This window comes from Streptomyces sp. NPDC048278 (assembly GCF_040652195.1).
Classification (GTDB): domain Bacteria; phylum Actinomycetota; class Actinomycetes; order Streptomycetales; family Streptomycetaceae; genus Streptomyces.
On record NZ_JBEZLP010000002.1, the window covers coordinates 111,675 to 169,345 of the forward strand.

General features: G+C 73.2%; 46 protein-coding genes (2 of these 46 cut by a window edge). 22 read left to right on the forward strand and 24 right to left on the reverse strand.

Annotated elements, in window-relative coordinates; genetic code table 11:
- From AB0D74_RS04130 to AB0D74_RS04140, 3 genes are all read right to left on the reverse strand, one after another.
- Positions 1-237, reverse strand: the 5' portion of a protein-coding gene (locus AB0D74_RS04130; RefSeq protein ID WP_362580358.1) for a hypothetical protein. It extends 234 nt beyond the left edge of the window; only the first 237 of its 471 coding nucleotides appear in the window; it begins with the start codon at positions 235-237; the stop codon falls past the left edge of the window.
- Entirely contained in the window at positions 237-680 is a 444-nt protein-coding gene (locus AB0D74_RS04135; protein ID WP_351494137.1) for a phage tail protein, read from the reverse strand. Before AB0D74_RS04135 ends, AB0D74_RS04130 begins: the two co-directional genes overlap by 1 nt.
- Before the next feature lie 62 nt (positions 681-742).
- A complete protein-coding gene (locus AB0D74_RS04140; RefSeq protein WP_362580361.1) occupies positions 743-2,326 on the reverse strand; it encodes a phage tail sheath subtilisin-like domain-containing protein in 1,584 nt (527 codons plus the stop codon).
- A 202-nt stretch (positions 2,327-2,528) separates the two neighbouring features.
- On the opposite strand from AB0D74_RS04140, the gene AB0D74_RS04145 reads away from it, so the two are divergent.
- Entirely contained in the window at positions 2,529-4,553 is a 2,025-nt protein-coding gene (locus AB0D74_RS04145; RefSeq protein WP_362580363.1) for a DUF4157 domain-containing protein, read from the forward strand.
- Between the two features lie 15 nt (positions 4,554-4,568).
- Here the strand turns inward: AB0D74_RS04145 and AB0D74_RS04150 are convergent, their stop codons facing one another.
- Positions 4,569-6,230, reverse strand: a complete 1,662-nt coding sequence (locus AB0D74_RS04150; RefSeq protein WP_362580365.1) for a DUF4157 domain-containing protein — start codon at positions 6,228-6,230, stop codon at positions 4,569-4,571.
- A 207-nt stretch (positions 6,231-6,437) separates the two neighbouring features.
- On the opposite strand from AB0D74_RS04150, the gene AB0D74_RS04155 reads away from it, so the two are divergent.
- Together AB0D74_RS04155 and AB0D74_RS04160 are read left to right on the forward strand one after the other, a co-directional pair.
- Positions 6,438-7,892, forward strand: a complete 1,455-nt coding sequence (locus tag AB0D74_RS04155) for a hydrolase (protein WP_362580367.1) — start codon at positions 6,438-6,440, stop codon at positions 7,890-7,892.
- Entirely contained in the window at positions 7,889-9,331 is a 1,443-nt protein-coding gene (locus AB0D74_RS04160) for an RICIN domain-containing protein (protein ID WP_362580369.1), read from the forward strand. Before AB0D74_RS04155 ends, AB0D74_RS04160 begins: the two co-directional genes overlap by 4 nt.
- A gap of 144 nt (positions 9,332-9,475) precedes the next feature.
- Here the strand turns inward: AB0D74_RS04160 and AB0D74_RS04165 are convergent, their stop codons facing one another.
- From AB0D74_RS04165 to AB0D74_RS04175, 3 genes are all read right to left on the reverse strand, one after another.
- Positions 9,476-11,443, reverse strand: a complete 1,968-nt coding sequence (locus tag AB0D74_RS04165; RefSeq protein ID WP_362580371.1) for an ATP-binding protein — start codon at positions 11,441-11,443, stop codon at positions 9,476-9,478.
- Positions 11,440-12,099 (reverse strand): DUF4255 domain-containing protein, encoded by a 660-nt coding sequence (locus AB0D74_RS04170; protein ID WP_362580373.1) that lies wholly within the window; start codon positions 12,097-12,099, stop codon positions 11,440-11,442. The genes AB0D74_RS04165 and AB0D74_RS04170 overlap by 4 nt, the downstream gene beginning before the upstream one ends.
- 136 nt (positions 12,100-12,235) lie before the next feature.
- The gene (locus AB0D74_RS04175) at positions 12,236-12,886 is read right to left on the reverse strand and encodes a response regulator transcription factor (RefSeq protein WP_362580375.1); all 651 of its coding nucleotides are present in this window, start codon (positions 12,884-12,886) and stop codon (positions 12,236-12,238) included.
- A gap of 457 nt (positions 12,887-13,343) precedes the next feature.
- Between AB0D74_RS04175 and AB0D74_RS04180 the strand changes: the two genes are divergently transcribed.
- Positions 13,344-16,076, forward strand: a complete 2,733-nt coding sequence (locus tag AB0D74_RS04180) for a LuxR C-terminal-related transcriptional regulator (protein WP_362580376.1) — start codon at positions 13,344-13,346, stop codon at positions 16,074-16,076.
- Positions 16,077-16,093: 17 nt separating this feature from the next.
- Here AB0D74_RS04180 and AB0D74_RS04185 read toward each other — a convergent pair whose 3' ends face one another.
- Positions 16,094-17,329 carry an amidohydrolase gene (locus AB0D74_RS04185; protein WP_362580378.1) on the reverse strand — a complete coding sequence of 412 codons (1,236 nt, stop codon included), beginning with the start codon at positions 17,327-17,329 and terminating at the stop codon, positions 16,094-16,096.
- A 144-nt stretch (positions 17,330-17,473) separates the two neighbouring features.
- Here AB0D74_RS04185 and AB0D74_RS04190 point away from each other — a divergent pair, with 144 nt between their 5' ends.
- Entirely contained in the window at positions 17,474-17,695 is a 222-nt protein-coding gene (locus AB0D74_RS04190; RefSeq protein WP_362580380.1) for an antitoxin, read from the forward strand.
- A 75-nt stretch (positions 17,696-17,770) separates the two neighbouring features.
- Here AB0D74_RS04190 and AB0D74_RS04195 read toward each other — a convergent pair whose 3' ends face one another.
- Positions 17,771-18,706 (reverse strand): MIP/aquaporin family protein, encoded by a 936-nt coding sequence (locus tag AB0D74_RS04195; RefSeq protein ID WP_362580382.1) that lies wholly within the window; start codon positions 18,704-18,706, stop codon positions 17,771-17,773.
- Positions 18,707-18,839: 133 nt separating this feature from the next.
- The gene (locus tag AB0D74_RS04200) at positions 18,840-19,505 is read right to left on the reverse strand and encodes an SDR family NAD(P)-dependent oxidoreductase (RefSeq protein WP_362580384.1); all 666 of its coding nucleotides are present in this window, start codon (positions 19,503-19,505) and stop codon (positions 18,840-18,842) included.
- Positions 19,506-19,614: 109 nt separating this feature from the next.
- Between AB0D74_RS04200 and AB0D74_RS04205 the strand changes: the two genes are divergently transcribed.
- Together AB0D74_RS04205 and AB0D74_RS04210 are read left to right on the forward strand one after the other, a co-directional pair.
- Positions 19,615-19,968: a VOC family protein gene (locus AB0D74_RS04205; RefSeq protein ID WP_362580386.1), complete on the forward strand. Its 354-nt coding sequence runs from the start codon at positions 19,615-19,617 to the stop codon at positions 19,966-19,968.
- A gap of 14 nt (positions 19,969-19,982) precedes the next feature.
- Positions 19,983-20,252: a hypothetical protein gene (locus AB0D74_RS04210; protein ID WP_362580388.1), complete on the forward strand. Its 270-nt coding sequence runs from the start codon at positions 19,983-19,985 to the stop codon at positions 20,250-20,252.
- 13 nt (positions 20,253-20,265) lie between these two features.
- Here the strand turns inward: AB0D74_RS04210 and AB0D74_RS04215 are convergent, their stop codons facing one another.
- Entirely contained in the window at positions 20,266-20,934 is a 669-nt protein-coding gene (locus AB0D74_RS04215) for a hypothetical protein (protein WP_362580390.1), read from the reverse strand.
- A 283-nt stretch (positions 20,935-21,217) separates the two neighbouring features.
- On the opposite strand from AB0D74_RS04215, the gene AB0D74_RS04220 reads away from it, so the two are divergent.
- Positions 21,218-22,060, forward strand: a complete 843-nt coding sequence (locus AB0D74_RS04220; RefSeq protein WP_362580392.1) for a formylglycine-generating enzyme family protein — start codon at positions 21,218-21,220, stop codon at positions 22,058-22,060.
- Positions 22,061-22,100: 40 nt separating this feature from the next.
- Here AB0D74_RS04220 and AB0D74_RS04225 read toward each other — a convergent pair whose 3' ends face one another.
- Positions 22,101-22,844, reverse strand: coding sequence for a DUF4232 domain-containing protein (locus AB0D74_RS04225; protein WP_362580394.1), 744 nt, complete (start codon positions 22,842-22,844; stop codon positions 22,101-22,103).
- 138 nt (positions 22,845-22,982) lie between these two features.
- Positions 22,983-23,702, reverse strand: a complete 720-nt coding sequence (locus AB0D74_RS04230) for a DUF6445 family protein (protein WP_362580396.1) — start codon at positions 23,700-23,702, stop codon at positions 22,983-22,985.
- Positions 23,703-23,952: 250 nt separating this feature from the next.
- Between AB0D74_RS04230 and AB0D74_RS04235 the strand changes: the two genes are divergently transcribed.
- A complete protein-coding gene (locus tag AB0D74_RS04235; protein ID WP_362580398.1) occupies positions 23,953-24,738 on the forward strand; it encodes a DUF4142 domain-containing protein in 786 nt (261 codons plus the stop codon).
- 6 nt (positions 24,739-24,744) lie between these two features.
- Here AB0D74_RS04235 and AB0D74_RS04240 read toward each other — a convergent pair whose 3' ends face one another.
- Positions 24,745-26,391, reverse strand: coding sequence for an alpha-amylase family glycosyl hydrolase (locus AB0D74_RS04240; RefSeq protein WP_362580400.1), 1,647 nt, complete (start codon positions 26,389-26,391; stop codon positions 24,745-24,747).
- 255 nt (positions 26,392-26,646) lie between these two features.
- Between AB0D74_RS04240 and AB0D74_RS04245 the strand changes: the two genes are divergently transcribed.
- Positions 26,647-27,603, forward strand: a complete 957-nt coding sequence (locus AB0D74_RS04245; RefSeq protein WP_362580402.1) for an LAETG motif-containing sortase-dependent surface protein — start codon at positions 26,647-26,649, stop codon at positions 27,601-27,603.
- Positions 27,604-27,698: 95 nt separating this feature from the next.
- Here the strand turns inward: AB0D74_RS04245 and AB0D74_RS04250 are convergent, their stop codons facing one another.
- The 4 genes from AB0D74_RS04250 to AB0D74_RS04265 all read right to left on the reverse strand — a co-directional run bounded on the left by AB0D74_RS04250 (position 27,699) and on the right by AB0D74_RS04265 (position 35,830).
- Positions 27,699-30,950 (reverse strand): S8 family serine peptidase, encoded by a 3,252-nt coding sequence (locus tag AB0D74_RS04250; protein ID WP_362580404.1) that lies wholly within the window; start codon positions 30,948-30,950, stop codon positions 27,699-27,701.
- A gap of 201 nt (positions 30,951-31,151) precedes the next feature.
- Positions 31,152-32,147: a nucleoside hydrolase gene (locus AB0D74_RS04255; RefSeq protein ID WP_362580406.1), complete on the reverse strand. Its 996-nt coding sequence runs from the start codon at positions 32,145-32,147 to the stop codon at positions 31,152-31,154.
- Positions 32,148-32,235: 88 nt separating this feature from the next.
- Complete coding sequence (locus tag AB0D74_RS04260) at positions 32,236-34,734, reverse strand: FG-GAP-like repeat-containing protein (protein WP_362580408.1); 2,499 nt, start codon at positions 34,732-34,734, stop codon at positions 32,236-32,238.
- Positions 34,735-34,939: 205 nt separating this feature from the next.
- Positions 34,940-35,830 (reverse strand): SDR family oxidoreductase, encoded by an 891-nt coding sequence (locus tag AB0D74_RS04265; RefSeq protein WP_362580987.1) that lies wholly within the window; start codon positions 35,828-35,830, stop codon positions 34,940-34,942.
- Between the two features lie 110 nt (positions 35,831-35,940).
- Between AB0D74_RS04265 and AB0D74_RS04270 the strand changes: the two genes are divergently transcribed.
- Both AB0D74_RS04270 and AB0D74_RS04275 read left to right on the forward strand, forming a co-directional pair.
- Positions 35,941-36,513 carry a helix-turn-helix domain-containing protein gene (locus tag AB0D74_RS04270; protein WP_362580410.1) on the forward strand — a complete coding sequence of 191 codons (573 nt, stop codon included), beginning with the start codon at positions 35,941-35,943 and terminating at the stop codon, positions 36,511-36,513.
- 150 nt (positions 36,514-36,663) lie between these two features.
- Positions 36,664-37,449, forward strand: a complete 786-nt coding sequence (locus tag AB0D74_RS04275; protein ID WP_362580412.1) for a hypothetical protein — start codon at positions 36,664-36,666, stop codon at positions 37,447-37,449.
- 4 nt (positions 37,450-37,453) lie between these two features.
- On the opposite strand, the gene AB0D74_RS04280 is transcribed toward AB0D74_RS04275, so the two are convergent.
- From AB0D74_RS04280 to AB0D74_RS04290, 3 genes are all read right to left on the reverse strand, one after another.
- Positions 37,454-38,209 carry a TIGR03943 family protein gene (locus AB0D74_RS04280; protein WP_362580989.1) on the reverse strand — a complete coding sequence of 252 codons (756 nt, stop codon included), beginning with the start codon at positions 38,207-38,209 and terminating at the stop codon, positions 37,454-37,456.
- Positions 38,206-39,210: a permease gene (locus tag AB0D74_RS04285; RefSeq protein WP_362580414.1), complete on the reverse strand. Its 1,005-nt coding sequence runs from the start codon at positions 39,208-39,210 to the stop codon at positions 38,206-38,208. The genes AB0D74_RS04280 and AB0D74_RS04285 overlap by 4 nt, the downstream gene beginning before the upstream one ends.
- Before the next feature lie 78 nt (positions 39,211-39,288).
- The gene (locus AB0D74_RS04290; RefSeq protein ID WP_362580416.1) at positions 39,289-40,632 is read right to left on the reverse strand and encodes a helix-turn-helix transcriptional regulator; all 1,344 of its coding nucleotides are present in this window, start codon (positions 40,630-40,632) and stop codon (positions 39,289-39,291) included.
- Between the two features lie 112 nt (positions 40,633-40,744).
- On the opposite strand from AB0D74_RS04290, the gene AB0D74_RS04295 reads away from it, so the two are divergent.
- Complete coding sequence (locus AB0D74_RS04295) at positions 40,745-40,951, forward strand: hypothetical protein (protein ID WP_362580418.1); 207 nt, start codon at positions 40,745-40,747, stop codon at positions 40,949-40,951.
- A 101-nt stretch (positions 40,952-41,052) separates the two neighbouring features.
- On the opposite strand, the gene AB0D74_RS04300 is transcribed toward AB0D74_RS04295, so the two are convergent.
- A complete protein-coding gene (locus AB0D74_RS04300) occupies positions 41,053-44,784 on the reverse strand; it encodes a hypothetical protein (protein WP_362580420.1) in 3,732 nt (1,243 codons plus the stop codon).
- Positions 44,785-45,140: 356 nt separating this feature from the next.
- Here AB0D74_RS04300 and AB0D74_RS04305 point away from each other — a divergent pair, with 356 nt between their 5' ends.
- The 3 genes from AB0D74_RS04305 to AB0D74_RS04315 all read left to right on the forward strand — a co-directional run bounded on the left by AB0D74_RS04305 (position 45,141) and on the right by AB0D74_RS04315 (position 48,998).
- Positions 45,141-45,905 carry an NPP1 family protein gene (locus tag AB0D74_RS04305; RefSeq protein ID WP_362580422.1) on the forward strand — a complete coding sequence of 255 codons (765 nt, stop codon included), beginning with the start codon at positions 45,141-45,143 and terminating at the stop codon, positions 45,903-45,905.
- A gap of 132 nt (positions 45,906-46,037) precedes the next feature.
- The gene (locus tag AB0D74_RS04310; RefSeq protein ID WP_362580424.1) at positions 46,038-46,814 is read left to right on the forward strand and encodes an NPP1 family protein; all 777 of its coding nucleotides are present in this window, start codon (positions 46,038-46,040) and stop codon (positions 46,812-46,814) included.
- A gap of 210 nt (positions 46,815-47,024) precedes the next feature.
- Positions 47,025-48,998 carry an Ig-like domain repeat protein gene (locus AB0D74_RS04315; protein WP_362580426.1) on the forward strand — a complete coding sequence of 658 codons (1,974 nt, stop codon included), beginning with the start codon at positions 47,025-47,027 and terminating at the stop codon, positions 48,996-48,998.
- Positions 48,999-49,002: 4 nt separating this feature from the next.
- Here AB0D74_RS04315 and AB0D74_RS04320 read toward each other — a convergent pair whose 3' ends face one another.
- Positions 49,003-50,058: a hypothetical protein gene (locus tag AB0D74_RS04320; protein ID WP_362580428.1), complete on the reverse strand. Its 1,056-nt coding sequence runs from the start codon at positions 50,056-50,058 to the stop codon at positions 49,003-49,005.
- Positions 50,059-50,646: 588 nt separating this feature from the next.
- On the opposite strand from AB0D74_RS04320, the gene AB0D74_RS04325 reads away from it, so the two are divergent.
- The 3 genes from AB0D74_RS04325 (at position 50,647) to AB0D74_RS04335 (ending at position 53,038) form a co-directional block, all read left to right on the forward strand.
- On the forward strand, positions 50,647-51,087 hold the full coding sequence (locus AB0D74_RS04325) for a hypothetical protein (protein ID WP_362580430.1): 441 nt from the start codon (positions 50,647-50,649) through the stop codon (positions 51,085-51,087).
- Between the two features lie 260 nt (positions 51,088-51,347).
- A complete protein-coding gene (locus AB0D74_RS04330) occupies positions 51,348-52,331 on the forward strand; it encodes a hypothetical protein (protein ID WP_362580432.1) in 984 nt (327 codons plus the stop codon).
- A gap of 113 nt (positions 52,332-52,444) precedes the next feature.
- A complete protein-coding gene (locus AB0D74_RS04335) occupies positions 52,445-53,038 on the forward strand; it encodes an HAD family acid phosphatase (protein ID WP_362580434.1) in 594 nt (197 codons plus the stop codon).
- A gap of 260 nt (positions 53,039-53,298) precedes the next feature.
- On the opposite strand, the gene AB0D74_RS04340 is transcribed toward AB0D74_RS04335, so the two are convergent.
- Complete coding sequence (locus AB0D74_RS04340; RefSeq protein ID WP_362580437.1) at positions 53,299-54,624, reverse strand: PLP-dependent aminotransferase family protein; 1,326 nt, start codon at positions 54,622-54,624, stop codon at positions 53,299-53,301.
- A gap of 182 nt (positions 54,625-54,806) precedes the next feature.
- Here AB0D74_RS04340 and AB0D74_RS04345 point away from each other — a divergent pair, with 182 nt between their 5' ends.
- From AB0D74_RS04345 to AB0D74_RS04355, 3 genes are all read left to right on the forward strand, one after another.
- Complete coding sequence (locus AB0D74_RS04345) at positions 54,807-55,532, forward strand: alpha/beta hydrolase (protein ID WP_362580439.1); 726 nt, start codon at positions 54,807-54,809, stop codon at positions 55,530-55,532.
- A 109-nt stretch (positions 55,533-55,641) separates the two neighbouring features.
- Positions 55,642-55,767: a hypothetical protein gene (locus tag AB0D74_RS04350; protein ID WP_362580441.1), complete on the forward strand. Its 126-nt coding sequence runs from the start codon at positions 55,642-55,644 to the stop codon at positions 55,765-55,767.
- A gap of 10 nt (positions 55,768-55,777) precedes the next feature.
- Positions 55,778-57,671: the 5' portion of an FUSC family protein gene (locus AB0D74_RS04355; RefSeq protein WP_362580443.1), read on the forward strand. The gene runs 62 nt beyond the window's last position; 1,894 of the gene's 1,956 nt are visible here — the first part of the coding sequence; it begins with the start codon at positions 55,778-55,780; its stop codon lies off the right edge, out of view.

Genomic DNA, 57,671 nt, shown 5'->3' on the forward strand with positions numbered 1-57,671 from the left:
CTCCTGGACGCGGACGTCGCGCAGCGGGATCAGCTCGTCGCGCGCCGTCGACAGGCGCATCACGCCGTCGCGGTGGACGGTGCCCTGCTCGTCGACGTACCCGCGCGGGAGCTGGAACGGGAACTCCGTGCGCAGCACCTCGACGGGCGCCTCCGGTTGCTGAGAGGCCTGGGGCGCCGCCGCCTCCGCTGCGAGCGGCGCCCCCACACCCCCGGCCCTGACAGCCGAACGCCTCATTACTCGATGACCAGTTCTTCGAACGTGATGGTCACCGACTCGGTCAGCGCGGACGCCTCGCCCGCCTTCACCGTGCTGGTGTCGATCTTGCTGCACCAGGCGTTGCGCAGGTTGTAGCGCTTCACCGGGTTGTTCTCGAAGTCCATCATGATGATGGACGCGTTCTTGCGGGCCGTGGCCATCTGGCCGTTGATCGACTCGTTGATCCACTGGGTGAACGACGAGGACTGGGTCATACCGCGGACGACCGTGCAGGTGCCGTTCTTCTTCACGCCCGGCAGGTTGCGGACGTGGTTCTTCCCGTCCGGCGTGTTCTGCTGGTAGGTGATGACGTCCTGCTCCATCGTCATGCCGCTGACCTCGGCGAGGTACTCGACCATCACGCCGTCGATCTGCAGGCCGAAATTGTGCGATGTGAGGGCGTCACCCGGCTGGAGACTCATGTGTTACTGCCCGTTCTTCTCAAGATGCCTGTAAGACAAGGGGGTGGGGACCCGAGGGTCCGCTACTCCTGGAGCTCGCCGCTGCCGCTGGAGAACTGGGCAAGGCGGAAGATCACGAACTCGGCGGGCTTGACCGGCGCGATGCCGATCTCGCAGATCACGCGGCCGACGTCGACCGACTCCGGCGGGTTGGTCTCCTCGTCGCACTTGACGTAGTACGCCTCCTCGGGCCGCTGCCCGAACAGGGCGCCGCTGCGCCACTCGTTGACCAGGAACGCGGAGATGTTGCGCCGGATCCGGGCCCACAGGTTGTGGTCGTTGGGCTCGAAGACCACCCACTGGGTGCCGATCAGGATCGACTCCTCCAGGTAGTTGAAGTACCGGCGGATGTTCAGGTAGCGCCAGGCCGGGTCGGAGGAGAGCGTGCGCGCGCCCCAGATGCGGATGCCGCGGCCGGGGAAGGCGCGGATGCAGTTCACGCCGATCGGGTTGAGCAGGTCCTGCTCGCCGCGGGTGATCTGGAGCTCCAGGTCGACCGCGCCGCGGATGACCTCGTTGGCCGGGGCCTTGTGGACGCCGCGCTCGGCGTCGTTGCGGGCCCAGACGCCGGACACGTGCCCGGACGGCGGGATCAGCCGGGACTGGCCGGAAGACGGGTCGAAGGTCTTGATCCAGGGGTAGTACAGAGCCGCGTACTTGGAGTCGTAGCCGGCCGTCTCCTGGCGCCAGACCCGGATCTGGCGGGCGTTGAGGCCCGGCGGCGGGTCGATGACGGCGACGCGGTCGCCCATCAGCTCGCAGTGCGCGATCAGGCCGAGCTGGACGGCCTTGACGGCCTCCAGGTCGATCGCGCCGCGCTGGTAGGCGGCCATCAGGTCGGGGACGGCGACCATGGACACCTCGTCGACGGCCTCCAGGCCGCCGAAGCCGGTGCGGTCGGCCGAGTCGCCGAGGTAGTCGGCGGGGCCGGGGTGCGAGCCGGCGCCCGCGACGGGGGACGCGGACGCCGGCGTCTGGGTCGGGGCCACGAGGGCCACCGTCTGGTTCTCCGGACGGGCCAGCTGCGCGGCGGGCGCGGCCTCGGTCACGGTGATGAGCTTGGAACGCTCCTTGACCTGGGTGACCACGTAGTTGCGGCCACCCTTCTTCGCGGTCACGTCGAAGGTCTCGGCGGCCTTGCCACCGTCCTTGACGACCAGCTTGAAGCGTTCGGCGGGGCCCTCGCCCTCCGGGTCGGCGACCTCGACGCTCAGGTCGCCGGAGGCGATGGCGCTGACGGTGAAGGTGCCGAGCTGCTTGGCCTCGCCGGACGGCAGGGCGGCCGGGGCGGCCGAACTCCCGACGGCGGCGGGCGCGCCCGCGGTGCCCTCGGCGTCTTCCCTGCTGCCGCCGACACGGACCACGTAGGCCGCCGTGCCGCCGTTGTTGAAGAAGCCGTAGACGGAGTGCGCGAGGTAGTACCCGTCGGTGAACTCTCCGAAGGACGCGACGTACTGCGTCCAGTTGGTCACCAGCGTCGGCTCGTTCAGCGGACCGGTCGGGGCCAGGCCCACGAAGGCCGCCACCGACGTGCCCACACCCTCGATGGGGCGCGAGCCGCTGGCAACCTCCTCGACGTAGACGCCGGGCGACAGGTAGGACGGCATGCTCTGCTCTCCTCGGGGTACGAGACAGGAACGCTTCCCACCCTCACGCGCGAGCGCGTCCGCCGAAACGTCCTGCGGTGCCGGGCAGAGGGCAAGCTCATTGCCCCCAGGGGCAGCTCGCGCCGCACCGGCGGGCCGGTCTGCCCTCGGGGCTGCCCTGAGGGACCTTCCGTCCGCCGGAGCGCGGCGGTAGGAAGCACTCATGCGCGCAGACGAACACCGGCATTCGTCCTCCACCGCCGGGCCGGCGAAGGCCGGGCCGGTCCCCGCTCCGGCTCCCGCCGCCCAGCCTCCCCTGCTGGCCCTTCAGCGCACGGCCGGGAACGCGGCCGTCACCCGGGCGATCCAGCTCGCACGGCACGAGCACGGCCCGGACTGCGGCCACGAGACCGTCCAGCGGCGTGCGGAAGCGGAACCCTCGGTGCAGCGCCGTTCGTCGCTGTTCGACGCGCTCAGTTCACCCGGGGTGCCGCTGGCCCCCCGTCTCCAGCAGAAGGCCGAGCAGGCGTACGGGACGAGCTTCGCGCACGTCCGGGTGCACGACGGGCCGGTGGCCCAGCGGTCCGCCGAGGAGTTCGGCGCCCGCGCCTACACCGCCGGAGCGGACATCGTGGTGGGCGCGCAGGGCGCGGACGACGAGACGATGTTCCACGAGATCGACCATGTCCGCCAGCAGTCGCTGGGGCAGGTCGCCGGCACCGACAACGGCACCGGGACGAGGGTCTCGTCCCCGGGCGACCCGTTCGAACGCGCCGCCTCCGACAACGGCCGCCGGATGGCGCAGGGCATGGCTCCGGACCTGGCGGTCCCGGGGTCCACCGCCGGTTCCGGGGCGACGGCACAGCGGACCGCCGTCCAGCGGGTGCAGACCCCGCCCCGGCGCTCCAGCAGCGACTACGAGGCCGACCACGAGTCCCCCGGTTCGTCGAACTACGGACGCAACAGCTCGCCGTCCAGCCAGGGCTCCGGGCGGGGCCGTCCCTCGGCGGCGGACTACGCGGCGGAGGTCACGACGGCAACCGGCGGGTCGCAGCGGCCGAACCGGTACGAGTTCCACGACTCCTCGTCCGACAGCGAGCCCAGCCGCCGCCGGCCGGCGGCGGCGCCCGCGCCCGCGCGCTCGCCCTCGCCGCCCAGCTCCCAGCTGCCGGGCCGGGTCTACCACGTCGTGCACGAGCGGGTCACCCGGTTCCTGACGCGTGCCTTCGACACCGAGGAGGAGGTGGCGCAGATCCCCGACCTGGCCGACCGGGCGGCGAACATCGCCGCCCAGGTGGTGGAGCCGGTCGCCGCCACCTATCCGGACAGCAGCACCGAAGCGGACGCCTTCGTCGAGAGGTACACCGCGGCCTACCGCGGCGCCTTCCAGTACGAGGCCGAGGATCTGACCGACAACGAACTCGGAATCATCGCCGCGACGGCGCTGGAACAGGTCGAGGGGGCCGCGACCGCGGAGCGCAACGCGGAGAGCGGCGGGTTGATCCAACTGCCGCAGCACCCCAAGCTGCACCCGTTGTACATGCTGATCATGCGCGAGCAGCACCGCGCCCCCGACAAGGAGCTGACGCTGTCCGTCATGGTCGACAAGGGTGCGCCCTGGCTCGACATCCCGCAGTTCCTCGGCGAGTTCGACGTCGGCCATGTCTGGCTGGAGGTGACCACGTCGGACGGGCACCGGACGTCCTTCGGCTTCTGGCCGAAGTCGGGCATGAGTCTGACCGATCTGGCCGGGTCGACGGAGGGTCAGGTCAAGTGCCCGGACGGGCACGCGGGCGACCCCGGCCACGCCCACGAGACGAAGAAGGTCGGCCTGGGCGCCGTGATCGCGGCCTACCACGTGGCACGGCGGCACGCCGACGACAAGTACAGCTTCCTCAAGTACAACTGCACCAGCTTCGGCGCCGAGGTGTGGAAGGCCGCGACCGGAAGGGACCTCGATCGAGGCCTCATGGTGTCCAACCCGGGCAGTGCGGCCATGGGCATCACGCAGAAGCAGGGAGAGCGGCGGGACGCCCGCCGCGACCGGTTCCGGACCGCGTTGCAGGGCGGACCGGCGGGACCGCGCGGGATGACGCAGGTGGGACTGGGCTCCCAGCTCCAGGCGCCGAGCGCGCTGCGCGGCACCGTCCCCGGCGCCGGCGACATCGAGGAGGTCGCCGACCGGATGGCCGGCGCGCACATCTCCCAGAGCAGCGGGACCAGTTCCTCCGAGAACGAGGTGGAGTGACCCGGCGCTTCACACCTAGCGCAGGGTGATGGTGAGGGTGGCGCCCAGCAGCTGCGTCCGGCCGGGCGACGCCCACATCTCGTGCCAGCTGTGCGGCGACTTCTTCTCGTACATGCGGAAGTACCAGAGCGGATCGCCCCGGTCGAGGGTGGACGTGCCGCCCTGGGGCTGCTCGCGGGCGTAGTCCTCCATGGTGATGTAGTCGTGGCCCGCCACCGCGACCACACCGCCGAAGTGGTACGGGATGAACTCGCCCGGGGCCGCCTTCTTGCGCTGTTCGTCCTGTTCGTGGTCGCCGAACGCCATCGAGACCATGGCCTCTCCGACCCTCGGGATCGGGGCGTGCTGGTTGATCTCCAGCCGCGCGAGCACGGCCTCGACCTCGTCGGCCCGCTGGGCGACCAGGTCCTGGAAGCTCCGGCTCATGGTGGACGAGAGCGAGCGGTAGCCCTCCACGTCCTCCTCGTCCAGGTAACTCGTCATGGTCTTCTCGAACGCCTTACCGGGGACCAGCAGGTCGAGCGCCTGGCCCAGGGTGCGCCAGTACGCCTGGTCGGCGGTCGACGCCAGGGAACCCGCGCCGGTGACGAACTCGGCCATGCGGTTGCAGCGCTGCGGGGTCCGGACGTCCAGCCCCTTCTGCTTGTCGCCCTTCTTCTCGTGCCGGGCCTTGGGCTGCACCTCCCACAGGACCTCCTTGCGGCCCATGCCCTCGAACTGGAGGTACCGGCTGGTCTTGGACAGAGCGATCCCCCGCCCCTGGGACCTGCCGGGCAGCCGCTTGTTGGCCGCGTTGATCTGCCGTTCGGTCGCGAAGAACGTCTTGGGCTCCACACTGCCGTCCGTGTGCTGCACGGCGAGCGAGAAGTCGTCGGAGACGGCCAGCCGGACGGCCCCGGAGTAGACCAGATGGGGCTCGGGCGGGCTGTGCTTGTCGTACCAGCTTCCCGCCTCGTTCTCCTCCTGGTGCACGAAGAAGTTCTCGTCCTTCGGATTCGGGTGGGTGGTGGGGTAGCCCTCCCCGCCGGGTTCGATGATCTGGTAGCGCTGCACGGCCGGGGCCGCCGCGGCCCGCTGCACACCGTCCCCGTGACCGCCCGCGCCGTGCACGGTGAGGTCGGGGGCGACGCCCTGGGCCATCTTCCGGCCGCTTTCGGCGGCGTGCTTCTCGAAGGGGTCGCCGGGATCGGAGACCCGGACCCCCGCTCCGTTGTCGGTGCCCGCGACCGTGCCCGTCGCCTGGTGCCGGACGTGCGTGAGTTCGTGGTACATCGTCTCGTCGTCCGCGCCCTGGGGGCCGACGACGATGTCGGCGCCCGTGGTGTAGGCGCGGGCGCCGAACTTCACGGCGGAGCGCTGGGCGACCGGATCGGTGTGCACCCGCACGGCGCCGAGGTCCATGCCCAGCCAGGGTTCCGCCTTCGCGCGGATGCGCGGGTCCAGCGGGCTGCCGGCCGACCGCACCGCCTCGGTCACGGCGGACCGCTGCACGGCCTCTTCGTCCTGGTGCCCGCAGCCGGGCCCGTGCGCGTGCCGGTCACGCTGGATCGCACGCGTCACGGCGGCGTTCCCCGCCGCCCGCTGAAGCGCGAGCAGTGCGGGCAGCGCCCCGGAGGGCCGGGACGGGGCGGTCGCGCCCCGGTCGGCGGACGGGCGGTGCGATGCGTGCAGGTGCATGGGCGTTCCTCTCGCCCCGTGCACGACGGCTCGTCTCATGCCACGAGCCGGACAGGAGGCCGACCGGCGGAGCAGACAGTCCTTCAGTTGTACGAAGCCCGGCTCGGCTCCCGAAAGAGCCGTGGGGGCAGCAGCCCCGCGCCTTCGGGCAATCGGGCCTGCCCGCATTCCTTCGACGGGGACCGGCCGCCTCCGTAGCGTGGCTGTGTGAGCCTGTGGACCTCCCTCGAACCCGCCTCCGCGACCGTGGACCCGGGGGCTTCGACCCGTGTACGCCTGCGGCTGCGCAACACCGGTGACGTCGTCGACGAGTACCGCTTCGAACCGGTGGGCCCCGTGGCGCCCTGGACGACCGTCGAGCCTCAGACGCTCCGGCTCTACCCGGGGACCACGGGCACGGTGGAGCTGACGTTCGCCCCGCCCCGCACCCCGGACGCGACGGCGGGGCCGAACCCGTACGCCATCCGGATCACGCCCACCGAGCACCCCGAGGCCGTCACCGTCCCCGAGGGCAACCTCACCATCACGCCCTTCACCGAGCTGCGCGCGGAGCTGGTCCCGCCGACGGTCAAGGGCCGGTTCCGGGGCCGTCCGAAGCTGGCGATCGACAACCTCGGCAACACGAAGCTGACCGCCTCGGTCAGCGGCAGCGACAACGGCGACCAGCTCGTCTACGACCTGCACCCCAGCAACGTCCAGATCGAACCCGGCCGCGCCGCCTTCGTGAACGCCACGCTGAAGCCCCGGCGGATCATCTGGTTCGGGCCCAAGGAGCAGCGGCCCTACCGGCTCAACGTGCAGCGGTCGGGGGTGCAGCCGGAGCCTGTCGACGGCACGTACATCCAGCGCGGCTTCCTGCCCCGCTGGCTGGCCACCCTGTTCGGCACCCTGCTGGCCCTCGCCGTCACGTTCGCCCTGATCTGGTTCAACTACAAACCGCACGTCCAGAGCCTCGCCCAGGAACAGCCGGTGGAGGCCGCGGTGGCCAGCATCGCGCCCAGCCCCTCGGTGACCCCGACCCCGCCGCCGGCGCCGACCGAGACACCCTCGTCCGCGCCCCCGGCGGACACCGGGAACGGCAACGGCAACGGTGGTGGCGGAGGAGGAGGAGGAGGCGGGGGCGGCGGCGCGACGGCCACCGTGACCGCCAAGCCCAAGCAGGACACCGCGGCGACCGCCGTCAACCGCCTCGCCGCCGACGACCCGGCCGGACGCCACATCTGCTACCGCTCCTACGTCCAGGGCACCGGCTGGCAGAAGCCCGTCTGCGACGGCACGATGTCCGGCACCGTCGGCAAGAACCTGCCGATCAAGGCCATCAACCTCGCGGTGTACGGCGTCCAGGGCTCCGCCGCCAACTGGTTCCACTACGACCCGAACTCGACCAACGGCCAGGGCACGTGGAGCCCGAACTGGACGGCGATCATCGCCGACGGCAAGGACAACTACATCGGCAGCACGAAGCCGGCCGACCCCTACATCGAGGGCTTCGCCTTCAACGTCGGCAGCGGCCAGGGCTGCAACTACGCGAAGGTCCGCGACCACGACTGGGGCGACCAGTGGTGCAAGGGCGCCCGCACCCCCAACAACGACCTCGACTTCGTCGGCACCCTCGACAACACGCTCTGGCTCGAAGCCTTCAAGCTGACGGTGATCCCGTGACCCTGTGGACCTCCCTCGAACCCGCCTCCGCGACCGTGGACCCGGGCGCCTCGACCCGGGTACGGCTGCGGCTGCGCAACACCGGTGACGTCGTCGACGAGTACCGCTTCGAACCGGTGGGCCCCGTAGCGCCCTGGACGACCGTCGAGCCTCAGACGCTCCGCCTCTACCCGGGGACCACGGGCACGGTCGAGCTCACCTTCGCCCCGCCCCGCACCCCGGACGCGACGGCGGGACCCAACCCGTACGCCATCCGGATCACGCCCACCGAGCACCCCGAGGCCGTCACCGTCCCCGAGGGCAACCTCACCATCACGCCCTTCACCGAGGTCCGGGCCGAACTCGTGCCGCCGACGGTCAAGGGCCGCTTCCGGGGCCGCCCGCAGCTGGCCATCGACAACCTCGGCAACACGAAGCTGACCGCCTCGGTCAGCGGCAGCGACAACGGCGACCAGCTCGTCTACGACCTGCACCCCAGCAACGTCCAGATCGAACCCGGCCGCGCCGCCTTCGTCAAGGCGACCCTGAAGCCCCGGCGCATCATCTGGTTCGGGCCCAAGGAGCAGCGGCCGTACGCCCTCACCGTCCAGCGGTCGGGTGTCAATCCACAGCCCGTGGACGGCACCTACGTCCAGCGCGGCTTCCTGCCCCGCTGGCTGGCCACCCTCTTCGGCACCCTGCTGGCCCTAGCCCTCACCTTCGCCCTGATCTGGTTCAACTACAAACCGAAGGTCGGCACCCTCGCCCAGGAGAAGGTCCAGGAGGCCGGGGTGAGCAGCATCGCCCCCAGCCCCACGGCCAGCGCACCCCTGGTGGCGGCGCCGGCGCCCTCGCCGACCCCGGTGGAGCAGCAGCCGTCGAACGACGGCAACGACTCGTCCGACACCCAGGCGGGCGGCGGCGGCCAGGCCCAGCCGACCCCGCAGGCGACGAAGAAGAAGACCCCGAAGCCGGTCGTCCCGGCGACGAACATCCTGCTCCGCAACACGACCACCAAGAAGTGCGCGGACATCCCCGGCTACGGCAACGGCACCAGCAACGGCCCGGTCCGCGAGTACACCTGCGACGAGACCACCAACGACAACCAGTTGTGGAACCTGGAGGTGCGGTACCCGAAGGGCGGCCCCGGCTCGGCCGCCCTCTTCCAGATCCGCAACGCCAAGGACCAGCTGTGCATGGACCTGCCCGACTACGGCTCGGCCAAGCTGTCCTCACCGATCACCGAGTACAAGTGCGACGGCACCAAGGCCGACAACCAGCTGTGGTGGATCGACAAGCAGCCCAGCGGCGCCTACTGGATCCGCAACTTCGCCAGCAACAACCTCTGCCTCGACGTAGCGGGCTACAGCACCGGCGCCAACGACACCAATCTCACCCTGTACTACTGCTCCAACACCGACGACCAGGAATGGCTGATCGTCCACCCGTCGGGCGACTGATCACCCCGTCGGCGGTAGCGCCCCGTCAGGGGCGCGGGGCTGTATCGACATGCGGCTCCGCCGCGTGGGCGCGACCAGCCACGACGGCGCGGCAGACAGACAACGCCGCACCCCCCTTCCGGCACTCCCGCGGAGCGGCAACGCTCACCCCCAGGTGCCCGGCACCAGCCGCCCCGCCTTCCGGTACTCGCGCCGCGCCCCTTCCAGCAGGTCCGCCGCGCTCACGGCCCCGTCCCGGCCCGCCGCAAGGTACGCCGCGGTCACCACCGCACTCCGGATGGACCCACCGGCGAGCTCGAACTCCGCGGCCAGCGGGCGCAGTTCAATTCCCTCGGCGCTCGGCACGTGCACCAGGCCGTGCCGCCACAGCGCCAGCCGCTGCTCCTCGTCCGGGAACGGGAAGTCGATCACCAGGTCCAGGCGCCGGGTGAAGGCCTCGTCGATGTTGGCGCGCAGGTTGGTGGTGAGCAGCGCGATGCCGTCGAAGGCCTCCAGCCGCTGCAGGAGATAGGCCGACTCCAGGTTGGCGTACCGGTCGTGGGCGTCCTTGACCTCGGAGCGCTTGCCGAAGACCGCGTCGGCCTCGTCGAAGAGCAGCACGGCGTCGGTGCGGTCGGCCTCGGTGAAGATCCGTTCGAGGTTCTTCTCGGTCTCGCCGACGTACTTGTCGACGACGGACGACAACTGGACCACGTACAGGTCCAGTCCCAGCTCGGCGGCGACGACCTCCGCCGACAGGGTCTTGCCCGTACCGGACTCGCCGGCGAAGAGGCCGAGCACCCCCCGGCCCCGTCCGCCGCCCGCGCTCAGCCGCCAGTCGCCGAGCACCCGGTCGCGGTGGCGGGCGCGCAGCGCCAGTTCCCGCAGTTCGGTGAGGGGCCGGTCGGGCAGCACCAGGTCCCGCCAGTCGACCGCGGGCCGGATCCGGCGGGCGTGCTGTTCGAGGCCGGACGCGGACTGCTGGCGGGCGCCCAGCCGCACGTGGGCGGCGGTCAGCGGGGTGCCGTCGAAGGCGGCGAGGTCCTGCGCGGCCCGGGCCGCCCGGGTGAGGCGCTCGCCGCCGAGGTGGTACGGGGCGACGGTGGCGGCGAGGTCGAAGCCGGGGTCGGCGGGCAGCACGGCCGCCCAGGCGTCCAGGGCGGCGGCGCGCCGGGAGGGCACCTCCAGGACGAGCGGGTCGCGGTGGTCGCACCACTGGGGGTCGTAGGGGCGGGAGGTCGTGACCAGCACGGTGACGTCCGCGGCGGCGCCTGCGCTGAGCGCGCCCAGGAAAGGGGCCGGCCGGTCGCTGTCGACCAGGATCGCCCGCCCGCTCAGGCGGGCCTCCCGCAGCAGTTCCGGGATCCGCTCCTCGGGCCCGGTGTACTGCAGCACCGCCTGCCCGGCGAGTCGCAGCGCGGCCGTCGCGCAGCCGAGGCCCTCACCCTCCTGCCGCTCCCGCAGGAAGGCGAAGAGCGGCCCGGCGGCGATCCGCGCGGCCACCCGGCGGACGAACTCCGGGTCGGCGGGCTCGCTGCCGTACGACGGCTCCCGCAGGTGTCCGGTCAGCGCCGCGTCCGGGGTGTCGTCGCCGAGGAGGTGCGCCAGGACCCGGTCGGGAACGTGCAACGAGCGGCCGAGGAACGGCCGTTCGGGTTCCTCGACGGTGAGCAGGCCGAGCGCGGCGAGCGGGGCGGTGGGGTGGAAGCGGGCACGGGCCGCCGCGAGGTGCGCGGGGGCGCCGAACAGGTCGAGGGCGAGGCCGACGGTGGCGCGGCGGCGGCCGACGTCGTCGTTGAGGTAGCCGTACAGCTGCTCGAAGCTGCGGTCGAGGTCGGGGGCGAGGGCGATGAGGAGGAGGGCGGTGTCGAGGGGGGTGAGGCGCAGGCGGGCCGCGAGGGCGGCGAGCGGGTCGGTGAAACCGTCGGCCAGGCCGGGGAGTTCGGCCGGTTCCGGCTCGGGGCCCAGCAGGTGCCGTACCGCTTCCTCGGAGAGGTAGAGGCCGCGCAGCGGGTCCCCGGCCGTCGGGTCGTCGGCCGAGCGGTGGGCGACGAGGGCGGCGGCCCGGTCGCGCAGCGCGGACAGCCGGGTCAGGAGCGCGGCGGCCGGCTCCAGGGAGACGTCCAGGGTCACGCCCGGCCCCTCCGGACGGCCACGGCCTCGGCGACCTGGCCGGGCCGGTGAGCCCGCTCCTCCAGGACCGGCGCGGTCTCGTCGACCCCGGCGCGCACCCGCACGGCGGCACCCTCGGTGACCGGCGGTCCGGCGTCGTACTCGGGGTAGGCCGGGAACGGCGCGGTGATCACGACGTCCAGGGACGGCTTGAGCTCGCCGCCGAGCGCCGACCAGATCTCGGCGAGGGAGCGGGCCTCGGTCTGGATGCCGGCGCACGACAGCGGGATCGTCAGACCCAGCGCGGCCAGCGAGCCCGGCAGTTCGGAGGGGTGGATCAGCTCCCGCGGGATCAGCGTCGCGAGTACCGCGCTGATCAGCCGGTGCTCGTCCTCGGGCCGCTTCGTCCACGCCGTCACCAGGTACGACAGCCGGAACCACCGGGGCGGCTGGCGGCGCTTGACCACGACGTCCCGCTCGTCCCGGATGTCGACGTGCCCGCGCTGGCGCCGCTTCACGTCCTCCCGGATGTCGTACAGGTAGGTGTTGATCACAGGCCCGTTGCGGCGGGCCGACCAGTCGCGGGTCGGCGCGTCGAAGGAGACCTCGATGCCGGAACCCTCCAGCGCTCCGCCGGTCAGCAGGTTCCGCAGCACCTGGTCCACCTCGTGGATCACGCCGTACTCACCACCCCATGGACCCGCGCGGTCCCCTCGGCATACACGCCCCATCCTGCCCTTCGCCCCGGCCGCGCCCGCAGGAACCGCCGGGCAGACCGGCGTGCACCTGAGCCGGTGTCAGCTGCCCGATCGGTCAGATGTAGCCTTCCCGGAGGGCATGGGCGACGGCGTGGGCCCGGTTGCGCAGATGCAGTCGGGTGGTCAGCCCGTGCATCACGTTCTTGACGGTGCGCTCGGAGTAGGACAGCTTGCTGGCGATCTCACCGGTGTCGAGGCCCTCGGCGACCAGCCGCAGGACGTCCACCTCCCGGGCGGACAGCCCGGCTGCCGGGGCACCCGGACGGCCGGCGGCGCTGCGGTGCAGCGTGCCGACCTGGTTGATGAGCCGGCCGAGCAGGTCGGCGGGCAGGTCCCCGTCCCCCCGGGCGGCGGCCAACACGGCCTGCACGAGCCGGAGTTCGGTGGCCTCGTGGCGCCATACGATGGCTCCGACCCCGCACTCGATGACATCGAGCAGTTCGGTCTCGCGCAGCGCCCCGACCACGAGTACGGCGCGCGCGCCCTCGCTGCGCACCACCCGGCGCAGCCGGGTCAGTTCGGGTTCGTCGAGGCTGTCGCTGATGAGCAGCGCCACCGTGCCGGGTCCGGTCTCGGACTCCTCACGTATCTCGACCTCCGGGTGGCGCCGCAGCTGGCTGAGCGCGCCCTCGCGGGAGATCGGGTCCGGCGCGTACACCGCCACGGGCGTGCGGCCGACCGACGCGAATGAGCTGTTGCTGACCAACCGCTTCCCCTATGTCCACGTGCCCGTCGTCTTCGAGGGAACAGTGACGGGCGGTAGTACTCCAGCCTGCTGTGTCCAAAGGGGCAACGACAATCGTGGAAGACCACGAGAGGGACCACGAGATGTTCGGGGTGCCTGGGGTTGTGGACGGCTGCCGGCCGGTGGGGGTTGTCCGCGCAGTTCCCCGCGCCCCTTTGAGGTGGGACCAGTTGACCCACCATCTTGGGGGCGCGGGGCTGCATTGCATATGCGGCTACCGCCGCGCGGGCGCGAACAACCACAACGCACCCGCACCCGCACCCGAGAACGGACCGGCGCCCCACCCAGATCCACAGCCCCGTACCAAATGTGCAGCCCCTGCAACAAACCCCCCGGCCACCCCCCGTCCCCCACAACCTCTCCCGCTCACGCCCCCTCTAACCCCCCGAACCCACCAGCGCACCGCGAGGAGCCAGGCATGACCCAGCCGTCCCCTGAACTCGCCGCCGCCATGCACCTGCTGGCCGAGGAAGCCGAGCGCACGCTCGCCGGCAGCGGCCGGCTCGTGCTTCTCCGGGGCGCCACCGGAACCGGACGCACCACCGTCCTGGAAGCCGCCGCCGAACAGGCGAGCTCCCTCGGCCTGAAGGTGCTCCGCGCCCGCTGCTCGCCCGGCGACACCCCCATCTCCTTCGCGACCGTCCTCCAACTCCTCGGCCCGGTGCCGGAGTTCGCCGACCTCGCGGTGGACGGCGACGAGCGGTCCACCGCCGCCGGGCTCTGGCGGGTGCTGCGCGCCTACGCCGACGCCGCACCCCTCCTCGTCGTCGTGGACGACGTCCACCTCGCCGACGCCCCCTCCCACCGCTGGCTCGTGGAGTCCGCCCGGCACATAGACCGCTTACCGATCCTCCTCGTCGTCAGCGAGCGCAGCCAGTACGACCTCGACCCGCCCACCACCGGCTTCACCCACACCCTCCCGCCGGCGCTGGTCCGCACCCACACCCTCGCACCGCTCGCCCCGACGGCCGCCGCCGCCCGGGTGCGCGCCGCGTTCCCCGACGCGTCCCGCTCCTGGGTCGACGCCTGCGTGCGGGCGGCGGCCGGCAGCCCGCTGCTGCTGGGCGCCCTCCTCGACGACCTCGGCGAGAGCCGGCACCCCGAGGTGCCCGAGACGACGGCCGCCCTCTACCCGGGCGCCTACCCGGCCGCCGTCCAGTGGTGGCTGGACAGCGCCGGTCCCGCCACCACCGAGGTGGCCCGCGCCCTCGCCGTCCTGGAGGAGGACCCCGGTACCTCCCTGCCGGAGAACGAGGTCACCCCGCTCCTCGCCGAACTGGCCGACGCCGACCCGGTACGGGTGGCCGGCTGGCTCACCGCCATGACCAACCTCGGCCTGCTCACCCTGGGCGCCGACGGCCGCCCGCACTTCCCGCACCCCCTGCTGCGCGACGCGGTCCTCGCCGGCGTGCCCGCCGCCCGCCGCCGCACCGCCCGCCGGGCGATCGCCGAGGCGATGCTGCGCCAGGACGCGCCCGCCGAGGCCGTGGCCCGCCAACTGCTCGCGACCGGACCGGTGAACACCCCCTGGGCACCGGCCCTGCTCCGGGACGCCGCCGCCGTCGCCCTCTACGAGGACCGCGCCGAGGACGCCGTCGCCTATCTGCGCCGCGCCCTGGAGGAACCCCTCCCCGACGACCACCGGCAGCGGCTGCTGACCGAGCTGGGCTCACTGGAGTACGCGGCGCCCCGCTCCTCCGCCGCGATACCCCGGCTGGCCGAGGCGGTCCGGCTTCCCGCGGCCCCGCAGGACCGGGTGCGCGCGGCCGTAGCCCTCGGCACCGCACTGACCGGCCGGGGCCGCACCCGCAAGGCCGTCGAGCTGCTCCGCTCCGTGAACGGCGAACTGGACGGCCATCCCGACCTGGTGCGCACCCTGTACACCGCCTCCGTGCTCCTGTCCGACCAGGACCAGGAGGTACGGCAGGAGGTCTACGGGCGGCTCTCCGAGACCGCAGACCGCTCCCCGGAGCTGGTCGGCACGGCCGGCCAGGCCCTGCTGGTGCGGCACGCGGCCTCCGCGGGCCTCACCTCGGCCCGGGACGCGATGCGGCAGCTGCGCACCCTGCTCGCCGAACCCGCCGACCCGCTCACCGAGCCGTTCCTGGTCGGCACCGCGGCCACCGTCGCCCAATGGGCCGACGAACTCGACGAGGCCGAACGGCTGGTGGACCGCGGCCTGGCCGGGCAGCGCCCCGACCTGCTGCACCCCATGCACCAGGCGATGCTCAACAGCCGGACCGACATCGCGGCGGCCCGCGCCGACTACACCCGCCCGGCCGCCGTCCCGGACGCGGTCACGCCGTCCAACGCCCACGCGCAGGAGCTGATCGCGCTCGTGGAGACCGGACGCGGTGCACAGGCCGCCGGCCTGGTCGCCGGGATCGACCTCAGGGAGGCGCCGGACTCCTGGGAGCTGAACCGGTTCCTGTACGCGCGGGGCGTGGTGCGGGCCGCCGCCGGTGACCCGGCCGCCGCGCTGCACGACTTCCTGGAGTGCGGGCGCCGCCAGACGGCCCGGGACGTGATCAGCCCGGTGGTCACGCCCTGGCGCACCGCCGCCGCCGAGTGCCGGCTGGCCCTGGACCGCCCGCTGGAGGCCATCGCCCTGGCCGAGGAGGAGCTGCGGCTGGCCCAGGTCTGGGACACCCCGCGCACGGTCGGCCGGGCGCTGCGGGTCCTCGGTACGGCGACCGGGGGCCGCCGGGGCCTGGAGCTCACCGAGGAGGCGGTACGGCTGCTGCGGGACGGCGGCCCGGCCGGTACCGAGCCGGCGCTCGCCCTGATCGCGCTGGGCCGCCAGCTGACCGCCGCCGGTGACGGGGCCCGCGCCCGCGACTGCCTGCGGGAGGCCGCCGAGCACGCCGAACGGCAGGGCGCGGTACGGCTGTCGGAGCTGACCGAGCAGATCCTGCGCAAGGGCGGTGCCCGCTCCCCCAGGCGCCGTACCGGCGCCGCCTCGCTCACCGGCAGCGAGCGGCGGATCGCCGAACTCGCCGCCGAGGGCCGCACGAACGGGGAGATCGCGGCCCTCCTCCATCTGGCCCGCCGCACCGTGGAGACCCATCTCACGCACACCTACCGCAAGTTGGGCATCCGCCGCCGCGCGGACCTGCGTCCGGCCCTGGACCAGGCGGCCCCCCGCCCGTAGGGACCGGGTCCGGGACGTCAGGGGGCGAGCCAGTGGGCCGCCGCCGCGAGGAGTGCCCGGACGCCCGTCTCGATGGTCGGGTCGGGGACGGGCGCGAAGTGCGGGGAGTGGTTGGAGGGGATCTGCGGCGGGATGCCGTCGCGGACCAGGGCCTCCAGGTCGACGCCCTCGTAGAGCTTGTGGTCGGCGCCGCCGACGAACCAGAAGACCGAGGGCACCCCGAGGGCCGTGCCGAAGGCCCCGAAGTCCTCGCTGTTGGGGACCGGTGAGGTCAGCTCGAAGGTGAGGCCCGGGAACTCGCCGGCCAGCGCGGCCTGGACGGACGCGGTCGCGGCGGGGTCGTTGTGGGTGACCGGGAAGGAGTCGATGGGGACGATCTCCGGCTCCCGGGACACGTCGGAGGCGGCGGCCTCGGCCCGTATGATCCGCTCGACCGCGGCGAGCACCCGCTCCCGGACGGCCGCCGTGGCGGTCCGTACGTTGATCTTCAGCTCGACGCTGTCCGGGATGATGTTCTCCTTGGTCCCGCCGTGGATCGAGCCGACCGTGACGACGGCCTGCTGGCCCGCGGCCACCTCCCGGGAGACGACCGTCTGAAGCCGCATCACCACCGCGGCGGCCAGCACCACCGGGTCGACGGTGGCCTCCGGCGTGGACCCGTGCCCGCCCCGCCCGAACAGCGTGACCCGCATGCTGTCCGCCGCCGCCATCAGCGCCCCCGCCCGGGTCCCGACCAGCCCGGCGGGCGCCGCCGCCACATGCTGGGCCAGGCACACGTCCGGCCGCGGGAACCGCTCGGCGAACCCGTCCGCGAGCATCTTCGGCGCCCCGCCGACCTCCTCGGCCGGCTGGAAGACGGCGACCACCGTGCCGCGCCAGCCGTCCCGCCCGGCGGCCAGCTGCCCGGTGGCCCCCAGCAGACAGGCGACGTGCAGGTCGTGCCCGCACGCGTGCATCACCCCGTCGGTCTTCGAGGCGTACGGCAGCCCGGTCTCCTCCTGCACGGGCAGCGCGTCCATGTCGGCGCGCACCAGCACGACCGGCCCGTCCCCGTTGGCCAGCACGCCGACCACCCCGGTGCCGCCGACGCCCTCGGTGACCTCCCAGCCCTGCTCCCGCAGCCGCCCCGCGACCAGGGCCGCGGTCCGCTCCTCCGCGAAGGACAGCTCCGGATGCGCGTGCAGGTCCTCGTAGAGCGCCCGCAGTTCGGGGAGCCTGTCGTTCAGGCCGGTCAGGAGGGGGCTGGTGCTCATACGTCGTCTCCCGGGGTGTGTGTCGCGTGCCTGCCGAGTCAAGGATGCAGGATCGACCTGGGGGCCGGACTTCGCGCTCACGCCCCGCCGGATGCCCCGGGCGCCGTCTTGCGGCCGTCCGCTCCCGCCGGGGAAGATTCCGGCATGTTCGATGGAATCGACGGAATCGACGGACTCAAGAACCTGGCGGACAAGGCGAAGGACGTCGCCGAGGAACACGGTGACGCGATCGGGACCGGCCTGGAGAAGGCGGGCGACCTGGTCGACGAGCGGACCGACGGCAAGTACACCGAGCAGATCGACACCGGGGTCGCCCAGGCGCAGCGGCTGGTGCAACGCCTGGGCGAGCAGGGCTCGGAGAAGTAGTCCTCGAAGCAGTCCTCGAAGCAGTCATCGAAGCAGCGCGCGCAGTAGTGGGCGAGGCTGTGCGCGAGGCGGCGGCTACTCGTCCGTGGTCGGGCGGGTCCGGCCCGGCTCCGGCAACTCGCCCAGCTTCAGCCGGGCGTGCAGGACGTCACCGATGAACAGGTCGTAGACCAGCACCCCGATCACGCCGCCGACCAGCGGACCGACGATCGGGATCCACCAGTACCCGCTGAACGTCACCCCGTTCCCCGGGAAGGCGTAACTCTTCCACCCGGCCAGCCAGGTGAGCACCCGCGGACCGAAGTCGCGGGCCGGGTTGATGGCGTAGCCGGCGTTCGCGCCGTAGGACATGCCGATGGCGGCGACGGCCAGGCCGATGACGAACGGGCCGAGGTTGGACCCGACGGCCGTGTTGCGCAGGTCGACGACCGCGACGACGAACATGACGAGGAAGGCCGTACCGACGATCTGGTCGATCAGCGGCCCCCAGATCCCGCCGTGGAAGTACGGCGCCGGGAAGGTGGCGAAGATGGAGAAGGTGGCCTCGGTGTGCCCGCCCACCTTCGGCGGCTTCGACGCGGCGTCGAACGCGTTGATCGCGTCGTGGTACACGAGGAAGACCAGCGCGGCTCCGGCGAAGGCGCCCAGCACCTGCGCCGCCCAGTAGGGCACCACCTTCGCCCACGGGAACTTGCGGCGCACGGCGAACGCGAGGGTCACCGCCGGGTTCAGATGGGCCCCGCTGACCCCGCCGGCCACGTAGATGGCGAAGGTCACGGCCAGGCCCCAGCCCCAGGCGATCAGGAGCCAGTCACCCGCGGCGAGGAAGATCGTCGTGGGGCTCTCCGCCCGGCCCGACCCGGGCAGCGCGGCCACCGCCATCGCCACCACGCCGGCGCCGAACGCGAGGATGACGAAGGTCCCGAGAAACTCCGCCAGGCACTCACCGAGCAGGCCGCCGCGGCTTCTGAGCCGGGAGGGCTTGAGGAGCGGGGGTATTTCCACAGCCATCGCTGACTCCCTGAGAGGATCAATCGGGCCGAACACCATATTCACCCACAAATGATGTTCGCGCAGATCGGCCCCCACCGCCCGACGGGACCCGACGGGACCCCACGGGACCCGCCGCTCCTCGGCCCCGGAGCTATCCGTCGAGGTCGTCGGCGTAGTGCCGGAACCCGTGCCGGTCGTGGTGCATCCCCCACAGGGTGTCGGCGAGCACGGCGGGATCCTTGCGGGCGTGCCCGGCCACGATGGCCCCCGGAATCACCAGTTGGGCCACGTAGACGCCCTCCCCGGCGAGCCGGTCGTGCAGCAGGTGCCCGTACGCGCTCTCGGCGGCGAAGGCGATGGAGGTCCCGGCCCGGTCGGCGTGCGGGATGACGGCCGTACCGCCGTTGACGAGCAGGATCGTCCCGCGGCCCAGCTCCCGCATCCCCGGCAGCACCTGCTGGACGGCGGCGACGGGCCCGTACACCGAGAACTCGACGGGTCCGACCAGGTCGGCGTGGGTGGTCTCCAGGACGGGCCGCATGAAGTCCCGCTGCGGTACCGGGCTGTACTGCAGGACCTCGATCGTCCCGAGTTCCCCGGCGGCCCGCGCCAGCGCCTCCGCGAGGGCGAGCGGATCCCGGACGTCGACGGCGAACCCGCGGGCCCGGACGCCCTCCCGGGCCAGTTCCCCGGCCAGCGCCGCGAGGCGGTCCCCGTCCCGCGCCAGCAGGGCGACCCCGAACCCCTCCCGCCCGAACCGCCGGGCGACGGCGGCCCCCAGCCCGGGCCCGGCCCCCACGATGGCAACACTGCTCACGACGACTCCCGACGACCGACACGGCACGGCACGCTTGCACCTACGTCCGTACCGCGCGTCCCCCGACTTCACACGTGCGGGCCGGCTCCGGCCTTGGCAGGATGGCGGCATGGAACGTGTGCTTGGCATCGGCGGTTACTTCCTGCGGTCCGCCGACCCGGCGGCCCTGACCGCGTGGTACCGCGACTGCCTGGGCCTGGACCTCGACGAGCACGGCCTGTGGCAGCAGCCGGCCGGGCCGACGGTGTTCGCGGCCTTCGAGTCCGGGACCGACTACTTCGGCTCCCCCGGCCAGCAGACCATGCTCAACTTCCGGGTGGGCGACCTGGACGCGATGCTCGCGCAGCTGCGCGCCAAGGGCGCGGACGTCGCCGGGGAGACCCAGGACATGGACGGCGTGGGCCGCTTCGGCTGGGTCACCGACCCCGAGGGCAACCGCATCGAACTGTGGCAGCCGGCCTGACGCACACTGTGGGCATGCGAAGAGCGGTCGGGTTGCTGGTGCTGGTCTCCGTGCTCGGTCTCGTCTCCGCCGTCGTGCAGGCGCGCAGGGGCCGGTGGCTGAAGGCCGCGGAGACGGTCCTTCCCGTACTCGGCGCGGACCTGCTGCTCGGCGGCGCGAAGGTGAGGGTCACGGCGTTCCTCTGGCTGGGCGGCCTGCTGATCCTGGCCGGCTTCGCCGAGGAGGGCCTGTCCTTCTGGCGGACCCGGGCCGCGGAGCAGCGGCAGCAGCAGGCCGCCGACTGACCCCCACCGGACGTCAGTCCTCCGGGGGCCCGCCCTCGATCAGCCGTTCCGCGATGTCGTCGGCCCAGGTCTGGGCCCAGTGGCGGAGGGCGGTGATCTCCTCGGCGTCGGCGCCGTGTTCCGCGAACTCCCGGTCGTCGATCCAGTCCGTGCCGGTCAGGCGGGACTGGAGATCGGCGAGGTCGAAGGTGTCCCGGGCGTGCCGGCGGCCCAGGTCCTCCAGGTCGGGCAGGGTCCAGCGGTCCGCGGCGGCACGCACGACCAGGAGGTCGCGGGGCAGGCCGCGGTCGGCCAGCGCCCAGACCCGCATCCCGACCACGTCCTCCAGGGCGAGGGTCAGGCCGAGTTCCGTCCGGACCGGCGGGTGCCACAGGGCCTCCTTGAGGAGGTCGACCTCACCCTCCTCCTCCGCGACCGCGTCGGCGACGACGAGCTGTGCGGAGAGCGGGTCCGTCTCACGGACGTCGACCCGCCAGCCGCGCTCGCGGAGGCCGCCCGCGACCGTCTCGGCGATCGTCCCCATGGGCTCCGGGCTCTGCGTGGCCGCGTCCACGGTCCGCCCGGGCCGCCCGAACAGGCCATGTGCCTGCGCCGCGTAGTCCCCGGTCAGCGCCAGGGGGTACCCGGCACCCACCACCAGCAGATCGGGCAGCAGACGGCGGTGCAGGTGGGTGACGTTCACGCGGCGGCCGGTGCCCCGCGGCGGAGTTCGGAGACCGAGTCTGGTTCCATGGCTCGATTATGGCCGGTCGGCCCCGGCCGTCGCGGCTGTCCGCGCCGGGCGGGACGTGCCCGGGTTCCTCGCACCCGGCGGCCCCGCGGCCCGGTGTCACAGGTGGCTGCGGCACACTCCGTCCATGGAGTCCAGCCAGTCGCCGGCCGCGTGTTGCGCGCCCGCCGCACCCGCGGGTCCGCCGGGGCGGCGCCTTCCCGGTCCCGGTGACACCGCGCCGGGGAGCGCCGGGATGGTCGCGCTGCCCGGCGGTGAGTTCCTGATGGGCGCCGAGGACGCCGACGGGTTCCCGGCGGACGGGGAGGGGCCGGTGCGGGCCGTGCGGGTGGCGCCGTTCCTCGTCGACGCGTGTGCCGTGAGCAACGACGAGTACGCCGCGTTCGTCGCCGACACCGGCTACGTCACCGACGCCGAACGGCTGGGCTGGTCGTACGTCTTCGCCGGGTTCCTGCCCGCCGCGCTGCGCCGGGGTGCGCCCCGGCCGCCGGAGACGCCCTGGTGGTGTGCGGTCGCGGGGGCCGCCTGGCACGAACCGGCCGGACCGGGCAGCGGTCTCGAGGGGCTCGGCCGGCATCCCGTCGTACACGTCTCCTGGTACGACGCCGCCGCCTACGCCTCCTGGGCCGGCAAGCGGCTGCCCACCGAGGCGGAGTGGGAGTACGCGGCCCGGGGCGGCCTGGAGCAGGCCCGCTACCCGTGGGGCGACGAGCTGGACCCGGACGGGGAGTACCGGTGCAACATCTGGCGCGGGACCTTCCCGACCCGGAACACCGCGGCCGACGGGTACCGCGGGACCGCGCCCGTCGACGCGTTCGCGCCCAACGGGTACGGCCTGCACAACACCTCCGGCAACGTGTGGGAGTGGTGCGCCGACCGGTGGACGACCGGGCACGGCGGTCCGGGCGGCAGTACGGACGGCGGGCCGGAGCACGGTGCCGCGCGGGTCATCAGGGGCGGCTCCCATCTCTGCCACGCCTCCTACTGCAACCGCTACCGGGTCGCCGCCCGCACCGCCAACACCCCCGACAGCTCCACCGGCCACACCGGCTTCCGCTGCGTACGCGACGCGGGCTGAACCGGCCCCGGGGTGGACCGAGGGGCCCGTGGACCCGCGGTCACCTGCCGACCGGGCCGACGTACGTGCCCGGGTGGGTCGCGCCGTCCTGGAGCACGATGGGTCCGCCCTGCCAGGGCAGGTCGTACGACGTGCGCTGGTTCGGCGCGGTGATGACCACCGTGCTCGGGCTGAACGCGTCGGAGTCGTCCGACTCCAGGTAGGTGATCGTGAAGTGGGCGGCGGTGCCGTTGGCGAGAGTGACCCGCTGCGGGGTGGCGCCGCTGCGCTGGAGCGACCACTGCTTACCGCTGTTGACCAGGTCGACGCCCGGGAAGCCGTACAGCGTGCAGGTGTGGCCACTCTTGTTGGTGAGCGCCACGACGACGGCCTGCTGGTCGCCCTTGACCGCGCCCGCGGCGGCGTCGCCGCTCGCCCACGAGTAGTCGAGCTGGGCGGCCTGGCAGGCGGGCACCGAGCCGCCGGAGGCGGACGAGCCACCCGAGGTGGACGAACCGCCGGAGCCGGACGAACCGCCCGACGTGGACGAGCCCGAGGTGCTCCCGCTGGTCCCGCTGCTCCCCGTGCCGGAGGACCCGCTGCCGGAGCCGCCCGTCGAACCGCCCGTCGAGCCGTCGGCCGTCGTGGAGTCGCCCGCGGCCGGGGCCGCCGAGCCGCCGTCGGCGCTGACGGAGCCGCTCGCGGTGCCGTTGCACGCGGTCAGCAGGGCCAGCAGCGCGGCGGCGCCGGTCACGGCGAGGGCGGACTTGCGGACGTTCGTGCGACGGTTGCGAAGCTTCGACATGGGATCCCCCAGCGGCGGTGTCCTTCCCGGCTCTCTGCCGGACACCCCTTTCGATGCGGGCCCGGCAGGGGAAGTTCGGATATCGCCGTCACGAACCCGTCGTGTTCGTGTCACGCCCGCTGTTACAGACGCGCCCGGTCACGCCATCCAGAAGAAGACCGCCGTCATCCGCTTCTCCTCCAGCGTCCTGCCGGTGTAACCGGTCGCGCTGTGCACGAGGTTGGCGTTGTAGAGGAGCAGCCGGTTGTACTTGTGCGGGACGCGGACGTCCTCCTCGAAGTGGTCGCCGGGGACGAACCGCGTGCCGAGCGCCTCGACGAGGTTGTTGTGCGGGGCCTGGACGATGTTGCCGCCGAGCCGGCCGCCGGGCAGCGACTGGCGGTAGAACGCGGTGCCGCAGTCCTTGGCCACCCCGGGGTTGAGGTACAGCACCGCCGCGTACCGGCACAGCGCCCGCGAGTCGGTGTGCGGGCGCGGCTCGCTCTCGCCCTCGCCGACCACCTGGACGCAGTTGTGGTTGAGGGTGCCGCCGCCCGGCGCCTGCTGCACCCAGAGCCTCCCGGCGCCGGTGGCCTCGCGCACCAGCTCCTCCACGACGGCGAGTTCGGCGGGCTCCAGGCCGGGCATGGTGCGCAGTCCGGGCCAGGTCTCCGAGGTGTACGGGTACCCCTGCACCCAGTCGTCCTTGGCCAGGCACCGCTCCCGTACGGCGTCCACGTCCGGCAGGACGTCGTCGAAGACCCAGTAGTCGCGGCCCTTGGTGGGCTTGCGGTAGGGCAGGGCGGGGCGTGCGGCGGGGCCCCGGCCTGCCGATCCGTTGGGCAGGCGGGGGATGCGGGGGGATGAGTGTGGGGGCATGCGGCGAAGCCTGCCCCCGACTTTGTCATGACCACTCTCACCTGGGGAAAGCATCACCTTCTCGTGGTCAGGAGATGGGGTGACGGCACCCCGGCAGGGCCCGTCCTCACAAGTTCTTTGCCAAACCAAAAGGCTTCCGGTGGCATCCCCGTCCGTATTCATCGGCGTCCGACCCCCGCCCCTGCGCGGGAACCCCGACCGGCAGGAGGCAACGGTGCGTTTTTCGCGGAACGCGACGGGAACGCTTTTCGTGGGCGGAGCGCTGAGCTTCACCCTCGTGGCACTCGCCTATCCGAGCATGCTGGGCCTGAACACCGTGTCCAGCGACACCAACCGGATCATCGCCAACACCCAGTGGGGCCCGCTGACCGAGGGCGACCGGGACTTCGTGGTGAAGGTGCGCGCGGCCGGGCTGTGGGAGTACCCCGTGGGCCAGCTCGGCCTGAAGAAGGGTCAGTCCCAGGCGGTCCTCACCGCGAGCAAGCACCTGATCGACGGACACGCGGCGCTGGACGCCAGCTGCCGCAAGATCGCGCCGATGCTCAACATCACCATCCCCAACCTGCCCTCTCCGCAGCAGCAGGGGTTCGTCAACACCCTGACCGCGGACACCGGCAAGAAGTTCGACCAGGACTTCGCCAACATCCTGCGCGTGACGCACGGTTCGATCTTCAACACGATCGCGAAGATCCGCTCGACCACCCGGAACACCCTGATACAGATCCTGGCCGACCAGGCCAACGCCACGGTCCTCGACCACATCACGGTGATGGAGCAGACCGGCCTGGTCGACTTCCCCTCGGTGCTCTTCCAGGAGACGACCCCGCCGAAGCTGCCGGCCACCGACCTGACCCCGCCGCCCCCGGCCGCGGGTCAGCCGGAGGTCGTCCTCACCCCGCCGGTCAACAGCACGACCAGCCCGCCGGCCCTCCCGGGCGAGAGCGGCTTCAACGGCAGCGGTGCCAATGTCGGCACCGGCAACGCCGACGGCAACGCGGTGAACGTGACCCCGGGGGCCACGCCCACCGCCGGCTGAGTCACCTCAGGCGCCCAGCCACACCGTGGTGTCGGGCGGGAGCGTGCCGTCATGCGGCAACGGCACGCTCGCCAGCAGCACTTCGCCCGGCGGCAGCGGTACCGGTACGTCCGAGAGGTTCGTGACGCACCGCCAGCCCTCCGTCCGGGCGAAGTGCAGCACGTCCGGGGGCGCCTCGGCCCAGGTCAGCGTCTCGCCGTCGAGCAGCTTGCGGCGCAGCCGCAGCGCGGTGCGGTAGAGCTCCAGGGTGGAGCCCGCCGTACCGGCCTGCGCCTCCACGGCGTAGGACCCGAACCACTCCGGCTGCGGCAGCCAGGCGCCGCCGGACCCGAAGCCGTACGACGGGCCGTCCGCCGTCCACGGCAGCGGCACCCGGCAGCCGTCGCGGCCCTTGCGGGCGTGGCCCGTCTGCTCCCAGATCGGGTCCTGGAGGACGGTGACCGGCAGGTCGGCGACCTCCGGCAGGCCGAGTTCCTCGCCCTGGTAGACGTACGACGAGCCGGGCAGCGCGAGCATGAGGAGAGTGGCGGCGCGGGCGCGCCTGAGGCCATGGGCGACATCGACGTGCGGCGCACGGCCGCCGGACAGCAGCCAGGCGTTCTCGTCCGTGCCCGGCGGCAGCGCCAGCCGGGAGGCGTGCCGTACGACGTCGTGGTTGGAGAGCACCCAGGTGGCCGAGGCGCCGGCCGCGCGGGCGGTGGCCAGCGAGCCGGTGATGACCTCGCGGAGCGCCTCGGCGTCCCACGGGGTCTGCAGGTACTCGAAGTTGAAGGCCTGGCCCAGTTCGTCCGGGCGGGCGTACAGCGCCCGGCGCGCGTCCGGCACCCAGGCCTCGGCGACGGCCGTGCGGGGCGGGCTGTAGGTGTCGAAGATCTTGCGCCAGTCGCGGTAGATCTCGTGCACCTCGTCGCGGTCCCAGTACGGGTGGGTGCCCGGCGGGACCCGCTCCAGCGCCTCCTCGCCGGTCGGGCCGAACTCGGCGACGTCCCGCAGCGGTTCGGCGAGGTCCTTGACCAGCGCGTGGGCCACGTCGACGCGGAAGCCGTCCACGCCCCGGTCGGACCAGAAGCGCAGGGTGGTGCGGAAGTCGGCGCGGACCTCGTCGTGCGCCCAGTTCAGGTCGGGCTGCTCGGGGGCGAACAGGTGCAGGTACCACTCGCCGTCCGGGACCCGGCGCCAGGCGCTGCCGCCGAACACCGACTGCCAGTCGGAGGGCGGGAGTTCGCCGTGCGCCCCGCGGCCGGGCCGGAAGACGTAGCGCTCCCGGGCCGCGGAGCCCGGGCCGGACAGCAGGGCCTCGCGGAACCAGGGGTGCAGGTGCGAGGTGTGGTTCGGGACGAGGTCGACGATCACCTTCAGGCCCAGCCGGTGCGCCTCGGCGACCATGGCGTCGAAGTCGTCCAGGGTGCCGAGGCGCGGGTCGACGTCCCGGTGGTCGGCGACGTCGTAGCCGCCGTCGGCGAGTTCGGACGGGTAGAACGGGCTGAGCCACAGGGCGTCCACGCCGAGCGCGCCCAGATGGGTGAGCCGCTCGGTGATGCCTTCGAGGTCACCGAGCCCGTCGCCGTCCGCGTCGGCGAAGCTGCGCGGATACACCTGGTAGATCACGGCCTGGCGCCACCAGTCGGGATTCCTGGAGGAGAGGTCGACCACGCGCGTTCCTTTCCGACGAGGGAGCAAGCAAGCAGACAGAAGCCTGTCCATATTGCCGAGAAAGGGAACCTTCACACCGCACGGAGGGGATCATTCCCCCTGTGAGGGAGTTGTGCTGAACCCCCAACGACCCTTGCTTCACCGCAGGTTGACAGGGTTCGGCGCGCCCGACGACCATGGGCGCACGCTGTGGCGCATGTGACCAATGGGCCCAGTGTTTCTTCGCATTCCGCGAGCATTCACGATGGGATATCCATGTCCATAGCCAGACATGTCACCGCGCGCCGCCTGCTGGGGACGGGCGTCGCGTCGTTCGCCCTGTGTGCCGTCTCCGTCGCCGGCGCTTCCGGCGCCTGGGCGCACGGCACCTCCGGCGGTGACGGCTGGAAGTCCGGCGGCCACTACAGTCCCGGCACCGGCGCCGGCACGGAGACCGGCACCGACAAGTGCCAGTTCTCCATCGACGGCTCGAACTTCTTCGACTCGGTGAAGGTCGACGACCAGAACCTGAAGGTCACCGACGACGGCAAGGTCCACCTCAAGGTGCGCGCCGCCGCCGACGCCTCCTCCTGCACCGCCTCGCTCGCCTCCTACATCGCCCACGGCCCCTCCTTCGCCACCTCGGGGCAGCAGATCTTCGTCGACTTCGACTCGGTGACGGTCAAGCAGGGCCAGACCGACTCCCTCGACATCGCGGTCCCGGACGCCGGCTGCTTCGCGCAGATCGACCTCTACCGCGGCGCGACGAAGTTCGACGGCAAGACCGACGCGAACGACGGCTTCCAGCACGGCGACCTGCCGGCCGGCCCGGACCACGCGGTCATCAAGGACAAGCTGATCGCGTCCTGGAACGGCGGCACCAAGGACTGCTCGACGACCCAGTCGTCCTCGCCGTCCCCGTCCGCCCCCGCGTCCTCGACGCCCACCGCCTCCGCCCCGGAGTCCACCCCGCCGGCCGCGCAGAGCGCCGAGCCGACGCCCTCGGAGACCTCGGCCACCGGCACCGCCTCCCCGTCCGCCTCCCCGCCCGGGACGACGACCACCCCGGCACCGGCCCCGAGCACCAACTCCGGCGGTGGCGGTGGCGGCGACCTGGCCCACACCGGCGCCAGCTCAAGCACCGGTTACATCGTCGGCGGCGCGGCCGTGCTGCTGGCCGGCGGCGGGGCGATCGTCGTCGCGACCCGGCGCCGCAAGACGACCCGCGCCTGACCCTTCGGGTACTGATCCCTTCGGGCAGGTCCGTACGCCCCGGCCGTCGGTGACGGCCGGGGCGTACGCGTCCGTGCCCCGGGCCGGGGCACGGCTCACCTGCCGAAGTACGCGTCGTACACGGTGACCGCCGACGCGTTGCCCTTCCTGTCGGTGATCCGGTACCTGAAGGAGACCGCCTTGCCCTCGGCCGGGTTCCGGTAGGTGACGTGGCCGTGGGTGACGGTGAGCTTCGTCCAGTGCCCGCCGCCGTCGTAGGAGGCCCACACGGCGAGGGACCCGAGGTTCCGGCCGGCCGCCGAGCCCTGGACGGTCACCGGCACGGTGACCCTGCGGCCGGCCGGGGCGTGACCGCTGAGGTCGGTCTGCGCGGCGATCCGCAGGACGGAGGCCGGCAGGGCGGTCGGCCCGGAGGTCTTCTTCGAGGTGAAGGTCCAGGTGGCGTCGATGCGCGAGGAGGTCCGCGCCACGGCCGCGGAGCGCCGCACCGAGGTGGAGAGCCGGTAGGACGCCTGCCCGGACGGCACCTTGAACACGTCGAGGCCGAACAGCGGGTCGCTGTTGCTGCCGACCCTGGTGCCGCCCCGGAAGAGGGTCGTGCGCACCGACAAGAAGTCGGAGGAACCGGCGTGCCCGGCGCCGTCGGAGAAGAGCGGTATCTCGCCGGAGATCTCGTTGCCGTCGCGGTCCAGACCGTAGTCGGCGGTGAGCAGCGGGGCGATCACCGCGGCGTTGAACGTGCTGGTGTAGGTCCGGCCGCCCTGGTAGGTCCGGCCGGTGCCGGAGGTGTAGTGGGCCGTGCCGACCGGGTAGCCGTACGCGTCGGGCTCGGCCGCGTACTGGTCGAAGCCCGCCGTCCAGAAGACGCCGCTGCCCGCGGACAGGTGCAGGGTGCGGGTGCCCGGCAGCCGCTGGGTGACCGGCCGGGTGAGGCCGGTGCCGCCCGCGGTCTCCGCGAACAGGGTGACCGCGCCGGTGCGGCCCGGCACGGAACCGCCGAGACGGGCCTTGACGGTGGCCAGCCCGCTCGCCGCGTAGTGCCTGGTGAGCGCCTTGAACGTGGTCGGTTCGGCGGTGGTGAAGATGTCGTACTCACTGCTCGCGCCGCGCGTCCACTGCCCGGTCCAGCGCTCGGTGAGGTTGCGGACGGCCGGGCCGAGGTGCGCGACGCGCAGAGCGGCAAAGGAGGTGGTGTGCACGGAGAAGTCGGCGACCGCGTCGGCGTACTGGTAGCCGATGCCCGCGTCCGACGGCTTGGCGGCGGCGTCCGGGACGGTGATGTCCGAGGCCCTGGTCCGGTTCAGGTCCAGGGTGACACGGGTGTCCCCGGTGACGTTCAGCACGGGCCGCGACAGCCAGTCGATCCCGCCCTCGTCCGAGGTGAGGCTCTTCATGCTGACCGAGTCGAGGACGTACCTGCCCTTGGGCACCCGCAGCGTCACGGTGTCGTCCGTGCTCTGCGAGGTGTAGTCCAGCCCCTCGCCGATCCCGGAGTAGCCGGTCAGGGTGGTGAGGTGGACCGGCGACTGTCCGGGCCGGTTCACGAACCTCAGCGTCACGTCGTACGACTGCACCTCGCGCTGCACGCCCACGGTGGTCCGGACGGTCCGGCCGCCGCCGGTCGCGACGACGTACCCCGAGTAGGCGCCGTCGGCCGTGCCCGCCCTGGTGTTCACGGTGACGCCGACCGAGGCGGTGCCGCCCGCCGGGACGGTCACCGCGGTGGCGCCGAGGGTCAGGAAGCCGGCCGGGGCCCGGCCGCCGCCGGGGGCGAGGGCCGTCGGGGCGAGCTTCAGGGTGACGGCGGCGGTGCCGGTGTTCCGGTAGGTCAGCCGCTTGGTGACCGGGGTGTCGTCGGTGTGCGGCCAGCGCTGGATGCCGTAGGACAGCGAGGGCTGCTCGGCGAACACGGTCTGCGTGATGGCCTTGTCGACCTGGATCCGCCCGGTGCCCTGCTGGTACGGCGTGTAGGCACCGGCCTTGGCCGAGCCCATCAGCACCGCCTTGAGCTGCGCGTACCCCCAGTCCGGGTGCTCCTGCTTGAGGATGGCGGCGGCGCCCGCGACGTGCGGGGTCGCCATCGACGTGCCCGAGATGGTCAGGTAGCCGGGCGGGTTCTCCCCCTCCTCCTTGTCGATGGCGCTGCCCGGGGCCGCGGCCCCGGTGATGTCCACGCCGGGCGCGGTCACGTCCGGCTTCACGGAACCGTCGGGGACCGGTCCGGTCGAGGAGAAGTCCGCGAGCCCGTCCTTGCCGTCGACGGCCCCGACGGAGAGCGCGTCGGCGGCGCTGGACGGCGAGTCGACGGTGCCCGCGCCCAGCTCCCCCTCGTTGCCGGCGGCTATGGCGAACAGGATGCCCTTCTCCTCGGACAGCTTGTTCACCTCGGCCTCCAGCGGGTCGGTGCCGGGGGTGTCGGTGCCGCCCAGGCTCATGTTGACGATGTCGGCGCCCTGGTCGGCGGCCCACTCCATGCCGGCGATGATCGCGGAGTCGTCGCCGCTGCCGTCGTCGTTCATCACCTTGCCGTCGAGCAGCTTCGCGCCCGGTGCGACCCCGGTGTACCTGCCCCCCGATCCGGCGCCGGTGCCGGCCGCGATGGACGCGACGTGGGTGCCGTGGCCCTGGTGGTCGGCGGTGTCGGGGGAGAGGGAGAAGTTCTTCGCCGCGACCACCTGACCCTTGAGGTCCGGGTGGTCGGCGTCGATACCGGTGTCCAGCACGGCGATCTTCACGCCCTTGCCGGTGTAGCCGGCCTTCCAGGCGGTGGGCGCGCCGATCTGCGGCCCCGACCTGTCGTCGCTGACCTCGCGGACGGCGTCCAGCCAGACGTGGGCGACGCCCGGCGCGGCCTCGGCACCGTTCGTCACCGCGGCCCAGAGCCTGCCCGGGTCCTGCTCCGGGGCCCGGACGGCCTGCGCGTCCAGGGACGTGAGGGTACGGCGCACGGTGGCCGCGTCCCCGACCTCGGCGCGGGCGGCCGTCGCCGCGCCCCGGTAGCCGACGATGACCTTGAGGCCGTTCCGCTGGTCCGCCCGCTCGCTCGCCGTGTTCAACTCGGTGATGTCGAAGAGGCGTTGGTCCAGTTTCCCGGCGGCGATCAGGGCCGCCGCGTCGGTGGGCACGACCAGGGTGTGGCCGCCGACGGTACGGGTCCGGAGGGGCACGTGCTCCCGGCCCTCGGCGTGCTGCACGCCGAGGACCCGGCCCCGGGCGTCGACGGTGACCCGGTCGCCGGTGATGAGGGTGAGGGTGTGGGCCCCGGCCGCGAAGGAGCCGGGGCGTGCGGTGGGCGTGGTGGACGCGGTGTGTGCGGTGGCGGTCTGGGTGAGGGCCAGGCTCGCCATGGCCGTCGCGGTCGTCAGCGCCAGGCAGGCGCGTATCGCGTTCCGCGTTCGCTTTCTCGTTCTCGTACTGGTGCTCGTGCTCGTGCTCGGCATGGTTCCCCCCGGGGCGTGGCGCCGGTCCGTCTCTCGCCCACGATGAGGTGCACCGTCCCGCCCGGGTTCCCCAACTCCTTCTCAGTTACGAACAGTTGACGTTCGGGATCAGCTCGCGACAGAGCCGGTGCCGGCGACGGTCGCCAGGTACAGCCGCACGTACCGCTCCACGTCGACGTCCAACGCCACGTCCACCAGGGCCTGTTCGCGGGCGCCGCCGTGGATCTCGGCCTCGCCGGGGCGGGGCCGGCGGTCGACGACGGTCTGGCCCCTGGTCGGCCCGGGGGCCAGGGAGACCTCGACCGGGAGGAGCCGGGTGGTCAGGCCGCCCGGGTCGGCCACGGCACAGACCGCGCCGGCGTCCCCGAGACCGCCGGCCGGGTCGTCACCGTCGGGGGCGTCGCCGACCGGATCGGGGGCGGCCGGGCGGTGCGCGAGCAGGTCCCCGGCGAGCCGCGCCCCCGGTTCCGTGCTCGCGCGCAGCCGCCGTACCTCCGCGCCCGGCACCACGACCCGCTGGAAGACGTCCAGGCCGTACATGGTGATCGGCACCCCGGCGGTGAGCAGGACGGCCGCCGCCTCGGGGTCGTGCCAGACGTTGAACTCGGCGACCGGGGTGGCGTTCCCGGTGGCGACCGCGCCGCCCATGAACACGATCCGCTCGATGTTCCGGGTCACCTCCGGGTGGGTGCGCAGCAGCAGGGCGATGTTGGTGAGCGGCGCCGTGGGGATCAGGGTGACCGGGCGGGGCGAGCCGAGGATCTCGCGGCGCAGCAGGGTGACGGCGTCGACGTCGGCGGGGCGCCGGGTGGGCGCGGGCAGCCCGAGATCGCCCATCCCGTCCGACCCGTGCACGTGCCGGGCCGACCGCGCGGCCTCGATCAGCGGCCGTTCGGCACCCCGGGCGACCGGAACGTCGCCGGCCCCGGCCCGCTCCAGCACGGTCAGGGTGTTGCGGACCACCCCGTCCACGTCCGTGTTCCCGGCGACACAGCTCACCGCCCGCAGCTCAAGGCCCGGGTGGCGCACGGCGAACAGCAGGGCGAGGGCGTCGTCGACACCGGTGTCGCAGTCGATGATCACGGGGATGGGCTGACCGGTCACAGTGGGGGCTCCTTTCACCGGGCCCGACTCTAGGCCCCCTGTTCCCGGACCTCTCGGGCGCCGGGTCGCTGCCGGTGCCGGCCGGGGCTCAGAACAGCCCCTTGTAGCCGGCGAAACCCGAGCTGATCTGGGTGCGGGTGGGGAAGGCGCCCTTGCCGTCGCCGTTCAGGCGGTAGAGCCGGCCGGCCGTGTCGCGGGCGAGGAGGTCGGTCCTGCCGTTGCCGTCGAGGTCGCCGGTGCCGACCAGCGCGTTGTAGGAGGAGCCCCAGCCGGCGGCGAGCTTCACGCGGGTGCCGAAGGTGCCGTTGCCCTTGCCGTAGTAGCGGTACAGGTTGTTGGCGGTGTCCTGGGCGACGAGGTCGCCGATGCCGTCGCCGTTGAGGTCGCCGGCGCCCACGATCTTCTTGTACGTCTTCCAGTCGGCGTACAGCTTCACGCGGGCGGCGAGGGTGCCGCTGCCGGTGCCCTTGTAGAGGTAGACCGCGCCGGTGGCGGTGTTGCGGGCGATCAGGTCGGGGCGGCCGTCCTTGGTGAGGTCGCCGGGCGAGGTGAGGACGTCGTACTGCTTCCAGCCGGTGGCGGAGACCGTCTTGTACGACGTCGCGGGCGTCGTCGCCCCGCCGCAGGAGGGGCGGTAGTCGCGCAGGGCGTCGCCGACGCGGACCAGGAGGTCGTTGCAGCGGTCGCCGTTCAGGTCGCCGAAGGGCACCGCCTTGGTGCTCGTGGACCAGCCGGCGCCGATCTTCCCGGTCTCCAGTCCGGCGCTGATCCCGTAGAACCAGCGCAGCCGGCCGGCGGAGTCGAGGGCGAGGAGGTCGCCGACGCCGTCCGGGGTGCCGTTGTGGCCGCCGAAGTCGTGGAAGACGGCGGCGCCGCCGGTCACGGTCACCGTGCCGGTGCCGAGGGTGGACGCGGTGCCGGAGCCGTACTGGACCGCCTTCAGGGTCCAGGTCAGCCTGCCGTTGGGGGCGAACGCGCCGGTGTCGGTACGGCCGTTCCACACGGGCGCGACGGTGGTGGCGGAGCCGGGGGCGCCGGTGAGGGTGCGGACCGTGCGGCCGGCCGGGTCGGTGACGGTGAGGGTCCAGGACGCGACGGCGGTGTTCGTCCTCCAGGTCGGCAGCCAGGCCTGACTGGTGGAGGTGGTGCCCTTGAGGGCCGCGGTGGCCGGGACCGACTGCTGGGTGACCTTGAGCCGGGGCCAGACGGTGCGGGCGGCCTCGACCCCCCGGTTGGTGGCGTTGGACGCCCAGTCCCACACCGCGGTGGCGTCGGTGGCGGAGCGCGCCGCGATCTGCCCGGCGATGGACAGCTCCCCGTAGAGCGGGACCGGACGGGCGGCGGTCCACGCGCCGTCGACCAGCGTGGCCTCCTGGAGCGTGTAGGTGTTGCCGGCCGCGGCCTGCTTCCAGAGGACGTGAACCGAGCCGTCCGAGCCGTCCGGGGCGATCGACGCGTCGAAACTGCTCCCGAAATAGGCGGTGTTGAGCTTGACCGGCGCCGACCACACCCCGGTGTTCGGATCGAACGCGGTGGTCCGCAGCCCGACGGTGGCACTGGCCCGGTCGTTCCAGACGAGGGTGATCCGGCCGTCGGCGCCGATCAGCGGCTCGGGGGTCGCCTCGGGGTTCCCGGCGGCGGCCACGGCGGTCTGCGTCAGGCTCCAGTCGGCGCCCGCGTCGGTGCGGGTCGCGTACTGGAAGGTGCCGTCCACCTTCCAGAGCAGCACCAGACCGCCGTACGGCGTCGAGGCCAGCGTCGCGGACGCGCTCGGCTTGTCGACCAGCCGCTCGGGCGTCCCCCAGGCGTCCGCCCCGGCGGGCCGGGTGACCGTCATCAGCCCGCCGATGCCGCCCGCCCCCATCGAGTACGACACCACGAGCCCGCCGCGCCCGTCGACCGCGATCTGCGGCTGGTCGAGGCCGGCGGTGGCGGTGTTGGCACCGGCGTACACGGCGAGGTTGCTGACCTTGACGGGCGTGGACCAGGAGCCGCCCTGCGCGCCCGACGTGGCGGCGTACACCTCGGGCACGGCGGCGCCGGTGGGCTTCCCGCGCCAGGCGGCGGTGAGCGTGCCGCCCGTGCCCTCGGCGAGGTCGAGCTGGTCGAAGGTGCCGTCCGAGGCCAGCACCGCCGGCGCGGACCAGGCCGTCGTCTGCCCGGCCGCCAGCAGCGAGACGGCGACCCGCTGCACCCCGGTCGAGCCGTCGGTCCACAGCACGGCCACCGATCCGTCCGCCCTGGCCAGCAGCCGTACCGTTCCCTCCTGGGTGGCGAGCGGGACCGGCGTGGACCAGCTGTCGCTCCCGGCGGCCCGGACGGCCGCGTACAGGGTGCGCGGCGCGTTGGAGGCGGTGGCCTCGGTCCATACGGTGACGGCGGCGCCGTCCCTGGTGACGACGGCGTCCTGGACGTCGGCGGGCCCGCTGCTGAGCGCCACCGAGGAGCTCCACGGCGGCAGGACGGTCGCGGCGGCGGCCGGACCGGCCGGGAGCGCGGTGCCCGCGAGGGCGAGCGAGACGGTGACGAGTGCGGTGGCCGTGGCCCGGCGGCGCCGGCCTGACGGCATGGCAGAGCTGCTGCTCATGAGTACGTTCCCTCCCCGTAGGGGCATTCGCCCCCCGATGTGCAGCCTAGGTGCAGAAACCCACGGAGAAAATCCTTGATCCGTGACAACTCTCCACACCCACAGCCCAATTGACCGCACACCGCACACCGCCCCCGAGCCCCGGCGACGCCCCCCTCGGTGTCCCCCTGGACCACTCGGTTGGACCACCCGGTGCTAGTCGGTGCTAGTCGGTTCCGAAGTAGTGCCCCTGCTCAAGGTCGGCCACCAGTCCCGGCTCCGCCGGGTGCCACCCCAGCAGCTCCCGGGTCCGCCCGCCGCGTACCGGCACGTCCAGCGACATGAACGCCCCGAAGAACCCGAAGTGCTCGGCGCGCCGGTCCTCCGGCACGCGCTCCACCGGAAGCCCCAGCCGCCGCCCGATCACCTCGGCGATGTCCCGCACCGCGACCCCCTCGTCGGCCGCCGCGTGCAGCTCCGCGCCCGCCGGCGCCTGCTCCAGCGCCAGCCGGTAGAGCCGGGCGAGGTCCAGGGTGTGCACGGCGGACCACTGGTTGGCACCGTCGCCGACGTAGCCGGAGACGCCCGTGGTCCGCGCGATCCGGATCAGCGTCGGCAGGAACCCGCTCCGGTCCCGCGCACTGTGCACGACCGGCGGAATCCCGACGAGCACGGCACGCACCCCCTGTTCGGCGAGCTCGCCGAAGAGCCGCCCGGTGGGGATCCGCGGATTGGCGCTGTAGGCCGCGGCGAGGTGCTCGTTGCCGTCGCCGTGGCCCATGCCGATGCCCAGGAGGGCCTTGCCGGTCCCGGCGAGCGCCTCGCCGAACGCCTGGACCACGGTCCGGTCGGTGGCCGCGGCCCCGGCCATGTCCCCGGCGGCCATCGCCGTGTGGTCGAAGGCGAGATGGACGACGGCGTCGGCGTCGGTCGCGGCCGACCGCAGGCCGTCCGGGTCCGCCAGGTCACCGCGGCGCACCTCGGCGCCCAGGGCCTTCACGGCCGCCGCGGACTCCTCGGACCGGGCGAGGCCGACGACCTCGTGCCCGGCGCGCAGCAGTTCGGGAACGACGGCGGAGCCGATGTGACCGCTCGCGCCGGTGACGAAAACACGCATGACAGCAGGCATGACAGCACTCTCCCCAGTACGGAGGACAAGGTGATGTGACTCGGTACCGTCACCATACTCCCGTGACGGTACCGAGTCACATCACTTAGGCTGTCCCCATGGCCCGATGGGAACCGAACGCACGACTGCGCCTCGTGCAAGCCGCGATCGACCTGTTCGGCGAGCAGGGGTACGACAGCACCACCGTCGCCCAGATCGCCGAACGGGCCGGGCTGACCAAGACGACGTTCTTCCGGCACTTCCCGGACAAGCGCGAGGTCCTGTTCGCGGGCCAGGACGAGCACGCCCGTCTGCTGGCCGAGGGGGCCGCGGCGGCGCCCGGCACCGCGACCCCGCTGGAGGTGGTGGCCGCCGCCCTGGACGCCCTGGCCGGCTCCTTCACCGAGGAGCAGCGCGCGTTCGGCCCACAGCTGATGCGGGTCATCGGCAGCCACAGCGAGCTGCGTGAACGCGCCGCGTTCAAGAGCCTCAACCTCACCACGGCCCTGGCCACGGCCCTCCACGACCGCGGCGTACCCGACCCCACCGCCTCCCTCGCCGCCCACCTCGGCGCCCAGGCCTTCACCACCGCCTTCGCCCACTGGATCACCCCGTCGAACACCCACCCCCTCCCCGCCCTGGCCCGCACCTCCCTCACCGAACTCCACGAGGCGAGCACGGCTCTCACGTAGGGGAGCACCCGCGTGCGGGGTCGGGAGTCACCCGGACGGACCGGTGCGGTGGTGGGGTGGGGTCGGAGGTGGTGGCGTGGGAACGCGCGTTGCGCTGTGTCTGTGCTTCGTCGTGTCCGAGTCCCGGTCCTGGTCCTGGAGAGGCCCCGCATGAAAGCCTTCGCTTCCGGTCTCGCCGTCGTCGGCCTCCTGGCCGTCTCCGCCTGCACCGCCGCCGAGCCGCCGGAGGCATCCGCCCCGGTCTCCGCCCCGTCCGCCAGCGCGACCACGGCCGAGCGGGCCGCTCCGACCAGTCCGGCCTCCTCGTCCGGCACCCCGGCGCTCACCGTCGAGCAGGCGCAGGCCGCGCTGATCGACGAGAGCGACCTGGGTGTGCCGTGGACGGCGACCGACGGCACCGCCACCTGGCACGACGGCCTGCTCAAGGCGGCCACCGGTCAGGCCGACTGCCAGCGCCTGCTGGAGTCCCTGTACACCGACGAACTGCTCGGCGCCCCGGCCGGTCCGCAGGCCGCCACCGCCCTCGACGACGGCGACGACTCGGCGCAGCTCCGCTACCAGGTCGACGCGAGCCGCTCCGCCGACGTCGAGCGGACCCTGGCCTGGCTGCGGACCCTGCCCCGCACCTGCGGCCAGTTCACCGCGCAGACGACCGCGGCCGGGACCGAGGCGGTCCAGATCACCGACGCCGGGCTGCCGCACGACCTCGGCGACGCGCGCCAAGGGCTCCGGATGACCCTCACCGCGCAGCCCTCCGCCACCGACGAGCCCACCACCCTCACCCTCGACATCGCCGTCGTCCGCGTCGGCGACGACGCGATCGTCCTCACCGCCGGCGCCCTCGGCACCCTCCCCGACGACACCACCGAGCAGGCCCTCGACATCGGCGTCCAGCGCCTCGCCCAGGTACGGGAGAAGGGGCGGGCGCAGGCCTGACCGGCTAGCTCCGGGTCTCGTACGGGTCCGACGGCTGCTTCACCGTCCGCGCCGACGTCGCGTCCAGCGCGGGCGGCCACGCCGCGTCCGAGCCCAGCGTGCCCCTGGGGTGCCAGGTGCCGGTGACGGTGATCCAGGTGTCGGTGGGCGGCGCGTCCGCGCCCCGGATCTCGACCTTGCTGGTGGTCGCGTCGGCGGCGCAGCACGTGACCATCAGGCGGGTCAGGTACCAGGTGCCGCCGGAGCCGTGCGTGACGAAGCCCGTCATCCGCACGGTACGACCCGTCAGCGAGCGCCCGCTGTCGTAGATCGCCCGCGAGCTGAACGCGGCGAGGGTCAGCTCCACCGGGTTCCCGGCCGGCAGCGCCGGGAACCTCCCGACCCCCTGCGCCGCCCGCTGCGCCGCCTCCCGCCCCGCGCTGTACGAACCCAGGGCCGGGGGAGGGAAGAGGAGCAGGGCGAGAGCGGGGAGGGTGAGCAGCCAGGCGATGCGGGGGCCGGCGGCACCATGATGACCGTGAGCGCCGTGGCCGTGGCCGTCGTCGGTGGCGTCCGGCTCGTCGGCGTCCGGTGGGTGGCCGCTCGGGCTGCGCAGGAGCGCCGTCGTCACGCCGAGCAGGATCAGGGCGATGCCGGAGGCGACCAGGTACGGGCGGAGTGCCGCCTGCACGTACCGGAGATACAGGTCGCCGAGGAGCGTGATCCGCAGGACCGCCGCGCCGACCAGGCAGAGCAGGACGGGTCCGCCGTAGCGCCTCACAGCAGCCACCACCCCACCAGGACACTGGCCGACAACGCCACCAGCCAGGTCGCCGAGGAGAAGCGGAGTGCGAAGGCCCGGCCGAAGGTGCCCGCCTGGAGGGCGATCAGCTTCAGGTCGACCATCGGGCCCACCACCATGAAGGCCAGCCGGGCCGTCGCCGGGAACGCGCTGAGCGAGGCGGCGACGAAGGCGTCGGCCTCGCTGCACACGCACAGCACGACGGCGAGCACCGCGAGGAGAGGTACGGCGGTCCACGCGGAGCCGGTGAAGACGTCGAGGACCGATCTGGGCACCGCGATGTTGAAGGTCGCCGCGGCTGCCGCGCCCAGGACGAGGAAGCCGCCGGCGTGCAGGAAGTCGTGCTGGAGGCCGGTGACGAAGGCGCGGGGGCCCGAGGTCCGGGGGCCGTGGTCGGCGCGCGGCGGGCGCAGCCAGTCGTCGCGGCCGAACCGCGCCCACAGCCAGCCCATCACCACCGCCGTGCCGAGGGAGGCGAGCAACCGGGCCAGCACCATCTTCGGCTGGCCGGGGAACGCGATCGACGTCGCCACCAGCACGACCGGGTTGATCGCGGGCGCGGAGAGGAGGAAGGCGAGGGCCGCGGCCGGGGCCACCCCGCGACGCATCAGGCTGTCGGCCACCGGCACGGACGCGCACTCGCAGCCCGGGAGGACGACGCCGGCGGCCCCCGCCACGGGCACGGCGAGGGCCTGGTTGCGGGGGAGGAGGCGGGTGAACACGCGCTCCGGGACGAAGGCGGCGATCGCCGCGGAGACGACGGTGCCGAGGAGGAGGAAGGGGACGCCCTGGACGGCGACCGCCGTGAACACGGTCCACCAGGCGGCGACGGGTGGGGTGTAGAGGTCGAGGGCGAGCGTCGGGCCCAGGACGGAGACGACGGTCGCGATGGCGAGGAGGGCGGTGCCACCGAGGACCACGTGGACGACGGCCCTTGTCAGGAGACGCAGGCCGTCGGCTACTGTCCGTTGGTTTTGCACCCCGGGGACGGTAGTGGAGGGAGCTGTTGCCCGGCACAGAGAAGGCTGTGTGTCGATAGCCCCCCCCGGGGGGGAGCGCTAGAGGGGAGGTTGGGCAGGGGCAGGGCCCAACGTCGTCGTGCCCGGGGCCGTGCGGTGGCCGAGGCCGGTGCGGTAGGCGTCGAGGGCCGCCTCCACCCGGCCCGTGCGGCGCAGCAGGTCGCCGAGCAGGCGGCACAGGTCCGCCAGGTCACCGGCCGCGCCCGCCCGCTCCAGCAGACTCAGCGCCCGTACGTAGTGCTCCTCGGCCGCTTCCGTGTCCCGGGCGTCCTCGGCGATGATGCCGAGCAGCCGGTGCGCGGCACCCGAATGGATCGCGCCGCGCTCGGAGTTGAAGTCGCCGAGCACGTCGTGCAGGAGTACGGCGGCCTCCTCCGACTTGCCCCGGCGGTGCAGGACGTCGGCCAGTTCGACGGCCGCCTGGCTGCGGTACAGGGCGGCCCGGGTCTCGGACAGCATGGCGAGGGCCTCCCGCAACTCGCTCTCCGCGCGCTCCAGTTCGCCGTTCTGGGCGTAGACGTAGCCGCGCATCCAGTGGCAGTTGGCGAGTTCGGTGCGGAGCTGGAGCTGGCGGTACAGCTCGGCCGCCTTGGCCAGGGAGGCGTCGGCCTCCGCGACCCGGCCCTCGGCGAGCAGGGTACGGGCGACGGACCGGTGCATCCGGGCGATCAGCGCCGGGTCGCCGGCCTGTGGGGCGAGCGCGAGGGCGAGTTCGGCGGCCTGGGCGGCGCGGGCGTGGGCGCCCATGTCCATGTACGGGCCGATGGCGGAGGCGTAGAGGAGCAGGAGGGCGTCCGGGTCGTGCAGGCCGCTGCGGTTGAGCTCGTCGAGGGTGGTCTCCAGGAGGTAGACGGCGTACCGGAGTTCACCGGCGAGGTAGTGGCTGACCGCCCGGCCGCGGATCGCCGGGACCCGCACCGGCAGCGGTTCGTCGGCCGTCCACAGCTCGGCCCGTTCGAAGAACTCCCTGGCCTGCCCGAGCTCACCGGTGTCCAGGGCGCACTCGCCCATCCCGAGCAGCGCGGTGGCCTGTTCGACCGCGAGCCCGTGCGCCTCGGCCTCCGCGAAGAGGTCCGCGTACTGGGCGGCGGCGGCCTCGGCCGCACCGGTGGCCAGGGTGCGCTGCGCCTCGGTGAGCCGTAGCCTCAGGTCGGTGGCGAGGTGGGCGGGGCGTCCGCTGGCCAGCTCCTCGTAGCCGACGCCGAGGCGGCCCGCGATGTGCCGCAGCGCCTCGTCGGAGGCCCGTACCCGCCCGGCCTCCAGCGTGGAGATGTAGGCGGGCGTGTAGGCCGGTTCGGCCAACTGCCGCTGGGTCAGCCCCCGTTCCGTGCGCAGTTGCTGCACCCGTCGCCCGATGGTCTCCGGATCGTCCCGTTCCTGCATCTCTCCATTACCCCCAACTCCCCCTGGACCCCTTGCCGTTGCGCTCTGCCAACCCCTAGGTTAAACCGCGAATTAAACGTGCTTAACCCGCCCCTGTTGTTGCGAGGTCGCCGTGCTCGGACGCACATCCGCACGCCCCACCGCACGCTCCCGGTCCCGGGTCCGCTCGATCGGGGGAACCCCCACCGTCCGTAGCGTCGCCGCCGCCGTCATCGCCGTGGCAGCGCTCATCACCGCCGCCAACGCGGGCCCGGCCAGAGCGACCGACGGCTCCCCGGGATCCTCCGCCCCGGCCGCGGCCCAGCACGTCGGCCGGTAGCCGCCCGGCACCACCGGGTCGCCCGGCACCACCGCCTCCTCGCCTCCTCGCCCCTCGCCTCTTCACCTCTTCGCCTCCTCGGCCTGCGGAAACACCGCTGTTCACGGCCGCGCGGCAGACCCTTCGCAGACCCGCCGGAACGGCACCTCCGGTACATACGTCCGCCACTGGGCCGGTGTCAGGCCCACGCCTCCCGCCCGGGCGCAGACCAGCGTCCGGGCCCGCGCCGGATCGACGACGTACCGCTGGAGCGGCACGTGCGCGCTGCTCGCGTACAGCGTCGTGCCGTCGGAGCTGAAGGAGAGCGCGTCGATCTCCTCGCCCGGGGTGGTGAGCGGGCCGCCGAGCGGCTGCTGGGTGGCCACGTCCCACAGCTGGAGGCTGCCCGCGTCGCCGCCGACCGCGAGGGTGCGGCCGTCGGGGCTGAAGGCGAGGGTGCTCACGCCCTCGGGGGTCGTGCCGAGCGGGATGGTGAAGACGCTGCGCAGGATGCCCTCCCGGTGGCGCAGGTCCCCGTCCCACAGGGCCACCCGGCCCGTCTGGTCGCCGGCCGCCAGCAGGGAGCCGTCGGCGGCGAAGGAGAGCGCGCCGATCTGCTCGCCCTGGACGAGTTCGGGCGCGTCGGTCGGGCCCGAGGGCAGGCGGGTCGCCCTGCCGTCGCCGACCAGGAGACCGCCGTCGGGGCGGACGCCGAGGTGGCTCGCGGTCACACCGGTCACGACCGAGGTGCGGCGCCCGCGGGCCACGTCCCACACCTCGTCGGCCACGGCACCCACGGAGGTGTTGCGGGCCGCGTACAGGGTGCGTCCGGCCGGGCCGAGGGCGATCTCCAGCACCGCGCCGCCGGGCAGGTCCACCGAGGTCACGGGATGTCCGTGCGGTACGTCCCAGACCGCGACGGGCTGCGCCACCGCCTCCCTGCCGGGCGCCGAGACGCCGTAGGCGAACCGGGTGCCGTCGGAGCTGAACGCCAGCACGGGCAGGGTGTCCTGGGGGACGACGGGCAGGCGGGGGTCGGCCGAGACGGGGACCCGCACCGCCGGGAGGGTGCGCAGCACGCGGCCGGTGGCGGTGGCGTGGAGGCGGAAGACGTACCGGTCGCCGGTGCGCTCGACCGTCGCGTAGGCGGTGCCGTCGGGGCTCAGGCGTACGCCGTCCAGCGCGGTGGGACGCCAGGCGGGGGTGACGGCCGGGCCGAGGTCGAGGGTGTGGACGGTGCCGCCCTCCAGGTAGCGCAGGGTGCGGCCGTCGGCGTCCCAGAACAGGCCGCCGTAGAGGTGCTGGTTGTTGAAGGAGTGCCGGAAGACGGGGGCCCCGGTGCCGGTGAGCCGCCAGACGCGGATCTCGCCGCGGTCGGCCGTGGCCAGGAAGCCGCCGTCGGGGCTGAAGGAGGCGTACTGCACCCCGGTGTCGTAGACGTCGGCGATCCTCCGGCCCGTGCCGGTGTCCCAGACGCGGAAGCCGGTGCCGGTGGCCGCGGCCAGACGGTCGCCGGCCAGGGCGAGGAACGCGGTGTCCTCGTCGCAGACGCGGTCCTGCCGCCAGGTGCCCGGCAGGGCGCGGCCGGCGGCGGTGTCCCAGACCTGCGGGGTTCCTCCGGAGGGGCAGAGGGCCACGAGCCGGCCGTCCGCGCTCAGGGCGGTGCGCGCCGTGTCCGGTGAGCCGGTCCGGAACAGCACGCGGCCGTCCGCGACCGAGCGGAGCCGCACCTGGTCGCCCTCGACAGTCAGCAGGGAGCGGCCGTCGCCGGTGAAGCGGAGGTCGATGGCGTCGGGCAGCGCGGTGGAGCCGCCGGTCCAGCGGCCGGTGACCGTGTCCCACAGCCGTACGGTGCCGTCGTCCGTCGTGACGCCGAGCACCCGCCCGCCGGGGCCGAGGTCGGTCACGGTGCCCGAGGGCACCCGGCCCGAGCCGAGGGCGCGGTGTGTGGTCACGTCCCAGGTGTGCCAACGGCGGCCGTCGGCGCTGAGCAGGGTGCGTCCGCCGTCGGCGAGGGCACGCCGGGGGCCGTCGCCCGGGGCGGGGTCGGTGAAGGTGTCCGTCTCGGTCTGGCCGAGGGAGCCGAGCAGGGCGCGGCGGGTCTCGGGCAGTTCGGCGACGCGCCAGGCGGCGGCACCGAGGAGCAGGGCGGTGCGCGGGTCGGTGGTGCGCAGGGCGTCGGCGACGTCGGCGACGCGGCGGGCGGCGCTCTGGGTCCGCTGGACCCGGTTGTCCCGGTACTCGCGCCAGACCGCGAAGCCCGTCAGCAGCGCGACGGCCAGGACCGCCGACAGGGACACGGTGAGAACGCGGTGGCGGCGGCTGATCCGGGCGGCGGCCCGGCGCTCGGCCTCCCGGGCAGCCAGCGCGGCGGCCAGGAAGGAACGTTCCGGCACGGTGAGGGCGGGGTCGGCCGGGTGGTCCGGGAACAGTTCCTCGGCACGGGCCAGCCGGGTGCCCCGGTACAGGGTGCCCGGGTCGCGGTCGTGCTCCAGCCAGGCGCGGGCCGCGTCGGCGAGCATCCGGTGGTGGCGCAGGCGTTCGCGGTCCTCCTCGATCCAGTCGTGCAGCCGGGGCCAGCAGGTGATGAGGGCCTCGTGGGCGAGGTGGACGCCGTTCTCGTCGGCGGTGAGCAGCCGCGCGCGGGTCAGCCGCTCGACCACGGCCGGCACGTCCGGGTCGGCCCACTGGGCCAGTTCGGCGCGGGTGAGGGGACGGCGGGTGTCGGGGGTGCCCTGGCCCGGTACGACCATGCGCTGCACGAGGTGGCGGGCGGCGCGGGCCTGGGGCGGCGTCAGGGCGCCGTACACCTCCTCGGCGGTGGCCGCGATCGCGCCGCGCACCCCGCCGGCGGCCTCGTATCCGGCGAGGGTGAGCATGCGGCCCCGGCGGCGGCGCCAGGTCTCCAGGAGGACGTGCGAGAGCATCGGCAGCCCGCCGGGTTCGCCCTGGACCTCCTCCACCAGCCGGGCGCTCAGCGTCCGCTCGACGATGAGGCCCGACTCCTGAGCCGGTCCGACCACCGCCTCCCGCAGCTCCTGCGCCGTCATCGGGCCGAGCAGCAGCCCGGCACCGCGCAGCGCGTCCGCCAGGTCACGGTGCTCGGCGCAGCGGGCGTAGAAGTCGGCGCGCACCGCGACCAGCACGCGCAGCCCGCTCTCCGGGTCGCGGGAGGCGAGCAGCAGGTCGAGGAAGCGGTGCCGCTCCCGGGCATCGCGGCAGAGGGTGAAGACCTCCTCGAACTGGTCCACGACCACCCAGCTCTCCGGCTCCCCGGCCGCGGGGGCGAGGAGGTGCCCGAAGGTCTCGGCGGGCGTCGCTCCGGGCGTGAGGATGCTGAGCCTCGCCGAGGCGCCGCGCGCCGCGATCTCCTCCTGGAGGCGCGGGATCAGCCCGGCCCGCAGCAGCGAGGACTTGCCGCTGCCGGAGGGGCCGAACAGCACCGCGAACCGGTGCTCGCACACCAGCTCGCCGACGTCCGCGACCACCCGGTCCCGGCCGAAGAAGAGGTGCCGGTCGCCCGGCTCGAACCGGGCCAGCCCGCGATACGGCGCCGGGACGTCCTCCGCCTCCCCGGCGGGCGCCCTGCCCGCCTCCGCGTCGGCCTCCTGCCACCTGCGCTCCCACTCCGCCGGGTCGCCCCCGCACGCGCGCGCGTACCCCCGCACCACGGCGAGGGACGGCAGCCGCTCACCGGTCGCGGCCTGGGAAAGCGTGGTCGCGGAGAACCCGGCCGTCTTCGCCATGGTCCGGTACGACGGCCCGCCGGCCGCCTGCCGCAGTTCGCGCAGCCCGTGCGCGAGCCGCTGGACGGGACCGGCCGCCGGATCCACCGGTCTCTCGGGACGCCCCATGCGCGCGTGCCTCCGTACCTGACGAAAGGGACATCGGGAGCGACGACCCTACGGTGCGTACGGAAACCGGCGAATGGAATCCGGGTGACAGACGGGCGACGTGGCGCGGGTCACCACTCCGCGGCGACTGCTCGCGGGAGCCCGCACCACTGCTCGCAGGGGCCCGCACCACGGCGCCGGGGCTCCGCCCGCTGCGTCCCGGCCCCAACCTGTGAACGCCCGCGCTCCAGTTCGGCGAAAAGCCGTCCCCCGTTTTGCGGAAAGCCCTTTCCCTCGCCCGCCCCGACCCGCCAGTCTCTCCCCGACCGGATGTCATGTCCGGAACCAATCGCGTGGACCGTCGACTGGAGCCCCCGATGTCCCGATCCAGGACCCGTCACCTCGGCCGAGCCGCCGCCGTCATGGGCAGCGCCGCCGCCCTGACCGTCGCCCTGCCGTTCAGCGCCTCCGCCGGCGTGCTGCAGAACCTGCCGGAGAACGCGACCTCGTACGAGAAGAACTTCGAGCCGCTGTACGACTACGACACGGACAGCTGCTACCCGGCCGCCGCCATCGACCCCGACGGCAACCTCAACGGCGGCCTGAAGCCGACCGGCTCCGTCACCGGCAGCTGCCGCTCCGGCCACCTCGACCACGCGAACACCTACTCGCGGACCAAGTGCAACAACGGCTGGTGCGGGACCATCTACGCCAGCTACTTCGAGAAGGACGAGGCCTCCCCCGGCATCGGCCACCGCCACGACTGGGAGTGCATCGTCGTCTGGGTCAAGCAGGGCGACTCCACCCCGTCGTACCTGTCCGCCTCCCAGCACGGCGACTTCGAGACCGAGGCGGTCGCCGACGTCCCGATGAGCAGCCAGCGCGTCCAGGTCGTCTACCACAAGGACGGCCTGAGCACCCACGACTTCCGGTTCGCCAAGTGGGGCGAGACCCCGGAGAACGACGACGGCGCCTGGCACCAGGAGAACCTGCTCACCTGGGAGAACATGGCCTCCAACCTGCGCACCATCCTCAACGCCTCCGACTGGGGCGACGCGAACTTCCCGCTCCAGGACGCCAAGTTCGACGACCACCTCAACAAGGCCAAGCCGAGCGCGATCACCTTCGACCCCTACGCCTGAGTCGGCCGGCGCGGAGTTGATCGCCCTGGTGAAAGGGGCTGCCAATCAACTCCGCGCTTGGCAGCGTCGGTCTCACCACGCCGGATCCGCACCGGGGGCCGGCCTGTGAACGAAGTACGGGAGAGACCGAGCATGTTCAAGACACTCAGGAAGCCGACGCTGTCCCGGGCCGGCCGGACCGTCGCCGTCATGGGCGCCGCCGCCGCACTGGCCGTCGGCCTCGCGGGCAGCGCCGACGCCGCCGTTCTGAACCCGCTGGGGCAGAAGGCGGGCACCTTCGAACTCAAGTACATGCCGGAGTTCGACTACGACTCGGACAGCTGCTTCCCCGTGGCGGCCGTCGACGCGAGCGGCCACCTCAACGGGGGTCTCAACAACAGCGGGTCGATCACCGGCGGCTGCCGCACGAACCACCTCGGCAAGGCGAACACGTACACCCAGGCGTGGTGCAAGAACGGCTGGTGCGCCTACATCTACGCCCTGTACTTCGAGAAGGACCAGACCCTCAACGGCGCCGACGCCTTCGGCCACCGCAACGACTGGGAGTCCGTCGTCGTCTTCCAGAAGCAGGGCGAGGAGCGGCCCCGCTACCTGGCGGCCTCCCGCCACGGCGGCTACAGCACCCACCCGATCAACGACGTGCCGATGGACGGCAACCACGTCCAGATCGTCTACCACAAGGACGGCGCGAGCACCCACGCCTTCCGCTTCGCCAAGTGGGGCGAGCGGCCCGAGGCCTGGGGCGACGGCGGCTGGGACAAGCCCGCCCTGGTCGACATCCAGCAGATGGCCGACGCCCCGCGCAACGCCCTGTGGAACTCCAAGTGGGGCAAGGCCAACTTCCCGCTGACCGGCAACTTCCAGGACAACATCAACAAGGCCCGGCCGTCCGAGGTCCCCGCGTTCTGACCCGGACCGCCGCACCGACGCGGCCGTCGGCGATGTCCCTCCCCCCGGACCGCCGGCGGCCGTATCCCGTCCGGGAATCCCGGTGCTGATTGTCAGTGACATGACCTAGTCTTCGTTGCATCCGCCACACGCGGCCCGCAGAGAACGCACACATGCGTGGGCCGCGTTCCGTGGCGTCCATTTCATTCGATCCGGGGGGTTCGAATCAGCGTGCGTATGCGCACCGTCACGGCCGCCACCACCCTGGCGGTCCTCTTCAGCTCCGCGGCCCTGGCCGCCACTCCGGCCTTCGCCGACACCAGCGCCCTGCTGCCGATCAAGTCGACCGGTGACATCGTCGTCGACGGCGCCCACCAGCAGGTCTTCATCAGCGACCCGAGCAACGGCAAGATCGTCGTCACCGACTACGCCGGAAACGTTGTCAGGCAGCTCACCACCAACCTCTCCGGTGTCAACGGACTGGAGCTGTCGGCCGACTCGGGCACGCTCTACGCGGCCGTCCGGGACCTGGACGCCATCGCCGTCATCGACACCGCGACCGACACCGAGACCACCCGGTACACGGTCGGCGACAAGCCGCGGAGCATCGCCCTCGCGGGCGGGAAGCTCTGGTTCGGCTACGGCGGTGCCGCCGAGGGCAACATCGGCTCCGTCGACCTGGCCGGCGACCAGCACACGGTCACCCTCGACCAGGACAACAGCTGGTACTCCGCGCCGATCCTGGACGCGGCGCCGGGCACCGACATCCTCGTCGCGGGCGACCAGGACACCAGCCCCGCCTCGCTGACCTCCTACGACGTCTCCTCGGGCGCCGCGGCCCAGCTGGCCCACATCCGCACCGACGGCAGCGACGTCAGCGACCTCCAGGTCACGCCCGACGGCAAGGACGTCGTGGTGGCGAGCGGAGCGCCGTACTACCACCAGGTGTACAGGACGTCCGACCTCAACGAGGACGGCAAGTACACCACCACCGCCTACCCGAACTCCGTCGCCATCGCACCCGACGGCACGGTCGCGGCCGGCAGCTTCGCCTGGTACGACCCGGACCTCTACATCTTCCACCCGGGCAGCAGCGAGGCCGTCCGCTCGTACGACTTCCCCAACACCGGCCACTCCAGCGGCGCCGACACCCTCGCCCCCGCCGGGCTGGCCTGGGCGCCGGACGGCTCCCGGCTGTTCGCCGTGACGGCCAACGACGCGGACGTGTACTCCCTGCGCGAGTACGACACCCCGGGCCGGGCGGCCACCACCGTCACGGTGAACGCCCCGGCGACGGCCACCCGGGCCAAGCAGCTCACGGTCACCGGCACGGTCTCCTCGACGGTCCCGGTCCCGGCGGACGAACAGCTCACGGTCACCCGCACCGACCTGGACTCCCCGAACGGCAAGGCGCTGCCCGCGGTCACGGTCAAGGCCGACGGCACCTACTCGTTCACCGACACCCCGCCGGCGGGCGGCAAGGTGACGTACAAGGTCTCCTACGCGGGCGACGCCGGACACACGGCCGCCTCCGCCAAGGACACCGTGGACGTCTCCCGCGCCAAGCCGACGCTGACGCTGAACAACAACGGCAAGGTGTACGCGTACGGGAAGGACGTGAAGTTCACGGCCCATCTCGGCACGACGTACAAGAACCGCACCGTGGAGATCTGGGCCGACCCGTTCGGCTCGGACAAGCCCAGCAAGCTGGTGAAGTCCGGGAAGGTCGACTCGCACGGCAACCTGTCCGTGGTCCTCGACCTCAAGCGGGACACCAAGGTCACCGCGAAGTTCGCGGGCGACGCCCGCTGGCAGCCGCGGTCGGTGTCCAGTTCGGTGGGCGCGAAGGTCAGCATCTCCATGTCGGTCAGCCGCCAGTACAAGAGCAAGAAGGCCTGGGGCCAGACCTACTTCTACTTCCACAAGACCAAGAACCCGCTGTTCACGACCAAGATGCCGTACTACGGCGGCCGTTCCCAGCGGTTCGACTTCCAGGTCTACTACCAGGGCACGTGGTACTCGGACACCTCGCAGTACTTCGCGCTGGCCACCAGCGGGGTCTCGCAGGTCGAGTTCACCGGCAACCACAAGGAGGACGTCGGCTGGCGCTTCCGCGTCCGCTCCGACTACATCAACGGCACGTCCGGTGACACGGTCAACTCCACGACCTACGGCGCCTGGAAGTACTTCACCTTCACGAGCTAGTCCCTCAGCTGGTCTGGAGCTGCCGGAGGTGCTGCTGGACGTTCTCCAGGGCACCCTCCCGGCGGCCCGGCACCCTGAGTCTCAACTCCGCGAGTGCGGGCCCGAGTTCGCGGGCCCGCACCGTGTCCTTGATGGCGCTCCACTGGTGGTGGGCCCGGTCCACGGCCGCCTCGACGGCCGGTGCGTCGGCCGGCTGGCCCGCGGCCAGCCGGGCGTGCGCCACGGTCAGCCAGGTACGGCAGCTGCGCGCCGCGTCCCCCGCGAACATCGCGAGGTCCGCCCGTACCTCGGACCAGTGCAGGGCGTCCTCGGAGGCCGGCCCGTGCGCCCGCGCGGCGGCCTGCTCCCAGCGGGCGGCCAGATCGTCCGCCTCGGCGTACCGGCCGTCCCGCGCGGCGGCGCTGATCGCGTCGTGCGGATCCCCGCTGGCCGGGGTGTCCGTGCTGAGCAGGAAGCCGGCGGCGGCTTCCGCCCCGAGCCGCGTGAGCACCTGCCGGTGCAGCTCCGCCATCGCCGGCCGGTGCCCGCTCCTCAGCACGGTCGCCACGGCCTTCATGTACGACGGTACGGCGACCTCCCGCCGGGCGGGCGGCGGCGCGATCCGCCCGTGCACGGCGTTGTTCCGCCCGCAGTCGAGCGGAACCGTGTGCAGTTGCTCCCAGGTCTCCGGGTCCGCGTGCAGGTCGAGCAGCAGCGTCGTCGCCCCGGCCGGCCGCAGCCGCAGCTCCTCCCGGATCCAGTGCCAGGGCAGGCCGGTGTAGCGGACGGTGGCGGGTGTGGTCCGGGCCAGCGCGAGATGCGGCAGCCGCTGTTTGCGGTCCAGGTGGAGCTGGCCCGTGACGAACACGGTGAGCGGGCCGGGGGTGGCCGCGGCGGCCCGCAGCCGGGTCAGCACGGCCTGCGGTTCCAGGGGGTCGGCGAGTTCGACGACGTTCGCGGTGTCGGTGCCGGAGAGTATCGCCGGGGGCACGGCCGCGAGTACGGACAGCACGGAGGCCGCGTCCACCATGCGCGCTTTGCCTGTCGGCGAGGCCGCGATCAGCAGCACGGTTCCGGGCATCCGGCCCTCCCCCTTTGTTCCCCGTTTTCACTTACGCCAGCACGGTAACCGCTGCGCTTGCAAAGCGGGTGCCCCCGGGGATGTTTGAGCCGGCTAACAACCAGTACGCCCCCCCCCAAGAGCACTCCCCCCACACCCCCTCCCTGCCCCCACTCCCCTTGACACCCCGGCCCCGTCCCTCTCCGCGAGGCTTCCCTGCTTCCGCCGCCCCCCTTTTTTTCCGCCGTGGCGGCGCTCGGCCACGGTGGTGTGGGTCGGCGGTGCCGAGCGGCTGTCAGCCGGTGTTGGGCTGCCGACCGGTTGCGGAGTGCGGCGTCGTCGTGGCTGGTCGCGCAGTTCCCCGCGCCCCTGGCGGGGCGCTGTCGTTACGGGGGCTCGGGGCGGCGAGGGTTGCTGTCGTCGTCCAGACCCCGCCGAGGGGACGATCCGGAACCGCATCCCGGTGAGCAGCAGGAGCGGCGCCGCCCTGGCCCAGGGAAACACGGGCGGGGACGTGTCGCATGTCGTACGGGATGTGCTGACCGACTTGCCAGGGGGTACCCGCAGGTGTGCTCTGGAAGGTGGGGGCGAGGAGAGAGGAGCACGCTCATGGCTCAAGCTGCACCCACGTCCGGCGGTATGCCCCGGAGCGGCCGGACGCCCGACGTGTTCAGTACGCGGATGCACGCGAGGGCCCGGCTGGCCGTACCGGTCGTGACCGGGCTGATCTATGGCTACTGGGCGGCGGCGAACCGGCGCATGGGCGGGCCCATCACCGGCTGGAACCTGCTGTTCGGCTTCCTGACCGCGCTCGTCTTCGCGGTGGTGCTGTTCGCCGTGCTGACCATCGCCCCCCGGCTGCGGCGCGAGCTGCACGCGGTGGTGTGGACCGCGTTCATCGGCATCGCCTTCGGCTTCCTGTACAGCCAGAGCGGCGACTCGATCCTCCGGTCCGTCGGCATGTCGCTCGCGGTCGCGGCGGTGACGTTCATCGTGATGTTCTACCGGTTCTACACGCACGAGGACGCAGCCGGACATCGCGTCCGGTAGCCCCGCGTCCCGCACGCGGTCCCGAGCGTGGGCCCCGGCCCCCACGGCCGGGGCCCACCTGTTTCCCCTGTTTCCCCTCACCAGTCGCCGAGGCACCGCGGGCGCCCGACGACGCTCCCAAACCAGGAAACACCCGTTCGGGTCAACCCTCCACCGGAGCGCGACGCCCCAAGGGATTCCGGGGGCCGGCACCGCCCCCGGAATCCCCCGAATGCATCACCCCGCTCGCCTGACCGGCCCTCAGGGGCTTGCCTGGAACCGTGCCCTCAGTGCCCCCGGGGTCCCCGTGGCCCGCGCCGCCCTCAGGTCTCCGGCGCGCCCTGTCGGCCCTGCTGATCACGCTGGGCTGCCTGCTGCTGCCGTTCGGCGCGCTCGCGGCCTGGGCGGCGTACGGGCTCGCGGACACCGGACAGTACGTCAGCACCATGGCACCGCTGGCCGACGACCCGGACGTCCGGGACGCCGTGGCGGACACCGTCGGCGACGGCATCATGCGCGAGGTGGACGTCGGCCGGCCGATGCGCGGCACGGTCGCGCCGTTCGTACGCGACGCGGTCCGGTCCTTCACCCAGACCCGGGCGTTCCGGCTGGCCTGGGACGCCGGCAACCGGGCCACCCACGACGCCGTGCTGCGCGCGCTCCAGGACGAGCGCGAGGAGCCCGTCACCGTCGACCTGGCGCCGGTCACCGCCCAGGTCAAGGACCAGCTCACCCAGGACCATGTGCCGCTCGCGGCCCGCATCCCCGTCCAGCACACGGCCGTCGCGGTACTCCCGGCGGACGAACTGGACCGGCTCCGGAAGGGGTTCCACGTGCTCGAGGTCGCCGGCTTCTGGCTGCCCGTCGCCGCCGTCGTCTTCTCGGTTGGCGGCATCGCCCTCGCCGTCCACCGCCGCCGTGCCGTCACGGCGACCGCACTGGGCACGGCCCTGGGCGGCGCCCTGCTCGGCCTCGCCCTCGTGATCGGCCGTCGGCTCACCCTGGCCGACCTGCCGCCGGACGTCCCGCACCCGGCCGCCGCCGCCGTCTACGACGCCCTGACCTCCACCCTCCGCACGGTCTCCTGGCTGCTCCTGGCCCTCGGCCTGACGGTGGCCGCGGTGGCCTGGATCGGTGGCCGCCGCGTGCGCCGCTCCGGGCCGGAGGAGTTGGACGGGTCGGTGCGAACGGCCGGCGGCGCGGCCGACTCCGCCTCTCTCAGGGCCGATTCACAGACTCCTGACCAGAACATGCCAGTCATGTAACCGGTTGCTTCTCCGGGAGTCACCCGGCGGGCGCACCGGCCGACCACCGTGGCGCAACGACGGCCACCGGTACGGAACACCGGCGGCCGACGTGAGCTGAGGAGCCCCCACCGATGAACCGTCCCGCCGCGCGCCGAGCCGCCGTCGTCCTCACGGCCGGCCTCGCCCTGTCGTTCGCCGCCGCGCTGCCCGCCCAGGCCGCCGACTCGACCGTCACCGAGGCCCAGTGGCTGTCCGACGTCGCCGCCGTCACCGGACCCGCGCAGACCTACATCGACAACCGCGCCGCCGCCAACACCTCCGGTGCCAAGCAGGCGATCGTCCTCGACATCGACAACACCTCGCTGGAGACCTACTTCGAGGGCGGCATCACCATCCCCGCCACCCCGCCGGTGCTCGCCCTCGCCCAGGACGCGCACGCCAAGGGCATCAGCGTGTTCTTCGTCAGCGCCCGCAGCGATCTCTACAACGTGGTGACCAAGGCGAACCTGAAGTCGGTCGGCTACACGGTCGACGGCCTCTACGCGCGCACGGTCGCCCAGCTGCTGACCGAGTCCGTCGCCGACTTCAAGACCTCGCAGCGCAAGGCGATCGAGGCGAACGGCTACGACATCATCGCCAACATCGGCAACAACACGACGGACCTGACCGGCGGTTACGCCGACACCACCTACAAGCTGCCGGACTACGACGGCCTGCTGGACTGACCCGGCGCGGCGGGGCCGCATCGGGGCCGCGCAAAGGCCGCCTCCGGGCCACCCTGGGGTGCGCACCGGAGGCCGCCGCCACGGCCGCCTCCGGGACCGCCTCGGGGGCGTCGTCGCGGGGGCCGCCGCCACGGCCACGCCCGGAACCGTCTCCGGACCGCGTCGGGAGCCCCCTGACCGCCTCCGATGCACACCCGGAATTACCTCCGGGCTGCCTCCGGGCTGCCTCCAGACCGTCTGCGGGCCGTCTGCGGGCTGCCTCAGGGACGCTGCGTCGCCAGTGCGGCCAGCGTCCGCAGTGCGCCTGCCAGTTCCGGCTCCGCCGCCGACGCCAGTCCGAGCCGTACCGCGTCCGGGGTCCGCTTGGGGTCGACGCGGAAGGCGGTACCGGGGGTGACGGCGATCCCGCGGGCCGCCGCAGCCGCCGTGAAACCGTCCGCCCGCCACGGCTCGGGCAGCTCCCACCAGGCGAAGTACCCGTACGGGTCGGCCCGTACGGCGAACCCGGCCAGTGCCTCGCGGACGAGCCGCTGCCGCCGTGCGGCCTGCTCCCGCCTGGCCGCCACGAGCCGTGCCACCGTCCCGTCCCCGATCCACCGCACCGCCGCCTCCAGCGCGAACGCCCCCGCGCTCCACCCGCCGGACCGCACGGCCGCCGCCACCGCGTCCACCCGGTCCTCCGGAACGACGGCGAACCCGGCGGTGAGACCGGGCGCGACCCGCTTGGAGAGTCCGTCGACGAGATGGACGAGCCGTGGCGCGAGGGCGGCGAGCGGCGGCTCGGGACCGTCGTGCAGAAACGACCAGATCCGGTCCTCGACGACCGGGAGCCCCACGTCGGACACGGCGCGCGCCAGTCGGATGCGGCGCTCGGCCGGGACGGTCACCGAGGTCGGATTGTGCAGGGTCGGCTGGAGGTAGAGCGCGGACAGCGGCGCGGACCGGTGCACGGCGAGCACGGACTCGACGACCGGCCCGTCCTCGTCCGCCCGCACCGGGACGAGCGTGACACCGAGCCGGCCGGCGATCTCCTTGACCAGCGGATACGTCAGCGGCTCCACCCCGACCCGGCCGCCCGGCCGCACCAGGGAGCCGAGGGTGGCGGCGATCGCCTGCCGGGCGTTGCCCGTGAAGAGGATGCGGCCGGGGTCGGGCCGCCAGTCGCCGGTGGCGAGCAGCGCGGCGGCGGCCTCCCGGGCGTGCGGGGTGCCGTCGGCGGCGGCAGGCCGCAGGGCGACGGTGAGCGCGTCGGGCCGCAGCAGCGGCGCGAGGGCCGGGGCCAGCAGCTCCGACTGCCCTGGTACGGAGGGGTAGTTGAGCTCCAGATTGATGCGGGCGGCACCGTCCTCGACCAGCGCCCGCCCCTGCGGCACGGCCTGCGCGGCCCGCACGAAGGTCCCGCGGCCGACCTCGCCCACCACCAGCCCGCGCCGCACGAGTTCGGCGTACACCCGCCCCGCGGTCGACGCGGCGATCCCGTGCCGGCGCGCGAACGCCCGCTGCGGCGGCAGCCGTTGCCCGGCCCGCAGCCGTCCCCGCGCGATGTCCAGCGCGATCCGGTCGGCGATCCCCCGGAAGTCGTCCACGCGGGCCCCCTCTCCCATGACATCCCCCATTGCACCGAGGGCAAAGATTTTATTGCACCGAGGAGTTACCGGTCCCTAGGGTCGTCCGCGTGCCCCCCTTCCTCGCATACGACGACAATGACCGGCAAACACCACACAACCCGCACACCCCGCGCCCCCGCCCTCCGCTCCCTCTCCTCCTCGTGCACGGCCACCCCTTCGACCGCACGATGTGGCACCCCCAGGTGGCGGAGTTCGCCCCGGGCCGCCGGGTCCTCGCCCCCGACCTGCGCGGCTACGGCGCCTCCCCGGTCACCCCCGGCAGCACCCCGCTCGCCCGCTTCGCAGCGGACCTCGAGGAACTCCTCGACGCGCTGGACATACGGACCTGCGTGGTCGCCGGCCTGTCGATGGGCGGCCAGATCGCGATGGAGTGCTACGACCGCCTCGGCCCCGAACGCGTCCGCGGCCTGGTCCTGGCCGACACCTTCCCCGACCCCGAGACCCCGCAGGGCAGACGCGCCCGCAACGCCATGGCCGACCGGCTGCTGAGCGAAGGCATGCGCGGCTACGCCGACGAGGTCCTGGAGAAGATGGTCGCCCCGGACGCCCACCCCGACGTGAAGGCCCACGTCCACCGCATGATGACGGCCACCCGCCCCGAGGGCGCCGCGGCAGCCCTGCGGGGCCGCGCCGAACGCCCCGACTACCGCCCGCTGCTGGCCGGCGCGACGGTCCCCGCCCTGATCGTGGTCGGCGCGGACGACGCGTACACCCCCGTCTCCGACGCCGAGTCGATGCACGCCCTCCTCCCCGACTCCACGCTCCGGATCATCGACGGGGCCTCCCACCTGCCCAACCTGGAGCGGCCGGAGGAGTTCAACCGCGCGCTGGGGGAGTTCCTGGCACGCCTCGACGAAGAATCGTGACCCGAAAGCCGACCAGCACCCACCCCAGCCCGTCCGAAACCCGCCCCCGAAAGCCGGACAGCACCCACCCCAGCCCGTCCGGCGTTTGAGGACGAGGCCGTTCAGGCCGATGCGGGGGTCCGGGGGCGGCAGCCCCCGAAGCGGTGCCCGCAACCTCACCGACGCCGACGACGACACCGACACCGCCCACCCGGCCCCCGTCGTGGACATCCCGCTCCACCGGCACAAGCCCTGATAATGGGCGCATGTCCCGCGAGTTCCCCATCGGCCTCACCCCTCCCGACTGGCTGGTAAGGAACCTCCGGCCCCAGCAGGCCGCCCCCCTCAACTGGGCCGCCCTCGCCCGCGCCGCGCTCGCCATGAGCCTCCCGCTCGCCGTCGGGCTCGCGGCCGGACAGCCCGCGTACGGGGCGCTCGCCTCGATGGGCGCGCTGTCCGGGGTGATCGGCGACACCGCCGACGCCTACCGGATGCGGATCCTCAACATCGCGGTGCCGCAGCTCTTCGGCGCCGTCGGCGTCACCGTCGGCTCGCTGGCCTACGGCCAGGGCTGGCTCACGGTCGCCGTGATCACCGGCATCGCGCTGCTCTCCGGGATGATCTCGACGATCGGCGCGGTCTCCTCCGTCTCCGGCCTGCTGCTCCTGCTCAACTCCGTGATCGGCGCCGGCCTGCCGCTGCCCGGCGCCTGGTGGCTCACCCCGGTGCTGATGACCGGCGGCGGCCTGCTCGTGCTGCTCCTCGCCCTGCTGGCCTGGCCGCTGCGCTCGGGCGTACCGGAACGCGCGGCGGTCGCCGCCGCCTACCGCACCGTCGCCGACCTGCTGGCCTGCAGCGAAGGCGACGACGGCGAGGCGTACGACCGGGCCCGGCACACCGTCACCCAGTCGCTGAACGAGGCGTACGACCTGATCCTGGCCCGGCGCGCCCGGTACCGCGGCCGTAGCAGCGAACTCACCCGCATGCTCGCCCAGTTGAACGCGATCACCCCGGTGGTGGAGGCGGCCCCCGCCGTCCGGCTCGCCCGGAGCGCCGGAAAGCCGCTGCCGCCCGAGGTCCCGGCGGCGGTCCTGCACATCGCCGACGCGATCGAGACCGGCTACACCGGCCCGATAGGGCTGGACCTGCCTGCACCCGGCAACGAGACCGGCCGGGCCGTCGACCACGCCCTGCGGCACGTCGCCGAGGTCGCCACCCGCCCCGACGTCGACCCCCGCGGCATCGACGACCGCCTGGGCCGCCCCGCCGCCCTCGGCATCCGCACCGCACGGGCCGCCCGCAACGTCGTGCTCTCCGCCAACTCCTGGCGCTACGGCATCCGCCTCGCCCTGTGCATCGGCATCGCCCAGGCCCTGGTCTCCCTGGTCCCGGTCCCGCGCTCCTACTGGGTCGCCCTCACCATCACCTTCGTCCTCAAGCCCGACTTCGGCTCGGTCTTCTCCCGGGCGCTGCTGCGCGCGCTCGGCACGGTGGCGGGGCTGGTGGTGGCGGCGACGGTCCTCACCGTCGTACCGCGCGGCTGGTGGGACGTACCGGTGATGATGGTCCTGGCGCCCCTGGTCCCGGCCCTGACCCCCCGGGGCTACGGCTTCCAGACCGCCGCCATCACCCCGGTCATCCTGCTCCTCTCCGACAACCTGAACCACCAGGGCACGGCCCTGCTGCTGCCCCGCCTGCTCGACTCCCTGATGGGCTGCGCGATCGCGCTGGTCGCCGGGTACCTGCTGTGGCCGGAGAGCTGGCGCACCCGGGTCGGCGACCGGCTGGCCGACGCGGTGGCGGACACGGCGGCCTATGTCGAGCTGGCCTTCCGGCCGGGCGCGGAGCCTGCTGCCCGCGCCCGGCTGCGCCGCCGCCTCTACCGGGACCTGTCCGTGGTCCGTACCGAGTTCCAGCGCGCCCTGACCGAGCCGCCGCCCACCGGCCGCCGGGCGGCGGCCTGGTGGCCCCTGGTCGTCGCGGTGGAACGCATCGTCGACGCGACGACGGCGGCCCGGGTCCGGGTACGGCACGGAGCGCCGCCCCCGGACCGGGCCGAGGTCGATCAGGTGACCCTGCAACTGCGCGAGCTGGCGGAGGGCGTCCGCAGCTCGGAGACCCTGGTCGCGGTCCGCACCGACCTCACGGGCCCGCCGGACA

What these genes read in the sequence shown, in the direction of transcription:
- AB0D74_RS04135 (WP_351494137.1), bottom strand. Translation starts at nt 680, where the DNA reads ATGAGTCTCCAGCCGGGTGACGCCCTCACATCGCACAATTTCGGCCTG.
- AB0D74_RS04140 (WP_362580361.1), bottom strand. Translation starts at nt 2,326, where the DNA reads ATGCCGTCCTACCTGTCGCCCGGCGTCTACGTCGAGGAGGTTGCCAGC.
- AB0D74_RS04145 (WP_362580363.1), top strand. Translation starts at nt 2,529, where the DNA reads ATGCGCGCAGACGAACACCGGCATTCGTCCTCCACCGCCGGGCCGGCG.
- AB0D74_RS04150 (WP_362580365.1), bottom strand. Translation starts at nt 6,230, where the DNA reads ATGCACCTGCACGCATCGCACCGCCCGTCCGCCGACCGGGGCGCGACC.
- AB0D74_RS04180 (WP_362580376.1), top strand. Translation starts at nt 13,344, where the DNA reads ATGACCCAGCCGTCCCCTGAACTCGCCGCCGCCATGCACCTGCTGGCC.
- AB0D74_RS04185 (WP_362580378.1), bottom strand. Translation starts at nt 17,329, where the DNA reads ATGAGCACCAGCCCCCTCCTGACCGGCCTGAACGACAGGCTCCCCGAA.
- AB0D74_RS04190 (WP_362580380.1), top strand. Translation starts at nt 17,474, where the DNA reads ATGTTCGATGGAATCGACGGAATCGACGGACTCAAGAACCTGGCGGAC.
- AB0D74_RS04195 (WP_362580382.1), bottom strand. Translation starts at nt 18,706, where the DNA reads ATGGCTGTGGAAATACCCCCGCTCCTCAAGCCCTCCCGGCTCAGAAGC.
- AB0D74_RS04205 (WP_362580386.1), top strand. Translation starts at nt 19,615, where the DNA reads ATGGAACGTGTGCTTGGCATCGGCGGTTACTTCCTGCGGTCCGCCGAC.
- AB0D74_RS04210 (WP_362580388.1), top strand. Translation starts at nt 19,983, where the DNA reads ATGCGAAGAGCGGTCGGGTTGCTGGTGCTGGTCTCCGTGCTCGGTCTC.
- AB0D74_RS04220 (WP_362580392.1), top strand. Translation starts at nt 21,218, where the DNA reads ATGGTCGCGCTGCCCGGCGGTGAGTTCCTGATGGGCGCCGAGGACGCC.
- AB0D74_RS04225 (WP_362580394.1), bottom strand. Translation starts at nt 22,844, where the DNA reads ATGTCGAAGCTTCGCAACCGTCGCACGAACGTCCGCAAGTCCGCCCTC.
- AB0D74_RS04230 (WP_362580396.1), bottom strand. Translation starts at nt 23,702, where the DNA reads ATGCCCCCACACTCATCCCCCCGCATCCCCCGCCTGCCCAACGGATCG.
- AB0D74_RS04245 (WP_362580402.1), top strand. Translation starts at nt 26,647, where the DNA reads ATGTCCATAGCCAGACATGTCACCGCGCGCCGCCTGCTGGGGACGGGC.
- AB0D74_RS04250 (WP_362580404.1), bottom strand. Translation starts at nt 30,950, where the DNA reads ATGGCGAGCCTGGCCCTCACCCAGACCGCCACCGCACACACCGCGTCC.
- AB0D74_RS04260 (WP_362580408.1), bottom strand. Translation starts at nt 34,734, where the DNA reads ATGAGCAGCAGCTCTGCCATGCCGTCAGGCCGGCGCCGCCGGGCCACG.
- AB0D74_RS04265 (WP_362580987.1), bottom strand. Translation starts at nt 35,830, where the DNA reads ATGCGTGTTTTCGTCACCGGCGCGAGCGGTCACATCGGCTCCGCCGTC.
- AB0D74_RS04270 (WP_362580410.1), top strand. Translation starts at nt 35,941, where the DNA reads ATGGCCCGATGGGAACCGAACGCACGACTGCGCCTCGTGCAAGCCGCG.
- AB0D74_RS04275 (WP_362580412.1), top strand. Translation starts at nt 36,664, where the DNA reads ATGAAAGCCTTCGCTTCCGGTCTCGCCGTCGTCGGCCTCCTGGCCGTC.
- AB0D74_RS04290 (WP_362580416.1), bottom strand. Translation starts at nt 40,632, where the DNA reads ATGCAGGAACGGGACGATCCGGAGACCATCGGGCGACGGGTGCAGCAA.
- AB0D74_RS04300 (WP_362580420.1), bottom strand. Translation starts at nt 44,784, where the DNA reads ATGGGGCGTCCCGAGAGACCGGTGGATCCGGCGGCCGGTCCCGTCCAG.
- AB0D74_RS04305 (WP_362580422.1), top strand. Translation starts at nt 45,141, where the DNA reads ATGTCCCGATCCAGGACCCGTCACCTCGGCCGAGCCGCCGCCGTCATG.
- AB0D74_RS04310 (WP_362580424.1), top strand. Translation starts at nt 46,038, where the DNA reads ATGTTCAAGACACTCAGGAAGCCGACGCTGTCCCGGGCCGGCCGGACC.
- AB0D74_RS04320 (WP_362580428.1), bottom strand. Translation starts at nt 50,058, where the DNA reads ATGCCCGGAACCGTGCTGCTGATCGCGGCCTCGCCGACAGGCAAAGCG.
- AB0D74_RS04325 (WP_362580430.1), top strand. Translation starts at nt 50,647, where the DNA reads ATGGCTCAAGCTGCACCCACGTCCGGCGGTATGCCCCGGAGCGGCCGG.
- AB0D74_RS04335 (WP_362580434.1), top strand. Translation starts at nt 52,445, where the DNA reads ATGAACCGTCCCGCCGCGCGCCGAGCCGCCGTCGTCCTCACGGCCGGC.
- AB0D74_RS04350 (WP_362580441.1), top strand. Translation starts at nt 55,642, where the DNA reads ATGCGGGGGTCCGGGGGCGGCAGCCCCCGAAGCGGTGCCCGCAACCTC.